The organism is Rhodosalinus sp. 5P4 (assembly GCF_041365695.1).
In the GTDB taxonomy this organism is placed as follows: Bacteria; Pseudomonadota; Alphaproteobacteria; order Rhodobacterales; family Rhodobacteraceae; genus Rhodosalinus.
The window spans coordinates 1-55,063 of the sequence record NZ_JBGFSJ010000003.1; the positions used below are offsets into that span (position 1 = coordinate 1).

The 55,063-nt window shown below is 69.9% G+C and carries 52 protein-coding genes (1 of these 52 cut by a window edge); 32 read left to right on the forward strand and 20 right to left on the reverse strand.

Features of this window, described 5'->3' with window-relative positions; all coding sequences use genetic code 11:
* Nucleotides 1-100: 100 nt before the first annotated feature.
* From cimA to AB6A69_RS05595, 3 genes are read left to right on the forward strand one after another with little or no spacing between them, the layout of a single operon-like run.
* Nucleotides 101-1,714 carry a citramalate synthase gene (cimA, locus tag AB6A69_RS05585; protein WP_371060048.1) on the forward strand — a complete coding sequence of 538 codons (1,614 nt, stop codon included), beginning with the start codon at nt 101-103 and terminating at the stop codon, nt 1,712-1,714.
* A gap of 16 nt (nt 1,715-1,730) precedes the next feature.
* A complete protein-coding gene (locus tag AB6A69_RS05590) occupies nt 1,731-1,901 on the forward strand; it encodes a hypothetical protein (RefSeq protein ID WP_371060049.1) in 171 nt (56 codons plus the stop codon).
* A complete protein-coding gene (locus tag AB6A69_RS05595; protein WP_371060050.1) occupies nt 1,898-2,662 on the forward strand; it encodes a squalene/phytoene synthase family protein in 765 nt (254 codons plus the stop codon). Before AB6A69_RS05590 ends, AB6A69_RS05595 begins: the two co-directional genes overlap by 4 nt.
* A gap of 11 nt (nt 2,663-2,673) precedes the next feature.
* Here AB6A69_RS05595 and AB6A69_RS05600 read toward each other — a convergent pair whose 3' ends face one another.
* Nucleotides 2,674-3,903 (reverse strand): MFS transporter, encoded by a 1,230-nt coding sequence (locus AB6A69_RS05600; RefSeq protein WP_371056050.1) that lies wholly within the window; start codon nt 3,901-3,903, stop codon nt 2,674-2,676.
* A 111-nt stretch (nt 3,904-4,014) separates the two neighbouring features.
* On the opposite strand from AB6A69_RS05600, the gene AB6A69_RS05605 reads away from it, so the two are divergent.
* Together AB6A69_RS05605 and AB6A69_RS05610 are read left to right on the forward strand one after the other, a co-directional pair.
* A complete protein-coding gene (locus tag AB6A69_RS05605; RefSeq protein WP_371056049.1) occupies nt 4,015-4,644 on the forward strand; it encodes a DNA-3-methyladenine glycosylase in 630 nt (209 codons plus the stop codon).
* A complete protein-coding gene (locus AB6A69_RS05610; protein ID WP_371038563.1) occupies nt 4,641-5,306 on the forward strand; it encodes an alpha/beta hydrolase in 666 nt (221 codons plus the stop codon). The genes AB6A69_RS05605 and AB6A69_RS05610 overlap by 4 nt, the downstream gene beginning before the upstream one ends.
* A gap of 114 nt (nt 5,307-5,420) precedes the next feature.
* Here AB6A69_RS05610 and AB6A69_RS05615 read toward each other — a convergent pair whose 3' ends face one another.
* The gene (locus tag AB6A69_RS05615; RefSeq protein WP_371060051.1) at nt 5,421-5,855 is read right to left on the reverse strand and encodes a VOC family protein; all 435 of its coding nucleotides are present in this window, start codon (nt 5,853-5,855) and stop codon (nt 5,421-5,423) included.
* A gap of 237 nt (nt 5,856-6,092) precedes the next feature.
* On the opposite strand from AB6A69_RS05615, the gene AB6A69_RS05620 reads away from it, so the two are divergent.
* Nucleotides 6,093-6,677 carry an HNH endonuclease gene (locus AB6A69_RS05620; protein ID WP_371038561.1) on the forward strand — a complete coding sequence of 195 codons (585 nt, stop codon included), beginning with the start codon at nt 6,093-6,095 and terminating at the stop codon, nt 6,675-6,677.
* A gap of 334 nt (nt 6,678-7,011) precedes the next feature.
* On the opposite strand, the gene AB6A69_RS05625 is transcribed toward AB6A69_RS05620, so the two are convergent.
* The 4 genes from AB6A69_RS05625 to AB6A69_RS05640 all read right to left on the reverse strand — a co-directional run bounded on the left by AB6A69_RS05625 (nt 7,012) and on the right by AB6A69_RS05640 (nt 10,332).
* The gene (locus AB6A69_RS05625) at nt 7,012-7,572 is read right to left on the reverse strand and encodes a polymer-forming cytoskeletal protein (RefSeq protein WP_371038560.1); all 561 of its coding nucleotides are present in this window, start codon (nt 7,570-7,572) and stop codon (nt 7,012-7,014) included.
* The gene (locus AB6A69_RS05630; protein ID WP_371038559.1) at nt 7,562-8,869 is read right to left on the reverse strand and encodes a DUF5930 domain-containing protein; all 1,308 of its coding nucleotides are present in this window, start codon (nt 8,867-8,869) and stop codon (nt 7,562-7,564) included. The genes AB6A69_RS05625 and AB6A69_RS05630 overlap by 11 nt, the downstream gene beginning before the upstream one ends.
* A gap of 189 nt (nt 8,870-9,058) precedes the next feature.
* Complete coding sequence (locus AB6A69_RS05635; RefSeq protein ID WP_371060052.1) at nt 9,059-9,874, reverse strand: ferritin-like domain-containing protein; 816 nt, start codon at nt 9,872-9,874, stop codon at nt 9,059-9,061.
* Nucleotides 9,871-10,332: a peroxiredoxin gene (locus AB6A69_RS05640; RefSeq protein WP_371060053.1), complete on the reverse strand. Its 462-nt coding sequence runs from the start codon at nt 10,330-10,332 to the stop codon at nt 9,871-9,873. Before AB6A69_RS05640 ends, AB6A69_RS05635 begins: the two co-directional genes overlap by 4 nt.
* Before the next feature lie 85 nt (nt 10,333-10,417).
* Here AB6A69_RS05640 and AB6A69_RS05645 point away from each other — a divergent pair, with 85 nt between their 5' ends.
* The 5 genes from AB6A69_RS05645 to lpdA all read left to right on the forward strand — a co-directional run bounded on the left by AB6A69_RS05645 (nt 10,418) and on the right by lpdA (nt 18,339).
* Nucleotides 10,418-13,711, forward strand: a complete 3,294-nt coding sequence (locus AB6A69_RS05645) for a DUF3971 domain-containing protein (protein WP_371060054.1) — start codon at nt 10,418-10,420, stop codon at nt 13,709-13,711.
* A gap of 21 nt (nt 13,712-13,732) precedes the next feature.
* Nucleotides 13,733-14,785, forward strand: a complete 1,053-nt coding sequence (queA, locus tag AB6A69_RS05650) for a tRNA preQ1(34) S-adenosylmethionine ribosyltransferase-isomerase QueA (RefSeq protein WP_371060055.1) — start codon at nt 13,733-13,735, stop codon at nt 14,783-14,785.
* Nucleotides 14,786-14,887: 102 nt separating this feature from the next.
* Complete coding sequence (locus tag AB6A69_RS05655) at nt 14,888-16,177, forward strand: MFS transporter (protein WP_371038555.1); 1,290 nt, start codon at nt 14,888-14,890, stop codon at nt 16,175-16,177.
* A gap of 116 nt (nt 16,178-16,293) precedes the next feature.
* Entirely contained in the window at nt 16,294-16,872 is a 579-nt protein-coding gene (locus tag AB6A69_RS05660; RefSeq protein ID WP_371056044.1) for a DUF924 family protein, read from the forward strand.
* Between the two features lie 72 nt (nt 16,873-16,944).
* Complete coding sequence (gene lpdA / locus AB6A69_RS05665) at nt 16,945-18,339, forward strand: dihydrolipoyl dehydrogenase (RefSeq protein WP_371060056.1); 1,395 nt, start codon at nt 16,945-16,947, stop codon at nt 18,337-18,339.
* Between the two features lie 93 nt (nt 18,340-18,432).
* Here lpdA and AB6A69_RS05670 read toward each other — a convergent pair whose 3' ends face one another.
* The 3 genes from AB6A69_RS05670 to AB6A69_RS05680 are packed head-to-tail and all read right to left on the reverse strand — an operon-like array spanning nt 18,433 to nt 20,669.
* Nucleotides 18,433-19,404, reverse strand: coding sequence for a methyltetrahydrofolate cobalamin methyltransferase (locus AB6A69_RS05670; RefSeq protein WP_371056042.1), 972 nt, complete (start codon nt 19,402-19,404; stop codon nt 18,433-18,435).
* A 10-nt stretch (nt 19,405-19,414) separates the two neighbouring features.
* Nucleotides 19,415-20,344 carry a methylenetetrahydrofolate reductase gene (locus AB6A69_RS05675; protein WP_371060057.1) on the reverse strand — a complete coding sequence of 310 codons (930 nt, stop codon included), beginning with the start codon at nt 20,342-20,344 and terminating at the stop codon, nt 19,415-19,417.
* 28 nt (nt 20,345-20,372) lie between these two features.
* Nucleotides 20,373-20,669: a virulence factor gene (locus AB6A69_RS05680; RefSeq protein ID WP_371038550.1), complete on the reverse strand. Its 297-nt coding sequence runs from the start codon at nt 20,667-20,669 to the stop codon at nt 20,373-20,375.
* A 299-nt stretch (nt 20,670-20,968) separates the two neighbouring features.
* Between AB6A69_RS05680 and AB6A69_RS05685 the strand changes: the two genes are divergently transcribed.
* The gene (locus AB6A69_RS05685) at nt 20,969-22,081 is read left to right on the forward strand and encodes a Ppx/GppA phosphatase family protein (protein WP_371038549.1); all 1,113 of its coding nucleotides are present in this window, start codon (nt 20,969-20,971) and stop codon (nt 22,079-22,081) included.
* Between the two features lie 74 nt (nt 22,082-22,155).
* On the forward strand, nt 22,156-22,899 hold the full coding sequence (locus AB6A69_RS05690) for an RlmE family RNA methyltransferase (protein WP_371056040.1): 744 nt from the start codon (nt 22,156-22,158) through the stop codon (nt 22,897-22,899).
* Here AB6A69_RS05690 and AB6A69_RS05695 read toward each other — a convergent pair.
* A complete protein-coding gene (locus AB6A69_RS05695) occupies nt 22,880-23,809 on the reverse strand; it encodes a GlxA family transcriptional regulator (RefSeq protein ID WP_371038547.1) in 930 nt (309 codons plus the stop codon). The two genes, AB6A69_RS05690 and AB6A69_RS05695, sit on opposite strands and share 20 nt — an antisense overlap.
* Nucleotides 23,810-23,881: 72 nt before the next feature.
* On the opposite strand from AB6A69_RS05695, the gene AB6A69_RS05700 reads away from it, so the two are divergent.
* The 6 genes from AB6A69_RS05700 to AB6A69_RS05725 all read left to right on the forward strand — a co-directional run bounded on the left by AB6A69_RS05700 (nt 23,882) and on the right by AB6A69_RS05725 (nt 32,341).
* Nucleotides 23,882-24,790 (forward strand): 3-keto-5-aminohexanoate cleavage protein, encoded by a 909-nt coding sequence (locus tag AB6A69_RS05700; RefSeq protein WP_371060058.1) that lies wholly within the window; start codon nt 23,882-23,884, stop codon nt 24,788-24,790.
* A 148-nt stretch (nt 24,791-24,938) separates the two neighbouring features.
* Nucleotides 24,939-26,348, forward strand: coding sequence for a carnitine 3-dehydrogenase (locus AB6A69_RS05705; protein WP_371060059.1), 1,410 nt, complete (start codon nt 24,939-24,941; stop codon nt 26,346-26,348).
* Between the two features lie 4 nt (nt 26,349-26,352).
* Complete coding sequence (locus AB6A69_RS05710; protein ID WP_371060060.1) at nt 26,353-27,513, forward strand: acyl-CoA dehydrogenase family protein; 1,161 nt, start codon at nt 26,353-26,355, stop codon at nt 27,511-27,513.
* 85 nt (nt 27,514-27,598) lie between these two features.
* Nucleotides 27,599-29,647: an acetate--CoA ligase family protein gene (locus AB6A69_RS05715; protein WP_371060061.1), complete on the forward strand. Its 2,049-nt coding sequence runs from the start codon at nt 27,599-27,601 to the stop codon at nt 29,645-29,647.
* 121 nt (nt 29,648-29,768) lie between these two features.
* Complete coding sequence (locus AB6A69_RS05720; RefSeq protein WP_371056036.1) at nt 29,769-31,166, forward strand: bifunctional enoyl-CoA hydratase/phosphate acetyltransferase; 1,398 nt, start codon at nt 29,769-29,771, stop codon at nt 31,164-31,166.
* Nucleotides 31,163-32,341, forward strand: coding sequence for an acetate/propionate family kinase (locus AB6A69_RS05725; RefSeq protein WP_371060062.1), 1,179 nt, complete (start codon nt 31,163-31,165; stop codon nt 32,339-32,341). Before AB6A69_RS05720 ends, AB6A69_RS05725 begins: the two co-directional genes overlap by 4 nt.
* Nucleotides 32,342-32,408: 67 nt before the next feature.
* Here the strand turns inward: AB6A69_RS05725 and AB6A69_RS05730 are convergent, their stop codons facing one another.
* On the reverse strand, nt 32,409-32,852 hold the full coding sequence (locus AB6A69_RS05730) for a MarR family winged helix-turn-helix transcriptional regulator (RefSeq protein ID WP_371038540.1): 444 nt from the start codon (nt 32,850-32,852) through the stop codon (nt 32,409-32,411).
* Nucleotides 32,853-33,668: 816 nt separating this feature from the next.
* Between AB6A69_RS05730 and mbhE the strand changes: the two genes are divergently transcribed.
* Genes mbhE through mnhG form a run of 7 tightly spaced genes read left to right on the forward strand, consistent with a single transcriptional unit; the run spans nt 33,669 to nt 39,377 of the window.
* Nucleotides 33,669-35,930, forward strand: a complete 2,262-nt coding sequence (mbhE, locus tag AB6A69_RS05735; protein ID WP_371060063.1) for a hydrogen gas-evolving membrane-bound hydrogenase subunit E — start codon at nt 33,669-33,671, stop codon at nt 35,928-35,930.
* Nucleotides 35,927-36,346, forward strand: coding sequence for a Na+/H+ antiporter subunit B (locus AB6A69_RS05740; protein ID WP_371038538.1), 420 nt, complete (start codon nt 35,927-35,929; stop codon nt 36,344-36,346). The genes mbhE and AB6A69_RS05740 overlap by 4 nt, the downstream gene beginning before the upstream one ends.
* Complete coding sequence (locus AB6A69_RS05745) at nt 36,346-36,708, forward strand: Na+/H+ antiporter subunit C (protein ID WP_371060064.1); 363 nt, start codon at nt 36,346-36,348, stop codon at nt 36,706-36,708. Before AB6A69_RS05740 ends, AB6A69_RS05745 begins: the two co-directional genes overlap by 1 nt.
* Entirely contained in the window at nt 36,705-38,219 is a 1,515-nt protein-coding gene (locus tag AB6A69_RS05750) for a Na+/H+ antiporter subunit D (protein WP_371060065.1), read from the forward strand. The genes AB6A69_RS05745 and AB6A69_RS05750 overlap by 4 nt, the downstream gene beginning before the upstream one ends.
* The gene (locus AB6A69_RS05755; RefSeq protein WP_371060066.1) at nt 38,216-38,695 is read left to right on the forward strand and encodes a Na+/H+ antiporter subunit E; all 480 of its coding nucleotides are present in this window, start codon (nt 38,216-38,218) and stop codon (nt 38,693-38,695) included. Before AB6A69_RS05750 ends, AB6A69_RS05755 begins: the two co-directional genes overlap by 4 nt.
* Entirely contained in the window at nt 38,695-38,994 is a 300-nt protein-coding gene (locus tag AB6A69_RS05760) for a monovalent cation/H+ antiporter complex subunit F (protein WP_371038534.1), read from the forward strand. The genes AB6A69_RS05755 and AB6A69_RS05760 overlap by 1 nt, the downstream gene beginning before the upstream one ends.
* Nucleotides 38,991-39,377, forward strand: coding sequence for a monovalent cation/H(+) antiporter subunit G (mnhG, locus tag AB6A69_RS05765; protein ID WP_371060067.1), 387 nt, complete (start codon nt 38,991-38,993; stop codon nt 39,375-39,377). Before AB6A69_RS05760 ends, mnhG begins: the two co-directional genes overlap by 4 nt.
* On the opposite strand, the gene AB6A69_RS05770 is transcribed toward mnhG, so the two are convergent.
* The 8 genes from AB6A69_RS05770 to AB6A69_RS05805 form a co-directional block, all read right to left on the reverse strand.
* On the reverse strand, nt 39,374-39,784 hold the full coding sequence (locus AB6A69_RS05770) for a Na+/H+ antiporter subunit G (protein ID WP_371038532.1): 411 nt from the start codon (nt 39,782-39,784) through the stop codon (nt 39,374-39,376). The two genes, mnhG and AB6A69_RS05770, sit on opposite strands and share 4 nt — an antisense overlap.
* A gap of 10 nt (nt 39,785-39,794) precedes the next feature.
* Nucleotides 39,795-40,064 (reverse strand): K+/H+ antiporter subunit F, encoded by a 270-nt coding sequence (locus AB6A69_RS05775; RefSeq protein ID WP_371038531.1) that lies wholly within the window; start codon nt 40,062-40,064, stop codon nt 39,795-39,797.
* Nucleotides 40,061-40,552, reverse strand: coding sequence for a Na+/H+ antiporter subunit E (locus AB6A69_RS05780; RefSeq protein WP_371056031.1), 492 nt, complete (start codon nt 40,550-40,552; stop codon nt 40,061-40,063). The genes AB6A69_RS05775 and AB6A69_RS05780 overlap by 4 nt, the downstream gene beginning before the upstream one ends.
* 4 nt (nt 40,553-40,556) lie before the next feature.
* The gene (locus AB6A69_RS05785; protein ID WP_371060068.1) at nt 40,557-42,080 is read right to left on the reverse strand and encodes a monovalent cation/H+ antiporter subunit D; all 1,524 of its coding nucleotides are present in this window, start codon (nt 42,078-42,080) and stop codon (nt 40,557-40,559) included.
* Nucleotides 42,077-42,436 carry a Na+/H+ antiporter subunit C gene (locus tag AB6A69_RS05790; protein ID WP_371056029.1) on the reverse strand — a complete coding sequence of 120 codons (360 nt, stop codon included), beginning with the start codon at nt 42,434-42,436 and terminating at the stop codon, nt 42,077-42,079. Before AB6A69_RS05790 ends, AB6A69_RS05785 begins: the two co-directional genes overlap by 4 nt.
* 1 nt (nt 42,437) lies before the next feature.
* Nucleotides 42,438-45,284 carry a monovalent cation/H+ antiporter subunit A gene (locus AB6A69_RS05795; RefSeq protein ID WP_371060069.1) on the reverse strand — a complete coding sequence of 949 codons (2,847 nt, stop codon included), beginning with the start codon at nt 45,282-45,284 and terminating at the stop codon, nt 42,438-42,440.
* A gap of 306 nt (nt 45,285-45,590) precedes the next feature.
* Nucleotides 45,591-46,631, reverse strand: a complete 1,041-nt coding sequence (gene gtdA, locus AB6A69_RS05800) for a gentisate 1,2-dioxygenase (protein ID WP_371060070.1) — start codon at nt 46,629-46,631, stop codon at nt 45,591-45,593.
* On the reverse strand, nt 46,631-49,342 hold the full coding sequence (locus AB6A69_RS05805) for a benzoate-CoA ligase family protein (protein WP_371060071.1): 2,712 nt from the start codon (nt 49,340-49,342) through the stop codon (nt 46,631-46,633). Before AB6A69_RS05805 ends, gtdA begins: the two co-directional genes overlap by 1 nt.
* A 79-nt stretch (nt 49,343-49,421) precedes the next feature.
* On the opposite strand from AB6A69_RS05805, the gene AB6A69_RS05810 reads away from it, so the two are divergent.
* The 6 genes from AB6A69_RS05810 to AB6A69_RS05835 all read left to right on the forward strand — a co-directional run bounded on the left by AB6A69_RS05810 (nt 49,422) and on the right by AB6A69_RS05835 (nt 55,020).
* Nucleotides 49,422-49,838 carry an acyl-CoA thioesterase gene (locus AB6A69_RS05810; RefSeq protein ID WP_371038524.1) on the forward strand — a complete coding sequence of 139 codons (417 nt, stop codon included), beginning with the start codon at nt 49,422-49,424 and terminating at the stop codon, nt 49,836-49,838.
* Nucleotides 49,835-50,641: an IclR family transcriptional regulator gene (locus tag AB6A69_RS05815; RefSeq protein WP_371060072.1), complete on the forward strand. Its 807-nt coding sequence runs from the start codon at nt 49,835-49,837 to the stop codon at nt 50,639-50,641. The genes AB6A69_RS05810 and AB6A69_RS05815 overlap by 4 nt, the downstream gene beginning before the upstream one ends.
* A 90-nt stretch (nt 50,642-50,731) precedes the next feature.
* Entirely contained in the window at nt 50,732-51,262 is a 531-nt protein-coding gene (locus AB6A69_RS05820; protein ID WP_371060073.1) for a CoxG family protein, read from the forward strand.
* A 25-nt stretch (nt 51,263-51,287) separates the two neighbouring features.
* Nucleotides 51,288-51,773, forward strand: coding sequence for a (2Fe-2S)-binding protein (locus AB6A69_RS05825; protein ID WP_371038521.1), 486 nt, complete (start codon nt 51,288-51,290; stop codon nt 51,771-51,773).
* Nucleotides 51,774-51,849: 76 nt separating this feature from the next.
* Nucleotides 51,850-54,213, forward strand: coding sequence for a xanthine dehydrogenase family protein molybdopterin-binding subunit (locus tag AB6A69_RS05830; protein WP_371060074.1), 2,364 nt, complete (start codon nt 51,850-51,852; stop codon nt 54,211-54,213).
* A gap of 18 nt (nt 54,214-54,231) precedes the next feature.
* A complete protein-coding gene (locus AB6A69_RS05835) occupies nt 54,232-55,020 on the forward strand; it encodes a xanthine dehydrogenase family protein subunit M (RefSeq protein ID WP_371060075.1) in 789 nt (262 codons plus the stop codon).
* Nucleotides 55,021-55,024: 4 nt separating this feature from the next.
* On the opposite strand, the gene AB6A69_RS05840 is transcribed toward AB6A69_RS05835, so the two are convergent.
* Nucleotides 55,025-55,063, reverse strand: the 3' end of a protein-coding gene (locus tag AB6A69_RS05840; RefSeq protein WP_371060076.1) for a glucokinase. 867 nt of this gene lie beyond the right edge of the window; the window shows 39 of its 906 coding nt (coding positions 868-906); its start codon lies off the right edge, out of view — the gene reads right to left on this strand; it ends in the stop codon at nt 55,025-55,027.

Sequence of the window (55,063 nt, forward strand, 5' to 3'; positions counted from 1 at the left end):
ATCTCGGCTGGCGCGAAAATACAGCGCCCGGCCGCCCCCCCGGGGCCGGGCGCTGCCCTCCCAGAGGCGCGCGGTCCGGCAACCCCGCGGGAGGCCGCCGATGACCCGCGAGCGTCTCTCCCTTTACGACACCACGCTCCGCGACGGGCAGCAGACCCAGGGCGTGCAGTTCTCCGTCGAGGAGAAGCGCAAGATCGCCGCGGCGCTCGACGCGCTCGGGGTCGACTACATCGAGGGCGGATGGCCGGGCGCGAACCCCACCGACAGCGCCTTCTTCGACGCCGCCCCCGAGACCCGCGCCCGTATGACGGCCTTCGGCATGACGAAGCGCGCGGGCCGCTCGGCGGAAAACGACGAGGTGCTCGCCGCCGTCCTCAACGCCGGCACGCCGGCCGTCTGCCTCGTCGGCAAGACCCACGACTACCACGTCGAGCGCGCGCTCGGGATCAGCCGCGAGGAGAACCTCGAGAACATCGCCCGCTCGGTCGCCCATGTCGTGGGCCAGGGGCGCGAGGCCATCTTCGACGCCGAGCATTTCTTCGACGGCCACGCCTCGGACCCGGGCTACGCGCTTGCCTGTCTCGAGGCCGCGCTCGCGGCGGGGGCGCGCTGGATCGTGCTTTGCGACACCAACGGCGGCGCGCTGCCGGGGCGCATCGGGCGCGTGGTGGGCGAGGTGATCGCCCGCGGCATCCCCGGCGACAGGCTGGGCATCCATACCCACGACGACACCGAGACGGCGGTGGCGGGCAGCCTCGCCGCGCTCGAGGCCGGCGCGCGGCAGGTGCAGGGCACGCTGAACGGCCTCGGAGAGCGCTGCGGCAACGCGAACCTCACCGCGCTCATCCCGACGCTGAAGCTCAAGGAGCCCTGGGCGAGCGCCTTCGAGACCGGCGTCAGCGACGCCGCGCTTGCGGGCCTCACCCGGACGAGCCGGATGCTCGACGAGATCCTGAACCGCGTGCCGCAGAAGCAGGCGGCCTATGTCGGCGCCTCGGCCTTCGCCCACAAGGCGGGGCTTCATGCAAGCGCGATCCTGAAGGATCCGTCCACCTACGAGCATGTCGATCCGGTCCGCGTCGGCAACGCCCGCGTCGTGCCGATGTCGAACCAGGCGGGCCAGTCGAACCTGCGCCGGCGCCTCGCCGAGGCGGGGCTCGAGGTGGCGCCGGACGACCCGGCGCTCGGGCGCATCCTCGAGGAGGTGAAGGCGCGCGAGAACGAGGGCTATTCCTATGACACGGCGCAGGCGAGCTTCGAGATCCTCGCCCGGCGGCTTCTCGGGCGGTTGCCCGATTATTTCGAGGTGAAGCGCTACCGCGTCACGGTGGAGCGGCGGAAGAACAAGTACGACCGGATGGTGAGCCTTTCCGAGGCGGTGGTCGTCGTGAAGGTGGACGGGGAGAAGAAGCTCTCGGTGAGCGAATCGATGGACGATGCGGGCTCCGACCGCGGCCCCGTCAACGCGCTCGCCCGGGCGCTCGCAAAGGATCTCGGCCCCTACCAGTCCGTCATCGACGACATGCGCCTGGTGGATTTCAAGGTGCGGATCACCCAGGGCGGCACGGAGGCCGTGACGCGCGTCATCATCGACAGCGAGGACGGGCAGGGGCGGCGCTGGTCGACCGTGGGGGTGAGCGCCAACATCGTGGACGCGAGCTTCGAGGCGCTGCTGGACGCGATCACCTGGAAGCTCGTGCGCGACGCGGGCTGAGGCGGAGGGCCGGGCGATGACGACCGACGACGCAGGCCACGCGGGCATGATGCGCTACCGCATCTGCCTGGTTCGCGAGGCACCGGACATGGCCGGGGACCTGCGCCGGGCGCGGGGCAGGATGGCCGCCTCGCGGACCGCGCCCGCCAATATCGGCCGCACGCCGACCCCGGCGAGGCCGGCTTGACCCTGGAGGCCTGCGCAGAGCTACTTCGCCGGGGCGATCCGGACCGATTCCGCGCCGCCATGGCCGCGCCGCCCTCCGCGCGCGGGGTACTCTTTCCGGTCTTCGCCTTCAACGTGGAGGTGGCGCGCGCGCCCTGGGTGGTCTCCGAGCCGATGCTGGGCGAGATTCGCCTGCAATGGTGGCGCGACGCGCTGGAGGAGATCGCGGAAGGCGCGGCCCCCCGGCGCCACGAGGTGGTGACGCCGCTCGCCGGGGTCATGGACGCAGAGGGCGCGCGGCTTCTCGACGGCGTGGCCGCGGCGCGGCGGGCCGACCTCGAGCGCGCCCCCTTCGCAGACGAGGCGGCGCTTCTGGCCTACATCGACGCCACGGCGGGCAACCTGCTCTGGGCGGCGGCGCGCGCGCTCGGCCCGGCCGAGGAGGCGGTGGTGCGCGACGCCGGGCTTGCCGCGGGGCTTGCCGCCTATCTTCGCGCGGTGCCCGAGCTCGAGGCGCGGGGCCGCGCGCCCCTGCCGGACGGGCGGCCGGAGGCGGTCGCCCGGCTCGCCGCCGAGGGCCGGCGCCGCCTTGCCGCCGCCCGCGCGCGCCGGCGCGACGTGTCGCGGGGGGCGGGCGCGGCGCTTCTGGGTGTCGGGCAGGCCGCGGCGGAGCTTGCCCGTGCCGAAGCCGAGCCGGCCCGCGTGGCGCAGGGCACTCCGCGGGTGAGCCCGGCGCGGGAGCGGGCCGCGCTCATCTGGCGCGCGTCGACGGGGCGCTGGTAGCGGCGCGGCGCTCAGGCCGCCATGTCGCGGGGCCGCAGGGCGAGCCAGATCAGCGCGCCGCCCGCGAGCACGAGGAACGGCACCATGGCGATGTTCACCGCCATCCAGCCTTCCATCGCCGAGCCGCCGGTGCAGTTCATCAGCCCGCCCGAGGCGAGCGAGGCGAAGGTGACGCCGCCGAAGACGATGAGGTCGTTCAGCCCCTGCATCCGGCCCCGCTCCCACGGCTCATGGGCGCCGGCGAGCATCGTGGTCGCGCCGATGAAGCCGAAGTTCCAGCCCACGCCCAGAAGCACTAGCGCCAGGAAGAACTGCTCGAGCTCCACCCCGGTGAGCGCCACCGCCCCCGCGGCGCCGAGGATCGCGAGGCCGGTGGCCACGATGGTCTTGGCGCCAAAACGCGCGATCAGGTGCCCGGTGAAGAAGGAGGGCACGTACATCGCCAGCACATGGGCCGTCACCACGTCCGCCGCATTGCCCTCGGTGAAGCCGCAGCCCACCACGGCGAGCGGCGTCGAGGTCATCACAAGGTTCATGAGTGCGTAGGAGACCGTGGCGCAGATCACTGCGACCGCGATGGTCGGCGTGGTGATGAGCTCCCACCGCGACCGCCCCTTGGGCGCGTCCTCCGCCGGGACGGGCGGCTTGGGGATGTCGAGGGCGAGAAAGAGCGCCGAGCCCAGGACGTTGAGCGCGATGACCGCGAGGTAGGTGCCGAGGAAGGGGATCACGAAGGCCTGGCTCGTCACCTTGACGAGTTGCGGGCCGATGATCGCCGCGGCGAGCCCGCCCGCCATCACGTAGGAAATCGCCTTGGGCCGGAACGCGTCCGTCGCGGTGTCGGCGGCGGCGAAGCGGTAGAAGCCTTGTGCCGACATGTAGAGCCCGGTCAGAAGGCTGCCGGCGAGGAAGATCGGAAAGGACGCGTACCAGAGCCCGATCGCGCCGACCGCGCCGCCCGTCGCGCCGCCCATCGCGCCGATGAAGAAGCCGGTGCGCCGCCCGTAGCGCTGCATCGCCCACGAGAGCGGCGTGGCCGAGATCATCGAGCCCAGAACGATGAGCGAGATCGGCAGCGTCGCGAGGCAGGCATTGGGCGCGAGCGACTGCCCGGCAAGGCCGCCGATGGTGAAGATCATCGGCATCTGCGCGCCAAGAAGCGCCTGCGCGCCGACGAGCACGGTCACGTTGCGTTTCGCGCGCGCGTCGCTGTCGGCGTCGGAGAGAGCGGTATCGGTCATGGGCCTCGTGCTAAGCCCGCCCGCGGCCGGTGGCAAGACCCTCGCATGCCGGAGGCGAGATGTGTTGGCGGGGCCATGGTGCAGGCGGCCCCGGCGCGCTAGGAAGGGGGCATGGCGGAACGCATCATCGAAACGCCGGACTGCGTGGCCGAGGGCGCGGCGTGGCTCGCCGCGCGCGAGCCGCGCTTCGGCCACGTGCTCTCCCTGACCGGGCCCCTGCCGCTACGCCGCCGGGGCGACGGGTTCTCCGCGCTTCTCGCGGCCATCGTGAGCCAGCAGGTGAGCGTGGCCGCGGCCCGGGCGATCCAGGGGCGGCTCGAGGCCGCGCGGCTCACCGGGCCCCGCAAGATCACCTGGGCGTCGCAAGAGGAGCTGGCCGCCTGCGGCCTGTCGCGCCAGAAGATCCGCTATGCCAAGGCGCTCGCCGCGGCGCGCATCGACTACCGCGCGCTGCGCGCCGCACCCACCGAGGAGGTCGTCGCCACGCTGACCGATGTGCCGGGCATCGGTGTCTGGACGGCGGAGATCTACGCCATGTTCTCGCTCGGGCGCGCCGACGTCTTCGCGCCGGGCGACCTCGCGCTGCAGGAATCGGCGCGGCTTCTCTTCGGGCTGCCCGAACGGCCGAAGGCGCGCGCGCTGCGCGCCATGGCCGAGGCGTGGTCGCCCTGGCGCGCGGTTGCGGCGCGCGCGCTCTGGGCCTACTACCGCGTGGAAAAGGAACGGGAAGGGATCACATGACGCGTGTTCTTCAGGCCGAGAAGGTGGCGCCGCGATCGGGGGAGACCCGAAATGCGGTTGTGTTCCTGCACGGTTACGGCGCGAACGGCGCCGATCTTCTGGGGCTGGCGCAGCCGCTCGGCGAGCATCTGCCCGACACGCTTTTCGTGGCGCCCGATGCGCCCGAAGCCTGCGCGGGCGCCCCGATGGGGTTCCAGTGGTTCCCGATCCCCTGGATTGACGGCTCCTCCGAGGAGGCGGCGGAGCAGGGGATGCGCGCGGCGGTGGCCGATCTCGACGCCTTTCTGGACGCCTTCATGGTGGACGAGGACCTTATGCCCGAGCAGGTGGCGCTTTTCGGGTTCAGCCAGGGCACCATGCTCGCCCTTCACGTCGCGCCGCGCCGCCCCGATGCCGTGGCGGGGATCGTGGCCTTTTCGGGCCGGTTGCTCGCTCCCGAGGTACTGGCCGACGAGGCGGTGAGCCGCCCGCCCGTGCTGCTCGTGCATGGGGACATGGACGATCTGGTGCCCGTGCACTCCATGCCGGAGGCTGCCGAGGCTCTGCAGAAGGCGGGCTGGAAGGACGTCTACGCCCATGTGATGGAGGGTACGGGCCACGGAATCGCGCCGGACGGGCTGGGCGTGGCGCTGGCCTTCCTGCGCGACAAGCTCAGTTTCTGACGCGGCGCCGGGCCGCGCCGCATTGCCGCCTCCGGCGGGAGTATTTGGGCCAAGAAGAAGGGCGGGGGCGCGCGCCGCCGGGGCACGTCGCGTGGGCCGGTTCAAAGCCCGCGGTCAGCCCCAGAGCCGAGGCTCGGCGATCTCGAGCGAATTGCCGGCCGGGTCGCGGAAATAGAGGGAGCGCGCGCCGTTCGGCCAATGGAAATCGGCCTCGATCTCCACGCCCGCCGCCTCGAGCCGCGTGCGCCAGGCGTCGAGTTCGCTGGCGGTGGCCGCGAGGCAGAGGTGCCCGGGCCCTTCGGCGCCATGGGGCGGCACGGGCAAGCGGGCGTCGGGGTCCGGCGGCCGGGCCGTCTCGGCAGGATTGAACACGAGCACGATCTGCGCGCCCGCCCGGTAGAAGACGTGCCGGTCGCCCACGCGGCGGATGCGCTCGAGCCCCAGAACGCCGCCATAGAACGCCTCCGCCGCATCGAGGTCGGCGGCGTAGACCGCCGCCTCGAGCACGCCGCCGGCGGGCGGGGCAGGGGGCAGATCGGGTCTGATCATGGCGCGAAAGCCTACCAGCGCGCCCCCGGCCTGTCACGGCACGCCCGGGGCCTGTGGATAACCGTCACGAAGACGTTACAGCCGTCGCGTAGGCGTTCCATGGGACCACTGGATGTAGCGGGGCTTGCCCAAAGCTGAACGCGATATATAGTGGGCTGGAGAGTTGGCAGGACTGGGGCGGCGCACCCCGCCCCGTTCCCCGCGAAAGGGGCTCTGAGGGTGGAGGCGGTGAACCGGATGGATGGCGAATTCAGAACGACTTTCGTGCGTGAACCGGCGGCGCTGAAACAGCATCCCGCCCTCGTTCTGAACGCCGATTATCGCCCGCTGTCGTATTACCCGCTCTCTCTCTGGCCCTGGCAGGAAGCGATCAAGGCCGCGTGGCTCGACAGGGTGGACATCGTCGCGGAATACGACGAGGTCGTCAGAAGCCCGTCGACGAGGATACGCATCCCCTCGGTCGTGGTGCTGAAGGATTATGTCCGACCCCAGAAGCGCGTGGCCTTCACGCGCTTCAATCTTTTTCTGAGGGACGAATTCTGCTGCCAGTACTGCGGCGCGAAGGGCGACCTGACCTTCGATCACGTCGTGCCGCGCGCGAAGGGCGGGATCACCAGCTGGGAAAACGTGGTCGCCGCCTGCGCGCGGTGCAATCTTCGCAAGGGCGCGAAGAGCCTGCGCCAGTCGGGCCTGACGCTGCGCAAGCCCCCGCGGCAGCCGGGCGCGGAAGAGATGCGCAACATGGGCCGGCGCTTTCCGCCCAACTACCTGCACGAGAGCTGGGTGGACTTCCTTTACTGGGACGCCGAACTCGAGGCCTGACCCCGGCCGCGCCGCACCGGCGCAACCCGTCATGCCCGGATGGGCGTTCGCGCGAACGCGCGGTTCATGCGGGCCTTGCATGCCGCCAACGACCGGCCCGAGCGGAGCTTCGGCAGCCGCTCTCCATGTGTCATGTGCATGCCGGCAAGACGCGCGCCGCACCGGTGGCAGATGTCTTGCCCGCAGGGGGCATCCGTGCCGGTGGTACTGCAGGGCGGGCGTGCAAGGCGCGGTGCGCCGCGCGAGATGGCGCGCGACTGTGATGGCCCGGCTTTTCGGATCGGACCGTGTCCGAGACCCGCCGGGGCCCGGGCGCGGGCGCCCGGCCGCCCGCTCAGGCGCGCTGGTTCTGGCGTGCGGTGGCCTGGGCGCTCGGCTGCTGGCTTGCCGCGCCCTCGGCCGGCTGGGCCTGCGTCTGCGGCTGTTGCTGCGCTTTCGCCTTGGAGCCACCGTTCAGGGGATCGTCCTGACGCTGCACCGAGCCCTCGAAATGGGCGCCGGACTCGATCGCGATCGTCTTGTGGATGATGTCGCCCTCGACCCGCGCGGTGGAGGTAAGACGCACCTTCAGGCCGCGCACCCGTCCGACGATCCGCCCGTTGATGACCACGTCGTCGGCGGTCACTTCACCCTTGATGGTGGCGCTTTCGCCGATGGTCAGCAGGTGGGCGCGAATATCGCCCTCGACAGTCCCCTCGACCTGGATATCGCCGGTCGTCTTGACGTTGCCGGTGATGTGCAGATCCGAGGACAGCAGCGATGCGGGGGGTTTCGCCTTGTGCGGCGGCGCCTTGTAATCGCCCTGCTTCGCGGCGGGGGCTGTATCTGCCGTGGCCTGCGGCGCCGCGGTATCCGCCTTGGGGCCGGGATCGTTGATCTTGCTCTTAGAAAACATCGTTCGCAGCCTTGATGTAGGTCATGGGGTTGACGGGCTTCTCGCCGACGCGGACCTCGTAGTGGAGGTGCGTGCCCGTGGAGCGTCCGCTGTTCCCCATATCACCGATCCTCGTGCCGCGCGATACCCTTTGACCGACTTCCACGCGGATACGCGACAGATGCGCGTAGCGCGTCTCGATCCCGAACTGGTGCTGGATCTTCACCAGCCGCCCGTAGCCCGACAGCCAGCCGGCATGGGTGACGACGCCGTCCGCGGTCGAATAGATCGCGGTGCCGTGGGGGCCGGCGAAATCGGTGCCGTTGTGCATCCGCCCCCAGCGCATCCCGAAGCCGCTGGTGAAACGCACGCTGTCCTTCACCGGCATGGCGAAGGGCGCCTTCTGGGCCGCGATGCGGTAAAGGTTGAGCTCGTCGAGACGGTTCAGGATGCGGTTGGCACGCTCCGCGTCGGGGTGCGGCGCCTCTCCGCGAGTCGAGAAGGAGAGCGGCGTGATCGGCCCCCCGAGGCCCGAATAGCCGCGGCGCACCTCGTCGATCAGGCGGTCGGCGTCGAGGCCCGCGCGTTCGAACATCTTGTCCAGCGGCTCCACCGAGACGGTCATCGCCTCCTCGAGCTGGCGGAAGATCTCGGAATTCTGGTCCTGCATCCGGCGGATGCGTTCGGCCATGCGATCCGCTTGCAAAAGCGCATCCTGCGCATCGGCCACCACCTTGTCGCGCTCGGCGGCGGTTTCCGACAGGGCGCGGGTGAGCATGGCCACCGCTTCGCTGTCGCCGCCATCCCCCAAGCCCTCGACGCCGCCCTCGAGCGCGGCGCGCAGCGTGGCGACCTCCTTGCGGACACGCTCGCGCTCCTTGAGGGCGGTGCGCAGCTTGCCCTGGATCACCTCGAGCCCGGTTTCCATTTCGCGCCGGCGGGTCTCGGAAGCCAGCAGCCGCGACTGCATGACCGAGACCTCCTCGAGCGCGGTGTTGAACCGTTCCTGTGCGGCCAGCGCCTCCGCGGCGCGCGCGTCGCGCTCTGACGAAAGCTCGTTCAGGCGATGCTGGTACGTTTCCATGTCGCGTCTGGCCTGGTCGCGGAAATTCCCCGCGCCGATGCTGTCCATCAGAAGGACCGACGTGGCGATGATGGCCCATGCCACCACGAGCGTCGCGCCCGAGAAGGCCACCGCCTGCGTCGCCGGCCTGAGCCGGATGAACCGCATGTCGTCGTCGGATTTTAGAAAGAGCCGCCGCTCGGGGAAAAAACGTTCCAGGAACGCGTTGATCCTGATCAGAAGACGCGATCGCACGAAGCCCGCCCCTTTTCCTGCCTGTCCCAATGCCGACACTCGGATCCCCGGTCCGGCGCCTTGGCGAATGGCTTAGCGGCGAGGCCGAAGGCTGACAACCTTTTTGGGCGTTCCCGTCGCGGATGCGCTCCGAATCACGCGAAACCGGCAAGAATCCGCCGAGTCGCGCGAAAACGCCGCGCGCGGGCCTCAGCGTTGCGCGGATGCCAGCGGCCAGTAGAAGTCCGGCGGCAGGCCCGCCTCGGCGCGCTTTTCCTCGTTGAAGGGCGGCTTCAGCGCGCCCTTGAAGTACCGCGCGACGAGCGCGTGAAAGACATCCTTGGGGTCGGCGTTCTCGCGTCCGCAGAGGAAGTGGAACCACTTCGAGCCGTAGGCGACATGCGCCACCTCCTCGGCATAGATCGTTTCCAAAGCGGCAACCGCCTGTTTCGCTTCCGCCCGCTGAAACACGTCGATCATCCCCGGTGTCACGTCGAGGCCGCGTGCCTCCAGCACCATGGGCACCACGGCGAGGCGGCCCAGCAGGTCGTCGCGGGTGTCCTCGGCGGCGCGCCACATCCCCGCATGGGCGGGCAGGGCGCCGTAATGGCTGCCCATGGCTTCAAGACAATCGGCGACAAGATTGAAATGCTTGGATTCCTCGTCGGCCGCCTTCACCCAGTCGTCGTAGAAGCCGGGCGGCATAGGCACGTCGGCGAAACGCGCCACGATGTCCCAGTGCAGGTCCACCGCGTTGAGTTCGATATGCGCGACCGCGTGCAAAAGCGCCTTGCGCCCCTCGGGCGAGCCGGGCTTGCGCTTGGGCACGGCGCGCGGGTCGAGAAGCTCGGGCCGGTCGGGCCGCGCCGGGCGGAGCGGCGGGCGCGCATCGCCGAGAGGCAGCGGCGCGCCCGCCGCCCGCGCCTCGAACCAGCGCGCGGCGTGGGCGCGCGACAGCGCCGTCTTCGCCCGCGCGTCGGCGGTCGAGAGCACCTCGACCGCCATGCCGGTAAGCGTCGCGCTCATAGCGTCTTCGCGGCCTCGAGAACCTCCTCGGCGTGGCCCGGCACCTTGACCTTGCGCCATTCCCGCGCGATCCGCCCCTCGGCGTCGATCAGGAAGGTGGATCGCTCGATCCCCCAGAAGGTCTTGCCGTACATCTTCTTTTCCTTCCAGACGTCGAAGCGTTCGCAGACGTCGGACCCCTCGTCCGAGAGAAGCCCGACGTCGAGATCGTGCTTGGCGGCGAACTTGTCGTGGCTGGCCAGGCTGTCCTTGGAGATGCCGAACACCTTCACGCCCGCGGCCTCGAACGCGTCCTTCAAGCCGGTGAAGGCGACCGCCTCCTTGGTGCAGCCCGAGGTGTCGTCGCGCGGGTAGAAGAACAGCACGACCGGCGCGCCGCGCAGCGCGGAGAGCGTCACCTCCCCTCCGCCGCTGGCGGGAAGGGTGAAATCGGGGGCGGTTGCGGGGGTGTCGGGCATGCTCTGGCGCTCCTCTGGCTGCGGCCTTGGATATTTCATATTAGGATACGGCCATGACAATCAAACCGATGAGGCGGAAACGGCGATGAGCGGCCCCGGCACCGACGGGAGGGCCGGCGTCCCCTCTGCGGGGCGCCGGCGCGCGGGGCTCTGGGGCCTTGTCGCCCTCGCCCTCGCGCTCGCGGGCCTCGCCGCGGCGGCGCTGTCGCTCGGGGGGCGCGGCGTGGCGGCGCCAGACTGGCTCGTGACCCGGGTCGAGGCGCGGCTTCAGGCGCTGGCCCCGGGCCTCGACGTGGAGTTTGGCGCGCTGACCCTGAGGCTCGGGCCGGAGGGGCAGCCGGTCCTCGGCCTGCGCCGGGTGTCGCTTGCCGATGCCTCGGGCACGGAGGCCGCGACGATCGGCGAACTCGACGCGACGCTCGCGCTGTGGCCGATCCTCTCCGGTCGGTTGGAGCCGAGCGCGCTGCGTGTCGCGGGGGCGATCCTTACGGTCCGACGCGACCGGTCCGGTCGGCTCGATCTCGCCATCGGCACGCCGCGCGCGGCCGGGACGAGAGAGTTGCGCGACCTCGTCGCACGGATCGACGAGGTCGCGCTGCGCCCGCAATTCGCCCGCCTCGGTTCGGTGGAGGCGCGCGCCGTCACGCTGCGCTACGAGGACGCCCGGGCCGGTCGGGCCTGGACCGCGGATGGCGGGCGGCTCCACATCGAGCGGCAGGAGGGCGCGCTGCGGCTGTCGGGCGATTTCGCGCTGCTCTCGGGCCATGACAGGGCCGCGCGGATCGCGCTCAACGCCGAAAGTACGATCGGCGCCCGGGATATCGCGTTCGGCGTCACCTTCGACGGGATGAGTGCGACGGATATCGCCACCCAGTCGCCCGCGCTCGCCTGGCTCGAGGTGCTGCGCGCGCCGATCTCGGGGGCGCTGCGCGGGGCGGTGGATGGCCGCGGCGCGCTCGGTCCCCTGCATGCCACGCTCCAGATCTCCGAAGGCGTGCTGCAACCCTCGCCGGGCACGCAGCCCGTCCCGTTCCGGGCGGCGCGCAGCTACTTCACCTACGATCCCCGCGCGGCAACGATCACCTTCGACGAGATCAGGGTGGACAGCGCCTGGATCAGCGCGCGGGCCGAGGGCCGGGCGCTTCTGAAAGGGTTGGAGACGGGCTGGCCCACGGAACTGGTGGCGCAGATCAGGGTGGCCGACATGAGCGCGGCCGCGGCCGATCTCTACGACGGCCCGGTCACCGTCGAGCGGGCCAGTGCCGACGTGAAGATCCGACTCGACCCGTTCGAGGTCACGCTGGGCCAGATGGTTCTCGACGACCCCGACCTGCCGCTGCGGCTCTCGGGCCGTGCGTCGGCGCACCCCGAGGGCTGGCGCGTCGCGCTCGACGCATCGGCCGAGATGGTGTCGCCGGAGCAGGTCGTCGCGTGGTGGCCGCCGGGGCAAAACCCCAACACCCGCCGCTGGGTCGCGCGCAACGTGCTTGGCGGCCGGCTGGTGCGGCCCGCCGCGGCGCTGCGCATCGCGCCCGGTGCGCCGCCGCGGGTCCATGTGACGGCGGGGCTCGACGGTGCCCGCGTCCGCGTCCTGCGCGGCTTGCCGCCCGTCGAGAACGGGCGGGGCCACCTGACGCTCGCCGGCGACCGCCTCGCCATCGCTGTGGAGACCGGGCGCGTGGCCACGGCTGGGGGCGGCACGGTCGACCTTGCCGGGTCGACCTTCGTCATTCCCGATCTCAGCACGCGCCCGGCACGCGCCGAGATCGGGCTGGAGGCGCGCGCACATATCCCGGACGCGCTCTGGCTTCTCGATCAGGCGCCCTTCCGCTTTCTGGAAAAGGCCGGGCGCGGCACCGATCTGGCGCAGGGGCGGCTGCGGCTCGAAGGCCGGGTGACGCTGCCGATGAGGCCCGACATCCCACGCGAGGCGATCGACTTCGCCTTCGCAGGGCAGCTTCTCGGCGTAGAGAGCACGTCGGTCGTGCCGGGCCGGCAGCTCGAGGCGCCGGCGCTCGATCTGGCCGTCGATCGCGAGGCGCTCGTCATATCCGGCGCGGGCCGGATCGACGGCGTGCCCTTCGACGCGGAGTGGCGCGCCCCGCTCGGCGCGGGCGGTCCGGGCCAGGGCAGCCGTCTGAGCGGCGAGGTGGAACTCGGCCGCCGCTTCGCGGAGGTGTTCGCGCCGGGTCTTCCGCCGGACGGGGTTTCGGGTGCGGCGCGTGCCGCGCTCGACGTCGTGCTGCCGCCCGGAGGCCCGCCCAGCTTCACGCTGCGGTCCGACCTTCGGGGCCTCGGCGCGGCGTTGCCGGCGATCGGCTGGACGAAGGGCCCGGACGCGCGCGGCCGTCTGGAGGTCGCGGGCGTTTCGGGCGCCCCGGGGCGCGCGCCGCGCATCGACCGGCTGAGGCTCGAGCTTCCGGGACTCGATGCGGCGGGCCGGATCGACTTGCGGGACGAGGGCGGTCTGGCGCAAGCGGTCTTCGAGCGGGTGCGCGTGGGCGCCTGGCTCGACACGCAGGTCACGCTGACCGGGCGCGGGCCCGACATGCCGCCCGAGGTCGCGCTGAACGGGGGCCGCCTCGACATGGCGGCCATGCCGGAGCTCGGCGCGGCAGGGGCGGGCGGTGCCGCGGGCGGTCTGATCGTGGCGGCCCTCGACCGGGTCGCGCTGACCGACCGGATCGTGCTGGAGGGGTTTCGCGGCCGCTTCAGCACCGGGGAGGGGATCGCGGGAGCCTTCACCGCCGATGTGGGCGGACAGGCGCCGATCCGCGGCGAACTGATCCCGCGGGCGGGCGGGCGCCCGGCTCTGCGCCTCGCGTCGGAGGACGCAGGCGGGGTCTTCCGCGCCGCGGGACTTCTGCGGCAGGCCTCGGGCGGGGCGATGACGCTGGCGCTGGAACCCGGTCCGCAGCCGGGCTCCCAGGACGGCTTCCTGTCGGTCACCGATGTGCGGCTTCGCGATGCGCCGGTGATGGCCGAGCTTCTGAACGCGCTCAGCATCGTCGGATTGCTGGAACAGATGGGCGGGCAGGGGATCTACTTCTCGGATGTGGAGGCACGGTTCCGCCTCACGCCGGATCGGGTGATCGTGAGCCGGGCCTCGGCCGTGGGGCCGTCGATGGGCGTGTCGCTCGACGGCTATTACGGGCGCGCGTCGCGCCGGCTCGACATGCAGGGCGTGCTGTCGCCGGTCTACCTCGTCAACGTGGTGGGCGCGCCGCTCACCCGCCGTGGCGAGGGCCTCATCGGCTTCAACTTCCAGATCACCGGCGAAGCGCGCGCGCCGCGCGTGGCCGTCAATCCGCTTTCGGCGCTGACACCGGGGATGTTCCGCGAGATATTCCGCCGTCCGCCGCCCCAGCTTTCGCAGTGACCTGCCCGAGGAGCCCCGCAGATGCAGCTCAGCGATTTCGATTTCGACCTGCCCGACCACCTGATCGCGACGCGGCCCGCCCGCCCGCGCTCGTCCGCCAGGCTGCTCGTGGCCGAAGGCGACGGCATCACCGACGCGGTCGTGCGCGATCTGCCTGGCTTCCTGCGACCGGGGGACCGGCTGGTGCTGAACGACACCCGGGTGATCCCGGCGCGGCTTTCGGGTGTGCGGCGGCGCGACGGCCCGGCGGGCCGGACCGAGGCGGCGATCGAGGTGACGCTGCTCGAACCGCGGCCCGGCGGCCTTTGGAGCGCGCTCGTGAAGCCCTTGAAGAAACTCGCGCCGGGCGAGACGGTGCGCTTCTCCGACACGCTCTCGGCGCGGATGCAGGGCCGCGAAGAGGATCGCGCGATCCTGGAATTCAACCTGACGGGCCCCGATTTCGACACGGCACTGGCCGAGGCCGGGGCAATGCCGCTGCCGCCCTACATCGCGCAACGCCGCGCGCCCGACGCGCAGGACCGGGAGGATTACCAGACGGTCTGGGCACGTCGGCCCGGCGCGGTCGCGGCGCCAACGGCGAGCCTGCATTTCGACGCGCCGCTTCTCGCCGCGCTCGAGACGGCCGGGATCGACTTCAGCCATGTGACGCTGCATGTGGGCGCGGGCACCTTCCTGCCGGTGAAGGTGGATGACGTCACCCGGCACAGGATGCACGCCGAATGGGGCGAGGTGAGCGAGGACGCGGCCCGGGACCTGGCGCGGACGCGGGCCGAGGGTGGGCGGATCATCCCGGTGGGCACCACGGCGCTGCGCCTGATCGAGACCGCGGCGCAGGCCGGCGAGATCGCGCCATGGCGCGGCGATACCGACATCTTCATCTACCCCGGCTTCGCGTTCCGCGCGACCGACGCGCTGATGACCAACTTCCACCTGCCGCAGTCCACCTTGATGATGCTCGTTTCGGCGCTGATGGGGCAGGACCGCATAAGGCGGATTTACGCTCACGCAATCGAATCCGGGTACCGGTTCTTCTCGTACGGCGACGCATCGCTCTTGATCCCGCAGCGGTAGGCTGTAAGGCGTGCGGGCCGCGACAGGACATGGTCGCGGACGGGACAGCGCGCCGGGCCGCGGCGGGTGCAGAGTGAAACCGTTCTTGCGGGTCGAGGGCCGATGCTGAGCGTTCTGAGCAATTCCTGGGCCCTGCTTCTGGGCATGTTCCTCCTGATGATCGGCAACGGCCTTCAGGGCACACTGCTCGGCGTGCGCGGCGAGATCGAGGGATTCTCGACCGCCGAGATGTCGATCGTGATGTCGGCCTATTTCGCGGGCTTCCTGGGCGGCTCGCGGCTCGCGCCCGAGATGATCCGGCGCGTGGGCCATGTGCGCGTCTTCGCCGCGCTCGCCTCCATGGTCTCGGCGGTGCTGATCCTGTTCCCGGTCTTCACCGACCCGTGGCTCTGGACCATCGGGCGGCTGCTGGTGGGGTTCTGCCTTTCGGGGGTCTACGTCACCGCGGAAAGCTGGCTCAACAATGCCGCCACGAACCAGAACCGCGGCCAGACGCTGTCGGCCTACATGATCGTGCAGGTGGTGGGCATCATCACCGCGCAGGGGCTTCTGGTGGTGGCGGATCCGTCGGGTTTCGTGCTTTTCGTGATCCCGTCGGTGCTGGTCTCCATCTCGTTCGCGCCGATCCTGCTGTCGATCTCGCCCACGCCCGCCTTCGACACCGCGAAGCCCATGACCCTGCGCGCGCTTTACGGGGTTTCGCCGCTGGGCGTGATGGGGATGCTGCTGCTGGGTTCGGTGTTCGCGGCGCAGTTCGGGATGTCGGCCGTCTACGGCGCGGCCGCCGGGCTTTCCCTGGGCCAGATCTCTGTCTTCGCGGCGATGTTCTTCGTGGGCTCGCTGGTGGTGCAGTATCCGCTCGGCTGGCTTTCGGACCGGATGGACCGTCGACTGCTGATCCTGGTCTGCTCGGCGGTGGGCGCCGTGGGCGCGGCGTTGGGCTACGCCTCGGGGCAGGTCTTCGAGGTGCTGCTCGTCGCGGCCTTCGTGATCGGCGGCGTGTCGAACCCGCTCTACTCGCTTCTCATTGCCTACACGAACGACTTCCTCCAGCCCGAGGACATGGCCTCTGCGTCGGGCGGGCTGTTGTTCATCAACGGGCTGGGCGCGATCGCCGGCCCGGTGGTCACCGGGCAGATCATGCGCATCCAGGGGCCGGCGGGTTTCTTCGTGGTGATCGCCTTCTTCTTCGCGGCGCTGTCGATCTACGCGGCCTATCGCATGACGCAGCGCCCCACCCCGGCGACGGAGGACGCGGCCAGCTACGCGCCGGTCGGGCCGACCTCCACCCCGGTGGCGGTCGAGTTCGCGCAGGAATACGCCATCGAGGTCCAGGCCGAGGAAGAGACCGCGGCAGCCGATGCGCGCGGCCCGACATCGGACGCGGCCTGATGCGCTGCGATCACGGCTGAAGCGGTCTGTTGCAATTCGTTACTGTAAACCGCGATGCTCCGGGCATTACCTTGTGGAAACCTGGTGGAGGACCAGTTCCGGAGGAGACAGGGCGCATGGGTGACGTTGACGGTATTCTGAGTTTCTGGCTGGACGAGGTCGGGCCGGATGAGTGGTACAAGGCGGACGACGCGCTGGACGAAGAGATCCGTCGGCGGTTCCTGCCGCTCTGGGAAGGCGCCTGCGAGGGCCGCTTCGCGATGTGGCTCACCTATCCCGCGGGGTCGCTGGCCTACATCATCCTGACCGATCAGTTTCCGCGCAACATGTTCCGCGGCGAGGGGCGCGCCTTCGCCACCGACCGTGCCGCGCTCGCCGCCGCGAAGTCGGCGATCCACCGCAAGTGGGATCTGCGCATCGACGAGCCGGCGCGGCAGTTCTTCTACCTTCCGCTCATGCACTCGGAGAACCTGTGCGACCAGGATCGCTGCGTGCGCCTCATCCACGAGCGCATGCCCGAAACCGGCGCAGACAATCTGACGCACGCCAAGGCGCACCGTGAAGTGATCCGCCGCTTCGGCCGCTTTCCCTACCGCAACGCGGCGCTCGGCCGCGCGAACACGGCGCCCGAGCGCGCGTTCCTCGACGAGGGCGGCTACGGCGCGGCGGTGCGCGAGTTGCAGGTCGCGGTCTGACGCACCGCGCGCGTTGAAGCGCCCGGGCGGATGGTTTAGCGTCAAACCATCTTCGCGCGGGAGGCTTCAGGCATGGCAGAATCGAGTTTCGACATGGTGGTGATCGGGGCGGGCCCCGGCGGCTACGTGGCCGCCATAAGGGGGGCGCAACTCGGTCTGCGGGTCGCCATCGTCGAGCGCGAGCACATGGGCGGCATCTGCCTCAACTGGGGCTGCATCCCGACCAAGGCGCTGCTGCGCACCTCCGAGATCTTCCACCTGATGCATCGCGCGGGCGAGTTCGGCCTGAAGGCCGCGGATCTCGGCTTCGAGCTCGACAAGGTGATCGCCCGCTCGCGCAAGGTGGCCGGTCAACTCTCGTCCGGTGTCGATCACCTGATGAAGAAGAACAAGATCACCGTGCTGCGCGGCGAGGGCCGCCTTGCCGGCAAGGGCCGCGTGGCGGTGAAGACCGACAAGGGCGAGGAAACCCTGACCGCGAAGGCCGTGATCGTGGCCACCGGCGCCCGCGCGCGCGAGCTGCCCGGGCTCGAGGCCGACGGTGAGCGGGTCTGGACCTACAAGCACGCGCTCAAGCCGCCGCACATGCCCAAGAAGCTTCTGGTGATCGGGTCGGGCGCGATCGGCATCGAGTTCGCCAGCTTCTACAACACCATGGGCGCCGAGACGACCGTGGTCGAGGTTCAGGACCGCATCCTGCCGGTGGAGGATCCCGAAATCTCGGCCTTCGCGAGGAAAGCGTTCGAAAAGCAGGGCATGAGCATCCGGCCCTCGTCGGTGGTCAAGAAGCTCGAGCGCGGCAAGGACAAGGTGACCGCCCATATCGAGAGCGACGGCAAGACCGAGACGCTGGAGGTCGACACCGTGATCGCGGCCGTGGGGATCGTCGGCAACACCGAGGGGATCGGCCTCGAGGAGGCCGGCGTCACGGTGGAGCGCGGGCAGATCAGGGTGGATGCGATGTGCCGCACCGGGGTCGAGGGCGTCTACGCCATCGGCGACATCGCCGGCGCGCCATGGCTTGCCCACAAGGCCAGCCACGAGGGGGTGATGGTGGCCGAACTCGTCGCCGGCGGCGATCCCCATCCCGTGCGGCCCGAGCAGATCGCGGGCTGCACCTACTGCCACCCGCAGGTGGCGAGCGTGGGCCTGACCGAGCCCGCGGCCAAGGCGGCCGGCCACGAGATAAGGGTGGGCCGCTTCCCGTTCATAGGCAACGGCAAGGCCATCGCGCTCGGCGAGCCCGAGGGCCTCGTCAAGACGATCTTCGACGCTGCGACGGGCGAGCTTCTGGGCGCGCACATGATCGGCGCTGAGGTGACGGAGCTGATCCAGGGCTACGTCGTGGGCCGCACGCTGGAGACGACGGAGGCAGAGCTGATGCAGGCGGTCTTCCCGCATCCGACGCTCAGCGAGATGATGCACGAATCCGTGCTCGACGCCTACGATCGCGTGGTCCACATGTAGAACGCGCGCGCAGGCGCCCCGGCATCCGGCAAACGGACGGGCCGGGACGGTGCCGCGCGTCGGCTGCACCGTCCCGGCCCGGAGAGCCTTCGCTCAGGCGCTGCGGCGGCGTCCGCCCCGGCGCCCGCCGCGCCCGCCACCGCCCGCGGCGGCCTGCGCCCGGGCGGCCTCGGGGAAGGGCGTGCCGCCCTGCACGGCCTCGAGCACGCGGGCGAAGCGGATCCAGTCGCTGCCGTTCGGGTCGTTGTTCATCAGGAAGTTCGCGGCCTTGATCGCCTCCATCTCGACCTGGCGCACCGGGTTCATGATCGCCGAGGTCATGCCCGAGGCGATCGCCATGGGCAGGAACGCCGCGTTGATCCCGTGCCGGTTCGGCAGGCCGAAAGAGATGTTGGAGGCGCCGCAGGTGGTGTTCACGCCCAGCTCGTCACGCAGCTTCCGCACGAGAGAGAAGACCTGCCGCCCCGCCGTACCCATGGCGCCCACGGGCATGACGAGCGGATCCACGACGATGTCGTGGGCGGGAATGCCGTGATCGGCCGCGCGCTCGACGATCTTCTTCGCTACCGCGAAGCGCACCTCCGGATCCTCGGATATGCCCGTGTCGTCGTTCGAGATCGCGACCACGGGAATGTTGTACTTCTTCACGAGCGGCAGGATCGCCTCCAGGCGCTCCTCCTCGCCGGTGACGGAATTGAGAAGCGGGCGGCCCTCCGCCGCGTCGAGCCCCGCCTCCAGCGCGGCGGGCACCGAGCTGTCGATGCAGAGCGGCACGTCCACCAGCCCCTGCACGAGCTCGATCATCTTCCGCATGAGCGGCGGCTCGGTCTCGTTGGGGTTGGGGTTCGAGTTGTAGACGACGCCCGCGTTCACGTCGAGCACCATCGCCCCGCAGGCCACCTGCTCGAGCGCGTCCTTCTCGACGGTGGAGAAGTCGCCCGCCTCGAGTTCGGCGGCGAGCTTCTTGCGGCCCGTCGGGTTGATGCGCTCGCCGATCACGCAGAACGGCTCGTCAAAGCCGATGGTGACGGTCTTAGTCTTGGACTCGACGACGGTGCGGGTCATGTGATGCCTTTCAAGCTGCTGTTGCGGGCGCGGCGGCGGCGCCGCCATGCGCCTGGGCCCACTCGGCATTGGCCTTGATGCCGCCGAGCGGGAAGAAATGGACGTTGGTGATGTTGAAATCGGGATTGCGCGCCTTGTGCGCGGCGAGTTCGGCCACAACCTCGGTCGGCTCGTAGGGCAGCAGCAGTTTCGAGACGTCCATCGCCCGTTTCTGCAGCACCTTGAGCGAGGGGCCGACGCCGCAGGCCACGGCGAACTTGATCAGCGTCTGCAGCTTCGCGGGCCCCGCGATGCCGATATGGATGGGCAGCGTGACGCCTTCGGCGCGAAGCCGGTCCGCCCACGCGATCAGCGGCTCTGCGTCGAAGGCGAACTGCGTGACGATCGCCATCTCCGCGTCGGTGCGCCGGGAGAAGTCCTGTTTCCAGCGAAGCGACGCGTCCACGGTCGCGCTGCCGCCCGCGGGGTCGATGTCGCGGTTGCCCTCGGGGTGCCCGGCCACATGCAGGCGGCGGAAGCCGGCCTTGTCGAACAGGCCGCTTTCCATGAGCTGCATGGAGCAGTGGTAATCGCCGTGAGGCTTTTCCACCCCGCCGGCCAGCAGCAGCGCCTCGCGCACGCCCGCCTCGCCCTGGTAGCGGGCGATCCAGTCCGCGAGCGTGGCCGCGTCCTTGATGATCCGCGCCGGGAAATGCGGCATCGGCTCATAGCCCTCGGCGCGCAGCCGTGCGGCGGTGGCCACCATGTCGGCAATGGGCGTGCCCTCGATATGGGCGATGTAGACCCGGGTGCCTGCGGGCAGGAGGGTGCGGAAATCCTCCACCTTCTCGGCGGTGCGCGGCATCACCTCGATGGAGTAGTTCTCGAGGAAAGCCTCGAACTCGGGGCGCGCGGGACCGGGCGCGCCCGTTTTCCGCTGGCCGAATTTCAACAGCGCCATGATGGTCTCCTTCAAACGCATGGGGCCGTCAGGCCCAGCCGTCATTCGCGATGAGCGCCCGGAGCCGCTCCTGATCATAATCCGCGTCGAGGCGCGCGGCCTCCGCTTCCGCCACCTCGGCGGGATCGCCCTCGACCTCGTAGGGCGCGGCCTTGCGCCACTCGGCCAAATAAGCGTCGGTGTCCGCCGCCCCCACCTTCATCGCCGCGCGGTCGATCGCCTGTTCGAACCGCTCGGGCAGGGGCTTCTTTGATCCGCGCCGGCCTTTGCCCACGATGACCTGCGCGGGTATGTCGCGCCAATAGACGATGGTGACGTCCGGCATGGATGATTCCCTCGCTTCGGTTGGTCCTCTCTAGAGCAGCGAGCTCCGGCGCCGATGCTTGATTTCGACAATTGCGCCGCGCGAAGCGACAGGGCCGCGTCGCATCGCAAGACAGCATCAGCCTAAGGCGGGGCCGCGCGCTGCGCCACAGACGGGCGCCGGAATTCTACTCAGCTTCTGCATGAGGCGCGTTCAACAACCCTGACGTGCGTGGCGCGCGGAATCCGCGCGCGCACACCTTGCCGGAACGGCCGTCGCACCGTATCTTGGGAGCAAGTTGAAATCGGAGGGCGTGTGACATGGCGCCCAGGCGTCCCAAGGGTGCGGGCGCTGTCCCGGTTCCGGTCGAAAGCCCCGCGCCCGCGCGGCCCGATCCCGCCGAGCTTTACGCCGCGCTGGATCTGGGAACCAACAGTTGCCGCATGCTGATTGCCCAGCCCAAGGGCAGCCAGTTTCATGTGGTGGACAGTTTTTCGAAAACCGTCCAGCTCGGAATGGGGCTGGAGCGGTCGGGCAACCTCAGTCGTGGCTCGATGCGCCGCACGACACAGGCGCTGCGTATCTGTCAGCAGAAGATCCAGCGCCACAAGGTCCGCCGGATGCGCCTCGTCGCGACAGAGGCCTGCCGTCGCGCGGGCAACGCCCGCGATTTCCTGCGCCAGGTCGAACGCGAGACGGGCCTCGCCCTCGAGATCATCCAGCCCGAGGAGGAGGCGCGGCTCGCCGTGATCTCCTGCGCGCCGCTCGTCTCGACCCGGACCGAGCAGCTTCTGGTGGTCGATATCGGCGGCGGCTCGACCGAGCTTGTCTGGATCGACCTCTCGTCGGTGCCCAACCGCGAGCGCCCGCGCGCGATCATGCGCCTGCACGCGGGCTTCCACCCCACCGACAGCCCGTTCCCGGCGGCCAAGGTGGTGGACTGGATCAGCGTGCCCCTCGGCGTGGCGACGCTGCGCGACCAGTTCCGCGACGTGGAGGACGACGCGGCGCGCTATGCGCTGATGAGCTGGTTCTTCGAGGAGAACCTGGCCGATTTCGCGCCCTACAAGGACGAGCAGGCCCGCGAGGGATTCCAGATCGTGGGCACGTCCGGCACGGTGACCACGGTGGCGGCGAGCCATCTGGGGCTCAAGCGCTATGACAGGACCAAGGTGGACGGGCTGCGCATGACCTCCGACCAGATCGACCGGGTGATCCGCGACTACCTCGCCATGGGGCCCGAAGGACGCCGGCGCGATCCGCGCATCGGGCAGGACCGTCAGGCGCTGATCATGTCGGGCTCCGCGATCCTGCAGGCGCTCTTGCGCGTCTGGCCGACCGATCGCCTGTCGGTGGCCGACCGGGGCTTGCGCGAGGGGCTGCTCTACGCGCAGATGACGGCCGACGGGGTGCTCGAGGACGGCCCCTTCTGAGCGTGCGGGGGACCGAGAATTTTCGATCGAAAATTCTCGCGGCGCCGGACCCGGCGAGGGATGGAAGGACTGCCATGACACGACGCAAGGGCACATCCGGACGCGGCCAGCGCGACCTGACCGTGAAGGTGAAGACCGCGCGGGGGCGCAAGCTGTCCTCCACGCGCTGGCTTCAGCGCCAGCTCAACGATCCTTACGTGAAGCGCGCGCGCGACGAGGGGTATCGCGGCCGCGCGGCCTACAAGATCAGCGAGATCGACGACAAGTACCGCTTCCTCGTTCCGGGGGCGCGGGTCGTGGACCTCGGCTGCGCGCCTGGGGGCTGGAGCCAGGTGGCCGTCGCGCGCGTGAACGCGCTCGGCCAGAAGCCGGGCAAGGCGCGGGGGCGCGTGCTTGGGATCGACCTGCAGGAGGTGGACGCGATCCCGGGCGCCGAGCTGCACCGGCTCGACTTCCTGGAAGAGGGGGCCGACGACCGGGTGAAGGCGTGGCTCGGCGGCAAGGCCGACGTGGTGATGTCGGACATGGCCGCCGCCGCCTCCGGGCACAAGCAGACCGATCACCTGCGGATCGTGGCGCTTTGCGAGGCGGCGGCCGAGTTCGCCTTCGACGTGCTGGAGGAGGGCGGCACCTTCGTGGCCAAGGTGCTCGCGGGCGGGGCGGAGCAGGGGCTTCAGGCGCTCCTCAAGCGGCGCTTCGACAAGGTGGCCAACGTGAAGCCGCCCGCCTCGCGCGCGGACAGTTCGGAAAAATTCGTGGTCGCGACCGGGTTCCGGGGCCCGGCCGGCGACGGCGACGCTAGCGGCGAAGCGCGCTGATGCTTTCGCCGTAGCGCGCGCGGAAGGCGCGGGCGAGGGCGGCCGGGTCGGCATAGCCGCAGCGCAGCGCGATCTCGCTTACCGGTGCGGCACCCGCCTCTGCCATCTGCCGCGCCGCCGAGAGGCGAAGGTGGCGGTAGACGCGGCCCGGCGCCGCGCCGAGCTCGGCGTGGAAGCGCCGGTCCAGCGTGCGGCGCTGGCAGCCCAGCCGCCGCGCCAGCAGCTCTATCGGCAGGGGCGCCTCCAGATTGTCGCGCATGAGGGCGAGCGCCCGACCGACAAGCCCCGCGGGCGGCGCGCCATCCGCGTCGCGCCGTTCGCGGGCGAGGAAAAGCCCCTCGATCTCGAGCGCCGGGGCCTCGCCCAGATGCGCGCGCACCAACGCCAGCGCCATCTCGTAGGCCGACATCGCGCCCGCGCAGGTCAGCCGCCGCCCGTCCGAGACGACGCGCGCCCGCAGCGCCTCCACCCGCGGGAAGCGTTCGGCGAAGCTTTCGAGCGCGTCCCAGTGCACGGTCGCGCGCCGCCCGTCGAGCAGCCCTGCCGCCGCCAGGAGCCAGGGCCCCGTGTCGAGCCCCGCGACCACGCCCGCGCGCCCGGCAGCCGCGCGCAGCGCGCGGCGCGTGGCCGGCGTGTCCAGCCGCTCGGGCGCGTAGCTCGCCAGGACGAAGAGGTAATCCACCGCGCGGGGGCTTGCGGCCGCGTCGGGCATCATGCGCAGCCCGCTCGAACTGGTCACTGGCGCGCCGTCGATCGTGACGAAGCGCCAGCGATAGGCGTCCCGCCCTGCGAAGGTGTTGGCCGCGCGCATCGGTTCGATCGCGTTGGCAAGGCAGAGGTTCGAGAAGCGGTCGAAGACGAGGAGGTCGATCTCGACCGGGCGCGATGCGCCGACTGTCCATTCCGGCATGATGATTGTCGCATACCGCAAGGACGCATGCCGCGCCAGCACCCTAGCATCGCACTGGACCCGGAGGATGCCATGCCGCTCGAAATGTCCCGCGAGGTTTTCGTCACCTGCGCCGTCACGGGCTCCGGCTCGACCCATGACCGGAGCCCGCACGTCCCGCGCTCACCCGCCGAGATCGCCGGGAGCGCCATCGCCGCCGCGAAGGCCGGCGCCGCCATCGTGCACTGCCACGTCCGCGATCCCGAGACCGGCGCGCCCGCCCGGGACCTCGCCCTTTACCGCGAGCTGACCGAGCGCATCCGCGCCGCGGACACCGACGTGGTGCTGAACCTGACCACCGGCATGGGGGGCGATCTGGTCTTCGGCGGCCCGGAGACGCCCCTGCCGCTCGCCCGGGGGACCGATATGGCCGGCGCCTCCGAGCGCCTCGCCCACATCGCCGAGTGCCGCCCCGAGATCTGCACGCTCGATTGCGGCACCATGAACTTCGCCGAAAAGGACTACGTGATGACCAACACGCCCGGCATGCTCCAGGCGATGGGCAAGGGCATCACCGATCTCGGCGTGAAACCCGAGATCGAGGCGTTCGACACGGGCCATCTGTGGTATGCGAAACAGCTCGTCGCTGACGGCAAGATCACGCCCGACGTGCTGGTGCAGCTCTGCATGGGCGTGCCCTGGGGCGCGCCGGACGATCTGAACACGCTGATGGCGATGGTGAACAACATCCCCGAGGGCTGGACCTTCTCGGCCTTCTCGCTGGGGCGCAACCAGATGCCCTATGCCGCCGCCGCCGTGCTCGCCGGCGGGCATGTCCGCGTCGGGCTGGAGGACAATCTCTATCTCGAGAAGGGCGTACTCGCCACCAACGCCCAGCTCGTCGAGAAGGCGGTGGGCATCGTCGAGGGGCTGGGCGCGCGGGTGATGACGCCCGCGGAGGTGCGCGAAAAGCTCGGCCTCAAGAAGCAGGACATGGCATGAAGCGCGTCGCTCGACTGTCCCGGTGCTGCGCGTGCGGAGGGCGGGGCGTCGCCCCGCGGAGGGCCGCGTCTCACCCGGCGCGTGCCAGGGTGCCGGCCAGAGCGGCGCGGATCGCCCGCGGCGCCGTCGGGACGGGGGCGTTCGCGCGATGACCGGAACGGCGGCCATCATAGGCGGCGGCGTCATCGGCTCTGGCTGGGCCGCGCGCTTTCTTCTCAACGGATGGGACGTGCGCGTCTTCGACCCCGACCCGGACGCGGAGCGCAAGATCGCCGAGGGTCTCGCCGCGGCGCGGCGCGCGCTGCCGATGCTCTACGATGTGGCACTGCCCGCCGAGGGCCGGCTCGATTTCGCGGGCAGCATCGCCGAGGCGGTCGCGGATGCGGACTGGATACAGGAAAGCGCCTCCGAACGGCTCGACCTGAAGCACCGGGTCTTCCGCGAGATCGAGGCGGCGGCGCCGGAGGCGGCGCTCATCGGCTCCTCCACCTCCGGGTTCAAGCCTTCCCAATTGCAGGAAGGGGCGGCCCGGCCCGGCCGCATCTTCGTCGCCCATCCGTTCAACCCGGTCTACCTTCTGCCGCTGGTCGAGCTCGTGGGCGGCGCGAAGGCCGAGCCGGACACCATTGAGAAAGCGTCCGAAATCCTTTCCGCGGTCGGCATGTTGCCACTGCGCGTGCGCGGCGAGATCGACGCTCACCTCGCCGATCGCTTTCTCGAGGCCGTGTGGCGCGAGGCGCTCTGGCTTGTGAAGGACGGCATCGCCACGACCGCAGAGATCGACGACGCGATCCGGATGGGCTTCGGCCTTCGCTGGGCGCAGATGGGACTTTTCGAGACCTACCGCCTCGCCGGGGGCGAACAGGGGATGCGGCATTTCCTGGCCCAGTTCGGCCCGGCCCTCGAATGGCCATGGACGAAGCTCATGGACGTGCCCGCGCTCGACGATGCGCTGGTGGAGGAGATCGCCACGCAATCGGACGCGCAATCGGGGCACATGACCATCGGGGAGCTGGCGCGTCTGCGCGACGACAATCTCGTGGCACTCCTGCGGGCGCTGAAGGCGCGCGGCGCGGCGGCGGGCCGGGTGGTCGGCGAGCACGAGGCGCGCCTTCGGCCCACCCCCGTGGTCGGCGCCCTGATGGAGACCCAGCGCCGGGTCGTCCCGGTGGACTGGACCGACTACAACGGGCACATGAACGAGGGCCGCTACGGGCAGGTCTTTTCCGACGCGGCCGAAACGGTCCTCGCCGCCATCGGCGCGATGGAGGCCTACGTCGCCCGCGGGCTCAGCTATTTCACCGTCGAAACCGACATAAGGTACCTTGCCGAAACCCTTGCCGGTGAGGAGATTTCCGTGGAAACGCGTGTCACGCAGGGCGAAGGCAAGAAGCTGCGGCTCTTCCACGAGATGAAGCGCGCGACCGACGCGGCGCTTCTGGCGACCTGCGACCAGCTGCTCATCCACGTCAACCTCGCGACGCGGCGCGCCTGCGCGCCCGAGCCCGAGGTCGCCGCCGCCATCGCGCGGCTCGCCGCCACCCGGGCGGGGGGATGAGCGCATGCAGCTGGGCCTGAGCGAAGAACAGGAGATGATCGTCGCCACCGTGCGCAGCTTCGTGGAGCGCGAGATCCATCCCCACGAGGCGGAGGTGGAGCGCACGGGGGTCGTGCCCCCGGAACTCGCAGCGGAGATCCGGCGCAAGGTCATCGAACTGGGCTTCTACGCCTGCAACTTTCCCGAAACGGTCGGCGGCGCGGGGCTTTCGCATCTCGACTTCGCGCTGGTCGAGCGCGAGCTTGGCCGGGGCTCGATGGCGCTCACCCATTTCTTCGGGCGTCCGCAGAACATCCTGATGGCCTGCGCGGGAGAGCAGCGCGAGCGCTACCTCCTCCCCGCGGTGCGGGGCGACCGGATGGACGCCCTCGCCATGACCGAGCCCGAGGCGGGCTCGGACGTGCGCGGCATGAAATGCTCCGCCCGGCGGGTGGATGGCGATTGGGTGGTGAACGGCACAAAACACTTCATCTCCGGCGCGGATCATGCCGATTTCTTTATCGTTTTCGTCGCAACCGGCGAGGACGACACGCCCCACGGTCCGAAGAAGCGCATCACCGCCTTCCTCGTCGACCGCGGCACGCCGGGCTTCACCGTGCGCGAGGGATACCGGAGCGTCAGCCACCGGGGCTACGCGAACTGCATCCTCGACTTCGACGACTGCCGCCTGCCGGACGCGCAGGTCCTGGGCGAGGTGGACGGCGGCTTCGAGGTCATGAACACATGGCTCTACGCGACCCGGATCACCGTCGCGGCGATGGCCGTGGGCCGCGCCCGGCGCGCCTTCGACCTCGCGCTCGATCATGCCGCGGCGCGCTGGCAGTTCGGGCAGACGATCGGCCGCTTCCAGGGCGTGTCCTTCCAGCTCGCCGACGCGGTGACCGAGATCGACGCTGCGGACTGGCTGACGCTCGCCGCCGCATGGCGGCTCGACCAGGATCTGCCCGCCAACCGGGAAATCGCATCGGCCAAGCTCTACGCCACGGAGATGCTCGCCCGCGTCACGGACATGGCGATCCAGGTCTTCGGCGGCATGGGCCTCATGGACGACTACCCGCTGGAGCGGTTCTGGCGCGACGCCCGGGTGGAGCGGATCTGGGACGGCACGTCGGAAATCCAGCGCCACATCATCGGGCGGGAGCTTCTCCGGCCGCGCGGCAGCTGACGGCCATGCGCCCGCCCGGTCCTTCTTCTTGGGAAGAAATACTCCGGGGGAGTCGCGCGGCACGCGCGACGGGGGCAGCGCCCCCATGACCGCGGCGGCCGGCCCGCGCGACCTCTCCCGTCTGCTCCGACCGCGCTCGGTCGCGGTGATCGGCGGCGGCTGGGGGCGCGCGGTGGTGGCCGCGCTCGATGCCATGGGCTTTCCGGGCGAGGTCTGGCCGATCCACCCGACGGCGCCCGAGATCTCCGGCCGCCGCACATTCGTCAGGCTCGAGGATCTGCCCGGCCCGCCCGACGCGGCCTACGTCGCCATCAATCGTGGCGCCACGGTCGCGGCGGTGCGGCGCCTGTCGGAGCTGGGCGCCGGCGGGGCGGTCTGTTTCGCCTCGGGCTTCGCCGAGGCCGAGGCCGAAAGCACGGGATCGGGCACCTTGCAGCGGGCGCTCGTCGACGCGGCCGGCACAATGCCGATCATCGGCCCCAACTGTTACGGTTTCGTCAATTATCTCGACGGCGCGCTTCTCTGGCCGGACCAGCATGGCGGGGTGCGCGTGCCGACGGGCGTCGCCATCGTCACGCAAAGCTCCAACATCGCCATCAATCTCACCATGCAGGCGCGGGCACTGCCGCTGGCCTACGCGGTCACCGCGGGCAACCAGGCGCAGACGGGCCTGGCCGAGATCGCGCACGCGCTCGCGGCGGATCCGCGGGTGACGGCGCTCGGCCTGCATGTCGAGGGTGTCCGCGACATCGCCGCGTGGGAGGCGCTCGCCGCCTGGATCCGGGCGCGGGGGCTGCCCGTCGTGGTCCTGAAGGCGGGCCGCTCGACCGAGGCACGGGCCGCCACCCTGTCGCACACCGGCTCGCTCGCGGGCGACGCGGCGGGTGCGCGGGCCTTCTTCGCGCGGCTGGGGTTTGCCGAGGTCGAAACCCTGCCGGGCTTCCTCGAGGCGCTGAAGCTCGGGCACATGACGGGCGGTCTTGCCCGGGGCGGCCTTGCGGCGCTGTCGAGTTCGGGCGGAGAGGCGAGCCTCGCCGCCGACGCGGGGCTTGCGCGGGGCCTGGCCTTCCCGGCGCTGACGGACCCGCAGCGCGCCCGGCTGCGCGCGGCGTTGGGACCGATGGTGGCGCTGGCCAACCCGCTCGACTACCACACCTATGTTTGGGGCGACGCCGGGCGCATGGCCGAAACCTTCGCCGCGATGGACGGCCCCCACCTCGCCGCGATGGCCGTCATCGCCGATTTCCCGCGCGCCGATCGCTGCGAGACGGCGGGCTGGGACTGCGTCGTCGCAGCGGCGCTCGCCGCGCGGGCGCGCGTGGCGCGCCCGCTCCTCGTGGTCTCAACCCTGCCCGAAGGCATGCCCGAACCGGTCGCAGCGCGGCTGATGGCGGGTGGCGTCGTGCCGATGGCGGGACTTGAGCCGGCGTTCGAGGCTCTCGCTGCATTCGCCCGCGTCGCGGGCGCGCCCGTGGCGCCTGCGCCGCTGCTCCACCCGTGTGCGGGGCGCGCGGCGCCGCGCCTTCTGTCGGAGGCGAAGGCCAAGGCGGCGCTTGCCGCCCACGGGGTGCCGGTGCCCCGGGGCGAGACGGTGGAGGGTCCGGCCGCCGCGGGGCTGGCGGCCGGCCGGCTCGGCGGCCCCGTGGCGGTCAAGGCGCTCGGCATCGCCCACAAGAGCGAGTCCGGCGCGGTGGCGCTCGGCCTCTCCACGCCCGAGGCGGCGCGAAGGGCGGCGGCGGGGATGCCGGGGGCGCGCTTTCTCGTCGAGGAGATGGTGGAGGACGGTGTGGCGGAACTCCTGCTCGGTGTCACCCGCGATCCGGCGCATGGTTTCGTGCTGACGCTCGCCGCCGGCGGGGTGCTGACCGAGCTTTTGGCCGACAGCGCCAGCCTTCTGGTCCCCTCGGGCGAGGACGAGATCGCCGCGGCGCTCGACGGGTTGCGCGCCGCGCCGCTCCTCGCGGGGTATCGCGGCCGCCCGCCCGCGTGCCGGGCCTCGATCCTCGCCGCGGCGATGGCGCTTCAGCGCTTCGTCGCGGCCGAGGCGCACCGGCTCGTCGAGGTCGAGATCAATCCGCTGATCTGCGCGCCGACGCGCGCGGTCGCGGCCGATGCGCTCGTCCGTTTCGGCTGAGGCCGTCACGCCGGCGTCATGGGGGGTTCCTATCGTCGCGTGGGGGCGGCATCCTGCCGGTGCGGGCGGCGCGCGCCCCCGCCAAAGGCACCACGGCACACCGGGTTAGGGCGATCGACGCATGCTGATCGAGAACAAGACCTTCGACGAGCTGTCCGTCGGCGACAGCTCCGAGCTCAAACGGCTTTGCACGCAGGACGACATGGTGATCTTCGCCAACGTCTCGGGCAATCACAATCCGATGCACCTGGTAGATCCCGACGGGGAAGGGCCGAGGGAGCCGCCGGCGCCGTCCATGTTCATCGCCTCCCTCATCTCGGCGGTGATCGGCAACGTGCTTCCCGGGGCGGGCACGCTCTACCGCAGCCAGACCCTGCATTTCTGTGGCCGCGCCCATGCCGGCGAGGAGCTGGTGAGCCGGGTCCGGGTCATCGCGAAGGACGCGGCCGAGGGCACCGTGACGCTCGAGACGGAGGTGCGCCGCGCCGGCGACGACGCGCTCGTCACGACGGGCGAGGCGGTGGTCGAGGCCCCGCGCGAGAAGATGAGCTACGACGACCGCGATCTGCCGGGGCTCGTCGTTCAGCGCCACCGCCATTTCGAGGAACTCTTGCGCCGCGCCGAGCCGCTGCCGCCGCTGCCCACGGCCGTGGTCTGTCCCGAGGAGGCGCTTTCGCTCGGCGGCGCGCTGCTCGGGATGAAGCACACGCTCATCACGCCGATCCTCGTGGGGTGCGCCGACAAGATCCGCGCGACGGCCGAGGAGATCGGCGCCGACCTGACGGACATCGAGATCGTGGACGAGGCCGATCACGCCGCCGCCGCGCGCCGCGCCGTGGCGCTGGTCCACGAGGGCCGCGCGGGCGGCGTGATGAAGGGGCATCTGCACACCGATCAGCTGCTCCGCCCGATGGTCGACAGGGAAAAGGGGCTGCGCGGCGACCGGCGCTTCACCCATGTGTTCGTCATGGACGTGCCGGGGCTCGGCCACCCGCTTCTGGTGACCGACGCGGCGATCAACATCTCCCCCGATCTGCGCGTCAAGGTCGACATCGTCCAGAACGCCATCGACGTGGCGCGCTCGATCGGCATCGAGACGCCGAAGGTGGGCGTGCTGTCGGCGACGGAAAACGTGAACCCGGACATGCCGTCCTCGATCGACGCGGCGCTTCTGTCGAAGATGGCGGATCGCGGGCAGATCACGGGCGGTTTGGTGGAGGGGCCCCTCGCCATGGACAACGCGGTCGACATCGGCGCGGCGCGCACCAAGGGCCTGAAGTCGCCGGTGGCCGGTCACGCCGAGGTGCTGGTCGCCCCCGACATCGACGCGGCGAACATGCTGGCCAAGCAGCTCACCTTCATCAGCCACGCCGAGGGCGCGGGGCTGGTGCTGGGCGCGCGCGTCCCGGTGATCCTGAACTCGCGCTCCGACGACGACATGTCGCGCCTGGCCTCCTGCGCGGTGGCGGCGCTGCACCACGCGCGCATCACCGGCAAGACGGCGGAGGACGCGGAATGACGACCCATGCGCTGACGGTCAACGCGGGGTCGTCCTCGCTCAAGTTCGCGCTTTTCGCGCTGGATGGACTGTCCTGCCGCGCGACCGGCCTTGTGGACCGGATCGGCGGCGACGCGACGCTGGAGCTCTCCGACGACACGGGCGCCGTCCTCGCCCAGAGGGATCTGGGCGGGCGGGGTGCCGATCACGCTGAGGCGCTTCGCGCGGCCATCGACGCGGTGCGCGAGGCCTTCGCCGATGCGGAGGTCGCCGTGGTGGGCCATCGCATCGTTCACGGCGGCACGGACCACGACCGTCCGGTGCGGCTCGACGACGACGTGATCGCGGGGTTGAAGGCGCTCGAACCCTTCGCGCCCCTGCATCAGCCGCACAACCTGGCCGGGGTGGACGGCGCGCGCGCGGCCTTTCCCGAGGCGGTGCAGGTGGCGTGCTTCGACACCGCGTTCCACCGCCGCCACCCCTTCGTCAACGACGTGTTCGGCCTGCCGCGCGAGTATTACGAGAAAGGCGTGCGCCGCTACGGCTTTCACGGGCTGAGCTACGAGTTCATCGCGAGCGAACTCGCCCGCACGGCGCCCGACCTGCACGCGGGCCGCGTTGCCGTGGCGCATCTCGGAAACGGCGCGTCCATGTGCGGCATCGTGGGCGGGCGGTCCGTGGCCTCGACGATGGGCTTCACCGCGCTCGACGGGCTGCCGATGGGGACGCGGTGCGGCCAGCTGGACCCTGGCGTCGTGCTCTACCTGTTGGAGGTAGAGGGGCTCGACGCCGCCGCGATCTCCGACATGCTCTACCGGCGCTCGGGGCTGCTGGGGCTTTCCGGGATCAGCAACGACATGCGCGCGCTCGAGGCGTCGGAGGATCCGCGCGCCGACGAGGCCATCGCCTATTTCACCTTCCGCATCCGGCGCGAGCTCGGAGGGCTGGCCGCGGCCATGGAAGGTCTCGACGCGGTCGTCTTCACCGGCGGGATCGGAGAGAACTCCGACCGCATCCGCCGCGAGGTCTGCGCGCCGATGGGCTGGCTCGGGATCGATCTCGACGAGGGGGCCAACGCGGCGCATGACCGCGTGGTGAGCGTGGGCGACGCAGCCGTGACGGTCATGGTCATTCCCACGAACGAGGAACGCGTGATCGCCCGCGCGGCGGCGGACGCGATCAAGGGCGGCGGCTGAGTGCCGAGCCGTCCTGCCGGTCGAAACCTGTCGCGCAAATGGGCCACGCGCGCCCCGGACGAACCGCTCAGTCGTCCTGGAGCGGCGGCATCCCGACGAACTTGCGCAGAAGGCGGATGAACTGGCGACGTTCCCGCGCGGTCAGGTGGTCCAGTTGGCGGTCGTCGTGGGCATAAAGCTCGGGCGTGGCCTTTGCGACGAAGGCGTGCCCCTCGGGCGTGGTGTAGAAAAGGACGGAGCGGCGATCCTCCGGCGGCTGGTGCCGCTCGATCAGGCGCTCCGCTTCCAGTGCGTTGAGAAGCTTCGTCATGTGCGCGAGCTTCACCCGCAGCGCCGCGGCCAGAAGCCCGTGCCGGATACCCGGGTTGCGGTCGATCAGCACAAGCGCCGAGAACATGCCCGGGCGGAGCGACCGCGGCGCGAAATCCCTGAAATAGGCGTCGAAGATCTGGATTTGCGCCAGCCGGAGCAGGAAGCCCGCCTGGCGGTCAAGCCGGTCGTAGTCCAGCATGTCCGGAACACGCGCGGGTTCGCACGTGGTGTCGATACCTCGAGCCGATCCCAACCCTGACACCCCAAGATTTTTAACGTCACACCATATATTAGTTAACGCTATAACCAGAGGTTGGATGTTACAACCTTGATATCGACCAAAATGAGATTATTGCGCGATATCCGGCGCAAATTGGAACATATGTTCGCATAGTCGCCCCGGCGCCGGTGAACCGTTCCAGCTTGCCGGTGCCATTCGCGCCTGCGCCGCGTCGAAAAAAGCGTGCTCCGCGGCCGCGTTCACGCGTCGGGCGCGGCGTCCTGTCCGGAAGCGGGCTGGCCGGGTTCGGTCTGGCGCGTCCTTCGCGCCGTGCCGGCCTCATGGCTTACCCGGTGCCGTCCGAAGCCCGAGCGTGCGGCGCCAATATGCGGTACGGACACCGCGCGGGTCTGGCGCGCCCATCACGGGCAAGCGGGTCGGTTTTCAAGACGCTCAAGAATTGGGCGGACGCCGGAAAATTCGCCTCGGGCGAAGCGGGGGCGCGCCGCGAGCCCATCGGGGATCGGCCAAGGCCCGCAGGGCTGCGGAGAGGCCATCGCCTTGCACAGGCCGTGCGCCGGACAAATCGGGCCAGACCGGCCATCGCGGAAAACCGGTTGGCAATCGCGCGCAAGAAGACCTATCTCTCGCGCTCAGCGGAAGCACGCCTCGAAGACGGTGCGGGACAGGCGAGGGTCATTCGATGCCTATCGGTAACCTGGTGCGGGACTGCGGTCCTGGCGGTTTGTCGGACGACCTGCGGAGTCGCGCCAAGGGCACCGGGGCAAAATCCTGATGGCCGGAGCCGAGACCTCGGGAAAACCGGCCGGGAACGGCGCGGCGGGCGTGCTGCCAATCCTGCTGGCCGCCGGCCTCTTCGCCGTCTTCATGTCGACCGTGCCGGACGTGGCGCGGGGCGAGGTCCTTCGCTGGCAGCTCGACTGGGTGCCTTCGCTGGGCATCTCCTTGGGCATCCTGCTGGATGGGCTGGCGCTGACCTTCGCGCTGTTGATCTCCGGGATCGGCACGCTGGTGCTGCTCTATTCCAACACCTACCTGGCCGGGCACGCGCACTACGACCGATTCGCGCTCTACCTCACGTCCTTCATGCTCTCCATGCTGGGGCTCGTGCTGGCGGACGACCTGATCACGCTGTTCGTGTTCTGGGAACTGACCACGCTCACCTCCTACCTGCTGATCGGCTTCTCGCACGAGCAGGAGGGCGCGCGCCGCAACGCGCTGCAGGCGCTGCTGGTCACGGCCGCGGGCGGGCTTGCCTTTCTCGCCGGCCTGATCCTGCTGGGCTTCGCTGCCGGTACCACCTCGCTGGCCCAGATCGTGACGCAGGGCGAGGACCTGAAGGCCCATGCGCTCTACCTGCCGATCCTGGTGCTGATCCTGATCGGCGCCTTTACCAAATCGGCGCAGGTGCCGTTCCACTTCTGGCTGCCCAACGCGATGGCGGCGCCCACGCCGGTCAGCGCCTTCCTGCACTCGGCCACGATGGTGAAGGCGGGCGTCTACGTCATGGCGCGGCTGCACCCGCCGCTTTCGGGCACCGATGTCTGGCTCTGGACACTGACGATCTTCGGCGCCGTCACGGCGGTCTATGCCAGCATCCTTGCGCTGCGGCAGACCGACCTCAAGCAGGCATTGGCCTATACCACGCTGATGGCGCTCGGCACGCTCACGCTCTTCCTGGGGCAGGAGTCGGGCTATGCGATGACGGCGTTCGCGACCTTCCTCGTCGTTCACTCGCTCTACAAGGCCGCGCTCTTCCTGGTGGTGGGCTGCATGGACAAGGCGACCGGCACGCGTGAGGCGGACCTGCTAGGCGGCCTCGGCCGTGCGATGCCGGTGACGGCCGTGGCCGCGGCGGTGGCGGCGATGTCGATGGCAGGCTTCCCGCCGCTTCTGGGCTTCATCTCGAAGGAACTGAAATACGCGGGCGCGCTCGCCGTGGCCTCCGAGCCGGTGCTCGTTGCGGGGTCCATGCTGCTGTCGAACGCGCTGATGATGGCGGTGGCCGGTGTCGTCGCGCTCCGTCCCTTCTGGAGCCGGTCGGGCGAGATGCCGCGCACCCCCCGCGAGGCGCCCTGGCAGATGCTGGCGGGGCCCGTGATCCTCGCAGGGCTCGGGGCGCTTTTCGGGTTGCAGCCCGATCTGCTGCAACAGGCGCTCGTTCAGCCCACGGTCGTCTCGCTCACCGGGGAGGTCGGCGAAGTGAAGCCGCTACAGCTTTGGGCCGGTATCAACATGCCGCTCATCCTGAGCATCGCCACCTTCGCGCTCGGGATCGTGCTCTATCTCGCGCATCGGTCGCTGCGCCGGGGGCTCGCGGCGGTGTTCGGCAGACTGCCCAGCCTCGACGCGGGCTGGGACCGCCTGCTCGACGGCCTGAAGGCGCTTGCGGGCTGGCAGACGGGCATCATCCAGAACGGGCAACTGGGCACCTATCTGGCCGCCACCTTCGCCACCATTCTGGCGGGGCTCGTGGGCACGATGCTGTGGGCCGGGCTGCCCGAGATCGCGCCCGCCCCGGTTCCCCCCACATGGCAGCAGGCAGCCATCGCCGCGCTGATCCTCGCCGGCGCCGCGCTCGCCATGGTCACCAACTCGCGCATCGCGGCCATAGCAGGGCTGGGCGCCGTCGGCATCGGCGTGGCGCTGGTCTTCATCCTTTACGGGGCGCCCGACGTGGCCATCACGCAGCTTCTGGTCGAAACGCTGGTCGTTGTCCTGCTCGCGGTGGTGATGCTGCGCCTGCCGGCGCTGACACCCGACCGGTTCCGCGCGGGCCACGCGGCGCTTGCGGCGGGGCTGGGCGCGTCGGTCACGTTGATCGTGCTCGCCGTGCTCACCGTGCCCTTCGATCGGCGTCTTACCGAGTACTTCGAGGCGGCGAGCTGGCCCGAGGCGTTCGGACGCAACATCGTCAACGTCATCCTCGTCGATTTCCGCGCGCTCGACACTTTCGGCGAGATCGCGGTGGTGGTGATCGCGGCGCTGTCGGCCTATGCGCTGCTGCGCCAGTCGGGAAAGGGAGCCGAGAAATGAACTCCATCCTGCTGCGGGCGGGCACCCGCTATCTGGCCGCGCTGCTCATGCTCTTCTCGATCTACATGCTGCTCAGGGGGCACAACGAGCCGGGCGGCGGCTTCATCGGCGGGTTGATCGGCGCCACGGGCTTCGTGCTCTACGCCATTGCCGTGGGCACGCAGGACGCGCGCGCCGCGCTGCGGCTGGAGCCGCAGGGCATCGCCATGGCGGGGCTTGGCATCGCTCTTGCCGCGGGGCTTGCCGCGGCGCTTTTCGGCGACGTGTTCTTCACCGGGCAGTGGCTGTTTCTCGGTGCCACCGAGGATGACAAGGGCCTGCCGCTTTCGACGGTTCTGGTCTTCGACATCGGGGTCTATCTGGTCGTCTTCGGCTCGGTCCTGACGCTGGTCTTCGCGATCGAAGAGGAGGTCTGATGGAGCTTCTGCTCGCCATCGTCTGCGGTGCGCTGGTCGCCGCCGCCGTCTACCTGATGCTGGCGGGCGACATGCTGCGCTTCGTCTTCGGCCTGCTTCTGATGTCGAACGCCGCGAACCTGGTGATCTTCACCGGAGGCCGGCTGACCGAAGGCGCGCCCGCGCTGATCGCCGAGGGCGCCGACGCGCCCGCGGGCATGGTCGCGAACGCCCTGCCGCAAGCGCTGGTGTTGACCGCCATCGTGATCGGTTTCGGGCTTTTCGCCTTCGCGGTCGTGCTTCTTCTGCGCGCCTGGACCGAGCTCGGGACGCTCCGGGGCGACGAGATGCGGCTGGCCGAGCCCGAGGAGGACGGGCGGTGAGCTGGCTTCTCGTCCTTCCCATCGCGATCCCCTTCGTCACGGCGGTCGCGGCCTTCCTGTTGCGGGCGGATGCGGCTGGGCGCTGGATATCGGTCGGGGGATCGGCCGCCGCGCTGCTGGCGGCCGTCGCGCTCATGCAGGAGGTGCTGGCAGAGGGCGTGCTCTCGGCCCAGATGGGCAGCTGGCCCGCGCCCTTCGGCATCACGCTGGTCGCGGACCTCCTGGCGGCGGTCATGGTTCTGATCACCGCGATCGTCGGCCTCGCGGTCGCGGTCTATGCGCTGGCCGACATCGAGCCCAGGCTCGAGCGGCTGGGCTTTCACGCGCTCTACCAGGTCTTGCTGGCGGGGGTGACGGGCGCCTTCCTGACCGGCGACCTCTTCAACCTCTACGTCTGGTTCGAGGTCATGCTGATTTCGTCCTTCGGCCTTCTGGTGCTGGGCGGGCGGCCCGAGCAGATCGACGGCGGCGTGAAATACGTGGCGCTCAACCTCGTCTCGACACTGTTGTTCCTGACCGCCATCGGCGTGATCTACGGGGTCACGGGCACGCTCAACATGGCCGACCTGTCGCAGGCGACCGACACGCTCGCGCCCGAGCTCATGACGCTGATCGCGATGCTCTTCATGATCGCCTTCGGGATCAAGGCGGCGGTCTTTCCGCTCTTCTTCTGGCTTCCGGCCTCCTACCACACGCCGGCCTTCGCGGTCTCGGCGGTCTTCGCCGGGCTGCTGACCAAGGTCGGGGTCTATGCGCTCATCCGCAGCTTCACGCTGATCTTCGACCACGACACGGGCACCACGCACACCGTGCTGCTGTGGGTCGCCGGGCTGACCATGGTGACGGGCGTTCTGGGGGCGGCCGCGCAGAACGAGATGCGCAAGATCCTGTCGTTCCACATCGTGAGCCAGATCGGCTACATGATCATGGGGCTTGCGCTGCTCACGCCGCTCGCGCTTGTCGGTGCCGTCTTCTACCTCGTGCACCACATCATCGTGAAGGCGAACCTCTTCCTGATCGCGGGGGTCGCGCAGCGGCTGACGGGAAGCGAGGCGCTGGCGCGGATCGGCGGGCTTTACAAGTCCGCGCCGCTCCTGGCGCTGCTGTTTCTCGTGCCGGCCTTCTCGCTGGCAGGCTTCCCGCCGCTTTCGGGCTTCTGGGCCAAGTTCCTGCTTGTGCGGGCGGCGCTCGAGGTGGAGGGCTGGGTGATCGCGGGGGTGGCGCTGGCCGTCGGGCTGCTTACCATCTACTCGATGACCAAGATCTGGGCCGCCGCCTTCTGGGAGCCGCATCCCGACGGAATCTCCCCGACGCTCGACCGTCTGGACGGACCGGCGCGGGGCGCGCTTCTGCTGCCGATCGCGGGGCTCGCCGCGCTGACGGTCGTGATCGGTCTCTTCCCCGAGCCTTTCGTGGTCTTTGCCGAGCGGTCGGCCGAGCAACTGCTCGATCCCTCGGCCTATGTCGCCGCGGTGCTGGGCACGCCTGTGATGCCGGGAGGAGCCGAATGAACGCGTTCGGCATCAACCTGCTGCTGGCTGTCGTCTGGGTGGCGCTGACCGGGTCCACCACGCTGAGCGGCCTTCTGACCGGCTTCGTGCTGGGCTTCGGCGTGCTCTGGATGGTCAAGCCGCTGACCGGCGAACGGCTCTATTTCCGACGCGTTTTCGCCTGGGTGCGCCTGGTGGTCATGTTCCTCTACGAACTGGTGGTCTCCAGCCTCGCCGTGGCCTGGGACATCGTCACGCCGAAAGAGCGCGCGCGCCCGCAGATCATCGAGGTGCCGCTCGACGTGACCTCGGACGTGGGCATCCTGCTTGTCACCAACCTGATCTCGCTCACCCCCGGCACGCTCAGCCTGGACGTGAGCCGCGACCGCAAGACACTGGCGGTGCATGCGATGTTCGTGGACGATCCGGACGAACTCTGCGCCCAACTCAAGCGCGGCATGGAGCGGTGGGTGATCGACGCGGTGGAGGGAGAGTGATGGAATCGTTCTACACGCTCGCACTGGACGCCGGGCTGGGCATGATCGTGCTGTCGGTGGCGCTGATCTTTGCGCGCCTCGTGCTGGGGCCAAGCCTGCCCGACAGGGTCGTGGCACTCGACATGATGACGGTGGCGATCGTCGCGTTCTGCGGCCTCGCCGCGATCCGCTACGACACGCCGGCTTTCCTCGACGTGGCGCTCGTGCTGGCGCTGGTGAGCTTCCTCGCCACCGTGGCGCTGGCCCGTTTCGCGGAGCGGCAGCGCATCCGGCGCGACGAGGGAAGGAGCGGACGATGACGCAAGCTGTCGTGGCCGGACTGGTGCTGCTAGGCACCGCCTTCGGGCTTCTGGGGGCCGTGGGGCTTCTGCGGATGCCCGACGTGCTCGTGCGGATGCACGCCTCGACCAAGCTCGCCACGCTGGCCTGCGGGCTTACGCTCGCCGCCGCCGCGGTGCATTTCGGATCGGCGGACGTGACCATTCGCGCGGTGGCGATCCTGCTTTTCCTGCTGCTCACCGCGCCGCTTGCCGCGCACATGATCGGCCGTGCCGCGGTCACGACCGGCGTGCCGCTATGGCGCGTCACGGCGCCGGACTGGCTTTGCCGCACCCGTGAGGCGGCGGGGGACGACGAACCAACCGACGCCGAAGATCCGCGGGACGATCGGCCGGATACCTAGCGCACGCGCTCCGGCGCGCCGTCGGCCTCGGCCTCCAGGCGCGCGCGCTCCTCGTCGCTCTCGAAACTGGCCCAGGGACGGCCGGTGCCGGTGGACGGCAGCGTGGTCGGCCGCTCCTGCCTGTGAATGTGTGTCTTGGCGATGAATTGTGCCGTGACGGGCGCCGTGAGAAGCAGGAAGATCGTGATCAGCAGCTCGTGCAGCGAGGCCTTGCCGTCCACGAAGAGGAAAAACAGCATCGAGGCGATCAGGACGCCGCCCACGCCCAGCGTCGTCGCCTTCGTGGGGGCGTGCAGCTGGCGCATCGAGCCCCGGAGCTTCACCAGCCCGTAGCTGCCCACCAGCCCGAAGATGCCCCCGATCACGAGGAAGGCCGAGATCGCGATTTCCACCCAGACATTCGTCATGCCGCTCTCCTCATTCGATCACGTCGCCGCGCAGGATGTAGCGCGCATAAGACACGGTAGAGACGAAGCCCGTCATCGCGATCAGCATCGACGCCTCGAAATAGACCTGAGTGTCGAGCGCCACGTCGTAGAGCGCGATCAGCGCGATGGCGTTGATCACCAGCGTGTCCAGCGCGAGAATCCGGTCACCGGGATTCGGGCCCATCACGATGCGGTAGAGATTGAACAGTGCGGCCAGCCCGAAGCAGCCGAAGGCGAAGGCAAGGGCGATCTCGATCATTCGAACAGCTCCTTCAACCGGCGTTCGTAGCGGTGCTTGATGGTGTCGCGCACCTCGTCCGGGTCGTCGGTGTCCAGGCAGTGCACCAGCAGCGCCCGCCCGCAGGCCGACAGGTCGCTCGACAGCGTGCCGGGCGTCATCGTGATGGTGCCCGCGAGAAGCGCGATGGCCTCGGGCGATCGGATGTCGAGCGGCACGGTCACCCACTGCGAATTGATCCGCGAATTCGGCTTGAAGAGGATGATCGCCGCGACCACGACGTTGGCGACCACGATGTCCCAGAGCACGATCAGGATGTAGGCCACGGCGACGCGTAGGCTCTTCAGCCGGACCCGGCCGGGCCAGTAGGGCGCGGTGAAGAACGGGATCACGACGCCCAGGATCGTGCCCATGACCAGCGCGTTGAGCGACAGGTCGTTGATGAGCAGCAACCATACGACGATCAGCGCCAGCGTCAGAAGAGGGTGGGGCAGGAACCGCCGTTGCATGGTCTCAGCCTTCGATATCGCTGCCGAGCACGGCAGAGATGTACGTCTGCGGTGCATAAAGCTGGGCCGCGGTGTTGTCGAGATAGGATGTCACGGGGCCGGCGAAGAGCGTGAGCGCCACGATGGCCCCGAGGAGAACGAAGGTCGACGCGGCGGGCAGCGCGATCGCCGGTGCGGGCCCGGCCGGCGGCGCGCCATCCGCGGGCGCCTCCAGCTTCCAGAAGATGCGGCTGCCGCCTTGTGCGAGGCCCAGGATCGCGATCAGCGTGCCGCCCAGGATGGCCGTCCAGATCAGCCAGGCAAGCGGCGCGTCGCGCACCGCGTCGAGGATCAGGAGCTTGCCCACGAAGCCCGACAGCGGCGGCATGCCCGCCACCGCGATGGCGGCTCCGAAATAGAGCGCCGTGACCAGCCCGCCCTGCGCCATCGCCGGGGCAGGGCGATAGGCGTCGCCGCCCGCGCGCCGCTCTCGAACCATGTCGACGACGAGGAACAGAAGGGCGCCCGCCAGGGTCGAATGCAGCATGTAATAGAGCGTGGCCGCCGCCGTTTCCTGCGTGAAGATCGCCATCGCGCTGAAGAGCGTGCCCATCGAGCCGATCACGGCGAAGGCCGCGAGCCGCCCCAGCCCCGAGGCACCGAGGATCCCGATCATGCCCACCGCCAGCGTCGCGAGCGCCGCGGCGAGCAGGAGCCCCGACAGGAGCGCTGCCATGGCGTCGTTGGCGGAATGGAAGATCAGCGTGTCCACCCGCAGGATCGCGTAGGCGCCCACCTTGGTCATCACCGCAAAGAGCGCGGCGACCGGCGCGGGCGCCGAGGCGTAGGTCTCGGGCAGCCAGAAATGCAGCGGCAGCAGCGCGCTCTTGATCGCGAAGACCATCAGCAAGAGAACCGCGCCCACGAGCAGGAGCGCCGTGTCGCCGCCCGTGATCCCGCCCACGCGCCCGGCCATGTCCGCCATGTTCAGCGTGCCGGTCACCGCGTAGAGGATGGCGAGAGCGAAAAGAAAGAGCGTCGAGCCCAGCAGGTTGTAGATCACGTACTGCACGCCCGCGCGCAACCGCCGCCCGCCGCCCCCGTGGATCATCAGCCCGTAGGAGGCGATGAGCAGCACCTCGAAGAAGACGAAGAGGTTGAAGAGATCGCCGGTCAGGAAGGCGCCGGAAATCCCCATGAGCTGGAACTGGAAAAGCGCGTGGAAGTGCTGTCCGCGGGCATCCCAGCCGCTGCCGACGGCATAGAGCACGACCACCAGCGCGATCGCGGCGGTGAGCATGAGCATCATCGCCGAAAGCCGGTCCAGCACCAGCACGATGCCGAAGGGCGCGGACCAGTCGCCCAGCTCGTAGACGCTGACGGTGCCATCATGCGCCATCGCCATGAGCACCACACCCAGGCCCGCCAGCGCCACGGTGCCGGCGATGGAGAAGATGCGCTGAAGGTCGAGGTGGTGGCGCAGCGCCAGCACGAGCACCGAGGCCATGAGCGCCGGAAGCACGACCGGCAGGATGATCCAGTGGCTCATTGTCCGGCCTCTTCCTCGGCGTCCGGGCCGTTGTCCATGTCCATCCGGTCGGACCGCGTGCTGAGATAGGCGCCGAGCGCCAGAAGCACGACGACCGCCGTCATGCCGAAGGAGATCACGATCGCCGTCAGCACCAGCGCCTGCGGCAGGGGGTCCGTGTAGACGCCGGCGCCGGTCTTGTCGATCAGCACCGGCGGCGCGTTCAGCATCAGCCGGCCCGAGGCGAAGAGAAAGACGTTGACCGCATAGGACAGCAGCGCGATGCCCAGGATCGCCGGAAAGGTCCGTCGCCGCAGCACCAGGTAGATGCCCGCGGCGGTCAGCGTGCCGATCCCGAGTGCGACCAGTGCCTCCATCTCAGTCCTCCTCGCCGCCGGGCCGGCCGCGTAGCGGGTTCACGTCCATCGCGTGCACGTTGACCTTCTCGCCCGTCCGTCGCGCCACGCTGGACAGGCTGGCCAGCGCCAGCATCACCGCGCCCAGCACGGTCAGGAACACGCCGAGGTCGAAGAGCATCGCGGTGGCGAGTTCAAATTCCTCGAGCGGCGGCATCTCGACGTAGCCGAAGGCACTGGTCAGGAAGGGCATCCCGTTGAACCAGGCGCCGAGGCCCGTCAGGATGGAGATCAGCACGCCGAGGCCGATGACGGTATGGTAGGGCAGGCGCCGGCGTTCTTCGGCCCAGGCGAAGCCAGAGGCCATGTATTGCATCAGAAGCGCGATCGCCACGACGAGGCCGGCGATGAAGCCGCCCCCCGGCTCGTTGTGGCCGCGCAGGAAGACGTAGACGCCCACCATCAGCGCCATCGGCATCATCACCCGCGTCGCGATGACCATGAGAAGCGGGTGCCGGTCGCCGGCCTCCCGCCGCGCGCCCTTCCAGTTTGCCAGCCAGTCGGCGCCGGGACCGCGCAACACCTGCTCGGTGAGCGCGAAGATGACCAGTGCCGCGATGCCGAGCACGATGATCTCGCCGAAGGTATCGAAGCCGCGGAAGTCGACGAGAATCACGTTGACGATGTTGCTGCCGCCCGCGCCCTTGTAGGCGTTGGCGATGTGATACTCCGAGATCGCGGGCAGCGCGAAATCCCGAGTCAGCATGGCGAAGGCCACGACCGCCACGCCGAGACCGCCAAGACCCGCGATCACGCCATCGCGGATCTTGCGCGACATGCTGTCCTCGGGCGGGTCTTCCTGCGGAAGAAAGTTCAGCGCGAGCAGCAGAAGGATGATCGTGACCACCTCGACGGAAAGCTGCGTCATGGCGAGGTCCGGCGCGGAGAAGTAGATGAATCCGATCGCCACCACCAGGCCCACGACGCCCAGCAGCACCAGCGCGACGAGCCGGCGCCGGTGCAGCACCACGAGCGTGGCGGTCGAGACTACCAACAGCGCCACGGCGATCGCGGGCAACAGGCTCACCGGCAGCAGCGCGCGGGTCGGCGGCCCGGCTTCGCCGTTGCTCCAGGCGATCGCGCCCGCACCCAACGTTGCGAGGGTCAGGATCGCGGCATAGCGTGTCATCGCCCCGTCATGCAGACCGTCGGTCACGCCCCGCGCGCCGCGCGTGGCCGCGCCCACGACGACGTCGAAGATCGCCTTGGCGTAGGGCGGCCCGGCCCGGCGCCAGCCCGTTGCCAGCGGCCGATGCAGCGCGAGCAGCAGGGCACCGCCAAGGATGGCCGCGACCGAGATGTAAAGCGCGGGCGTGAACCCGTGCCAGAGCGACAGGTGGGCATGCGGATGGCCGCCGGTGATCGCCGCCGCCACAGCGTCGACGAACGGGGTGACGAGCGCCGGGAAGAGCCCCGTGACAACAACGACGAGCGCCAGGAGACCGGGACCTGCCCACATGCCGAACGGCGGGTCATGCGGGGGCTTCGGATAGTGCTCGCGCACGGGGCCGAAAAAGACGTGCACGAGGAAGCGGAACGAGTAGGCCACCGAGAAGAGCGCGCCCAGCCCCGCCAGAGCGGGCAGCAGCCAGGGCGTGCCGGCCCAGACGGTATGTGTCGCCTCCTCCAGCATCATCTCCTTGGAGATGAAGCCGTTGAGCGGCGGTATGCCGGCCATCGACAGCGCGGTGAGCGCTCCGATCGCGAAGGTGGTGGGCATCAGCTGCCGGAGCCCGCCCAGCCGCGGGATGTCGCGCGTGCCCGTCTCGTGATCGATGATCCCGGCCGTCATGAATAGCGCGGCCTTGAAGCTTGCATGCGCGAGGATGTGCACCGTCGCCGCCAGCGCCGCCGCCTCGGTCCCGAAGCCAAGCAGCATGGTGATGAGGCCGAGGTGGCTGACGGTGGAGAAGGCCAGCAGCGCCTTCAGGTCGTCCTTGAAGAGCGCGATGCCCGCACCGATCACCATGGTGATCAGACCCGTCGTGGCGACGATGTAGAACCATTCCGGCGTGCCCGAGAGCACCGGCCAGAGCCGCGCCATGAGGAAAAGCCCGGCCTTCACCATCGTGGCCGAGTGCAGGTAGGCCGAGACGGGGGTCGGCGCGGCCATCGCGTGCGGCAGCCAGAAGTGGAAGGGGAACTGCGCCGACTTCGTAAAACAGCCGATCAGGATGAGGATCAGCGCCGGAAGATACCATTCCGAGCCCTGGATCGCCTCGCTGTTCTGCAAAATCACAGAGATGTCGTAGCTGCCCGCGATATTGCCGAGGATCAGCATGCCGCCGATCAGGGCAAGCCCGCCGAGGCCGGTGACCGCGAGCGCCATGCGTGCCCCCTGCCGGCCCTCGGGCAGGTGGTTCCAGTAGCCGATCAGCAGGAAGGACGAGAGCGAGGTCAGCTCCCAGAAGATGAGCAGCAGCAGGATGTTGTCGGACAGCACGATCCCCACCATGGCGCCCTGGAAGAGCAGCAGGTAGGTGAAGAACTGCCCCATCGGGTCGCTGCGGTAGAGGTAGAAGCGCGCGTAAAGGATGATCAGCAACCCGATCCCGAGGATCAGCCCGGCGAACATCAGCCCCAGACCGTCCAGCATGAGATTGACGTTCATCCCGAGCGACGGCAGCCAGGCGAGCCTGTAGTGGAACACCTCGCCCGCGATCACCGCCGGCGCGTGCAGGACGAGCATCAGCAGCGCGAGCGCGGTGGGCAGCAGGGTGAACCAGGTGCAGGTGTCGCGCCCCGCACGTATCATCAGCCCCGGCAGAAGCGCGCCGAGAAAGGGCGCCGCGACGATGAGAGGCAGCATGCTGCTTGTGGTGTCCATACCGTCCCTGCCTGTTGCCGGTCCGTTCGCGCGGGGGCTCGTTCCGTCATAGTGCGGACCTGCGCAACATGCAAAAACGCTCTTGCCCGGATCGTGGGCCCGGGCGTTCGGCAGGACCAGCCGGGGCTTAGGAAAATGACTTGGCCGGCGAGTTCAAGATGCAATCCGCCGGGGGTCATCGGGTTTCGGGGGCGTGTTGCATGCATCCGGTTGCCGGGCGCGGGTGCGGTCGCGGCGCCGTCGCCGGCTGGGCCGGGCGCCGCGACGGATCCAGGGTGGGCGGCCGGCCTAGACGTTGCCCCGCCGCTCGCGCCAGAGGCCCAGCTTTTCCTGAACCGGACGGTCGGAGAAGGAGAAGAGCACCGCCTCCTCCGCCGCCTCGTGCACCACGGGCCACCATGCCGGCACGACGAAGATGTCCTTCGGGCCCCAGGCGATCTCCTCGTCGCCGATGCGGCTCTTGCCCCGCCCCTCGACGCAGGTGAAGACGGTCGCGTCGGTGGCGCGGTAGGGCGTCGTGGCCCCCGCGGGCAAAAGCTGGATGAAGGTGCCGATGGTGGGCATCGCCCAGCCGCCGTCGAGCGGATTGGTGTAGCGCAGCTTCCAGCCGTGGCAGGGATCGTGGGGCTGGCCGCGCTTCATGGTCTCAAGCGTCGCGCGCGCCTCCTCGTAGGGATAGTTGAAGATGGGCGAGACGTTCCCGCCCCGCGGCGCGTCCACCGGCATCAGGTTGTGGCCGAACTCGGCGTAGCTCTGACCGGTCTCGCGGGTGATCTCCTGGCAGTCCTCGCCCAGCCCCTCGGCGAAGGAGGCGTCGAGGAACTGCACGAGCGGGATGTCGAGGCCGTCGAGCCAGAACATCGGCGCGTCGGTCTCGTTGCCGTGGTCGTGCCAGGCCATCTGCGGGGTGATGACGAAATCGCCCGGGCGCATCACCGTCTTCTCGCCGCTCACCGCCGTGTAGGCGCCCGTGCCTTCCAGCACGAAGCGCAGCGCGGATTGCGAGTGCCGGTGCGCGGGCGCCACCTCGCCCGGCAGGACGAGCTGCACACCCGCGTAGAGCGAGGTGGTCGTCTTGGAATGGCCGCGCAGCCCCGGGTTCTCGAGGATGAGCACCCGCCGCTCGGCCTCCTTGGCGGTGATGAGCCCGCCGGCCTCGATCATCGCGCTCCGGATCTCGTCGAAGCGCCAGCCGACCGGGCGGCAGTCGGATTTCGGCTCGGGGGTGACGAGGCCGCTCATCACCGTCCAGAGCGCGGTCATGTTCTGCTTGTCGATCTTCTCGTAGAAGGCGCGGCGTTCGGGGGTTTCCACGGGTGGCTTGTCCATCAGGCGGCTCCTTTCGGGGGATGGGTGCGCAGCGCCTGCCGGTCGATCTTGCCGGTGCCCGTCTTGGGCAGGGCCGCGGCGAACTCCACGAGGCGCGGATACTTGTAGGGTTGCAGCCGCGCCTTCACGAAGTCCTGCAGCGCGGCGATGTCCGGGCGCGCGCCCGCCACCGGCGCGACGACGGCGCGAAGCGTGGTGCGCCCGTCGGGCAGGCGCTCGGCCAGAACGGCGCATTCGTGCACCTCGGGGTGCTCGGCGAGGCAGCGCTCCACCTCGAGCGGCCAGACCCACTGGCCCGACACCTTCACGAGGTCGTCGGCGCGGCCCTGGAAGTAGAAATGGCCGTCGCGCTCGACGAAGCGGTCGCCGGTGTGGATCCAGTCGCCGCGCATGGTCTCGCGGGTCTTGTCGGGCCGCTTCCAGTAGAGCGGCGCGGAGGAGTGCCCGCGCACCTCCATGACGCCTTCCTCGCCCGGCGCGGCCTCGCGGCCCCCGGGCGTCACCAGCCGGACCTCGTAGCCCGGCACCCGCGCGCCCGCGCTGCCGGGGCGGTGATCGTCGTGGCGGTTCGAGAGGTAGATGTGCAGCATCTCGGTGGAGCCGAGCCCCTCGGTGGGCCCGTGCCCGGCCAGCGCGCGCCAGCGGTCATAGACCTCGGCCGAAAGCGTCTCGGCCGCCGAGATGGAAAGGCGGAGCGAGGAGAGGTCGCGCGCCTCCACACCTTCGGCCCGGGCGAGCGCGGTGTAAAGCGTGGGCAGCCCGAAGAGGACGGTGGGCCGATGGCCTTCGATCGTGTCGAGCACCGCCTGCGGCTCCGGCCGCCCCGGCATCAGGACGCTCGTCGCGCCGGCGGCGAAGGGAAAGGTGACGGCGTTCCCGAAACCGTAGGCGAAGAACATCTTCGGCACCGAGAAGCAGACGTCGCCCGGCGCGAGGCCGAGGATGTGGCGGCCGTAGCTTTGCGCCGTGTAGGCCATGTCGTGGTGCAGGTGCACGATGCCCTTGGGCCGTCCGGTGCTGCCCGAGGAATACATCCAGAAGGCCATGTCGTCGGGGCCGGTCCCGGCGGGGGCGAGCGTGTCGGGCTGGCCCGCGAGGAAGGCGTCGGCGCCCTCCGGCCCGTCGCGGCCCACCACCACCAGCCGCTCCAGCGCGCTTCCGGCCCGCGCGGCCTCCGCCATCCCGGCGAGCGCGGCCTCGCAGACGGCGATCCGCGCCTCGGTGTTCTGCAGGAAATAAGACAGCAGGTCCTGCGTGGTCTGGGTGTTCAGCAGCACCGGCACGAATCCCGCGCGCACCGCCCCGAAGAAGGCGGCCACGTAGTCCGGACGGTCGTCGAGCAGCATCGGTATCCGGTCGCCCGGCGCGAGGCCCGCCGCGGCGAAGGCGTTGCCCCAGCGCGCGGCCTCGGCGGCGAGCTCTGCATAGGTGAGGCTGCCTGCCGGGCCCGTCACGGCGAGCTTCTCCGCGTTCGCCGGCAGGTTGTCCCAGAGGATGGTCGCGCAGTTCGGATGCGCCGCCTTGTCGAAGCCGATCTCGGCCGCGCCGGGCGCGTCGTCGGGGACGGGATCGAACAGACGGCCCGCCTTCTCCGCCTCGTAGCGGGCCATGAAGCGGGGCGCGAGGCGGCGGAGCTTCTCGTCGTCCACGCGGCCCGAGCGCGTGATGTAGCTGCGCGCGAAGTCGAGGGGGCCGAGCGCCATGTGCCTGTCGAACGCCTCGTACCAGTCGGCGGAGGTGTTGGCGGCGTCCACGATCTTCTTCGCCACCGGCATCCGCGTCGCCTGCCAGTCGTCGAGCGCGGCGTCGAGCGTCGCGCCCTCTTCCAGCGCGGCGACGAGGGCGATCGCGTCCTCCATGGCAAGCCGCGTGCCCGAGCCGATGGAGAAATGCGCGGTATGCGCCGCGTCGCCGAGGATCACCCGGTTGCCCCGCGCCCAGCGGCGGCACCAGAGGCGCGGGAAGCGACGCCAGTGCGAGCGGTTGGTGAGAAGCGGCGCGCCCTCCAGCACCTCGGCAAAGATCTCGGCGCAGGCGGCGGCGCTCTCCGCCTCGGTCATCTCGCCGAAGCCGTGGGCGGCGAAGCTCTCCGGCGTGGCCTCCACGATGAAGGTGCTCATCTCGGGCGCGTAGCGGTAGTGATGGGCGTTGAGCGCGCCTTTTTCCGTGCGCAGGAAGCTTTGCGTCAGCGTGTCGAAGGCGCGCGGCGCGCCGAACCAGGCGAAGCGGTTTTCCAGATGGGAGAGCGTCTCGCCGAAGCCTTGCGGGTCGGACTGCCGCACCAGCGAGTTGAGCCCGTCCGCGCCCACAACGAGGTCGGCGTCGAGTTCGTCGACCGCGCCCAGCTCGTGGCCGAAGCGAAGCGCCACGCCTTCGGCCTCCGCGCGCTGCGTGAGAAGCTCGATGAGCTCGAGCCTCCCGATCGCCGAGAAGCCCACCCCGTCCAGCACCACGCGCCCCTCGGGGTGGTCGAGCGTCATGTCGCGCCAGGTTTCCATCCGCGGAGTGACGAGGTCGTGGGTGTCTGGGTCGTCGGCGCGCAGGAACTCCAGCGCGCGGTCCGAGAAGACCACGCCAAATCCGAAGGTGGCGCCGCGCGGGTTGCGTTCGGTCACCCGCACAGCGACGTCGCCGAGGCGGCGACGCGCGAGGATGGCCGTGTAAAGCCCCGCCGGCCCGCCGCCCAGCACCTCGATGCGGCCGATGCGCATGGATCTCCTCCCGGTCGTCTCGACTTCTCCCGCCGGGCAGGATAGGCTGATTTCCACAGGCCGCAAGGATTTTCGCAGGATGGAAAACACTCCTCCCGACCACTCCCTCTCCGTCGGCGTCAGCTTCGGCGACTGCGACCCGGCGGGGATCGTCTTCTACCCCAATTTCTTTCGCTGGTTCGATCGCTGCTTTCACCATTTCCTCGCCGCGCGGGCGGGCGGGCACGCCGAGCTTTGCGCGCGGCTGGGCGCCCTGGGCGTGGGGCTGATGGACGTGCAGGCGCAGTTCCGCGCGCCGGTGCGCGAGAACTGCACGCTGACGCTCGACCTGCGCGTGCGCGAATGGCGGGGCCGGGCGCTGCGGCTCGGTTACGAGGGGCATGTCGGCGACACGCTTTGCGTGACGGGTGAGGAAGTTCGCGGGCTTTTCGTGATGCGGGAGGGGCGCATGGCGGCCGGCGAGATGGCGCCGCTGCGCGCCGCGCTGGGGCTGTGAGCGGCGCGGCGCGTCCGGGCGGGGTGCAGGCGCTCGACGCCGCGCTCGGGCTTTTGACGGCGCTCGCCGCGCGGGGCGGGCCCGTGTCGCTGACCGAACTCGCGCGGGAGTGCGGGATGCCGGCCAGCAAGGCGCACCGCTACCTCGCCTCCTTCCAGGCCGCGGGGCTGGTGGCGCAGGCCGGGCGCTCGGGGAAGTATGACCTCGGGCCGGGCGCGGCGGCGCTCGGCGTGGCGGCCATGGCGCGCCACGACATGGTGAACCGCGCCGCCGACGGCCTGCCCGAGCTCTGCGCCGAGACGGGCATGACGGCGCTGCTGTCGGTCTGGGGCAGCGAGGGCGCGACGGTCGTGCGCTGGGAGCGCGCGGCCGCGCCGCTCGTCACCTCCATGGGGCTGGGCACGGCGCTGCCGCTTCTGACCTCGGCCACGGGGCGCGTTTTCCTCGCATGGGCGCCAGAGGCGGTCACCGCGGCGCAGCTCGATGCAGAGCTGTCGCGGGCGCGCGCCAATCCCGGGATCCTCGGCGAGCTCGACCCGACCCGCGCCGGGACGACGGCGCTCGCGGCCCGGATCCGTGCCCGGGGCCACGCCACGGTGGACGGGCGCTACATCCCCGGCCTCGTGGCCGTGGCGGCGCCGGTGCTCGACTGGCAGGATGAGGTTCAGGCGGCGGTGACGCTTGTCGGCACCGACCCCGCCGCCATCGGGCCCGACGGCGCGCCGGTGGCACGGCTTCAGGCGTTCTGTCGCGGGCTTTCCGTGCGCGCGCCGTGCTGCGGCGCAGCGGAGGAAAAGGGCTGACGCGACACGCGAAACTGCGCTACGACTTGCAACGGAAGAAAACGTTCCGCGCCTGCGCGCGAGAGCGTGCGACCAGGGAGAACGCGACGCATGGAAATGACGGGAACCCGGGAGATCCGGGCCGATCGCGCGACGGTGTGGGCGGCGCTGCTGTCGCCCGAGGTCCTCAGGGAATGCGTGCCGGGCTGTCAGGAACTCACCGGCTCGCCGGAAGAGGGCTTTCACGCCACGGTCGTGCAGAAGGTCGGCCCGGTGAAGGCCACCTTCAAGGGCACGGTCACGCTGTCGGAGATGAACGAGCCCGACAGCCTGCATCTCGCGGGCGAGGGCAAGGGCGGCGCGGCGGGGTTCGCCAAGGGCGGGGCCGACGTGTCGCTCGAGGACTGCGAGGAGGGCACGCGGCTGTCCTACAACGTGGAGGCCAAGGTGGGTGGCAAGCTCGCGCAGCTCGGCTCCCGCGTGATCGACGGTTTCGCGAAGAAGGTGGCGGACCAGTTCTTCACCCGCTTCCAGGAGGCGGTGGAAGGCCCCGCCGAAGAGGAAGAGGCCCCCGAGGCGCCCGAGACCGGCGCCAAGAAGGGCTGGTTCAAGCGACTCGTGAAGGGTGGCGCCGGCGCGTAGGCGCGCGCGCGAAAGGGAGGACGACATGACGCAAGTGACGATGACGGTGAACGGCGAGGCGGTTTCCGCCGAGGTCGAGGGCCGCACGCTTCTGGTGGAGGCGCTGCGCGACCAGCTCGGGCTCACCGGAACCCATGTGGGCTGCGACACCTCGCAATGCGGGGCCTGCGTGGTGCATGTGAACGGCAAGGACGTGAAGGCCTGCGCCATGTTCGCCTGGGAAGCCGAGGGCGCCGAGATCACGACCATCGAGGGCATGGCGAACCCCGACGGATCGCTTTCGGTCATCCAGCAGGCGTTCCAGGATCATCACGGTCTTCAGTGCGGCTTCTGCACGCCGGGCATGGTTATGACGGCCGCGGCGCTGCTCAAGGAGACCCCGAAGCCCAGCGAGGCGGAGATCCGCGACTACCTTGAGGGCAACATCTGCCGCTGCACGGGCTATCACAACATCGTCAAGGCGATCATGGCGGCCTCGGGCCAGGATGCAGAGGCCATCGCGGCGGAATGAGCGCCGCCAGAACGCAACATCCGGCGGCCCCGTGCGAGAGGAGACGCGCGCCCGCCGCGAAGGAGGAGTGAAAGAGATGCCAAAGGATCACGGGATCGGCGCGCCGATGAAGCGCCGCGAGGATGTCCGCTTTCTCACCGGGGCCGGAAACTACACCGACGACATCAACCTGTCGCGTCAGCTTTACGTGCACTTCCTTCGCTCGGACGTGGCGCATGGCCGGATCAACGGGATCGACACCGAGGAGGCGTCGAAGATGCCCGGCGTGGTGCGGATCTTCACCGGCAAGGATTTCGAGGGCGTGGGCGGGCTGCCCTGCGGCTGGCAGGTGACCGACCGCCACGGCGAGCCCATGCAGGAGCCCGCGCATCCCGTTCTGGCCCAGGGCAAGGTGCGCCATGTGGGCGACCCGATCGCCGCCGTCGTGGCCGAGACGCGGGAGCAGGCGCGCGACGCCGCCGAGGCGATCGCCGTCGACATCGAGGAACTGCCCGCCGTCGTGGACATGAAGGCGGCGCTGCAGGACGGCGCGCCCAGGGTGCACGACGACCTGACGAGCAATCTCTGCTATGACTGGGGCTTCGTCGAGGACAACAAGGCCGCAGTGGACGAGGCGATCCGCAACGCCCACCACGTCACCACGCTGGAACTCGTCAACCAGCGCCTTGCGCCCAACGCGATGGAGCCGCGGGTGGCCGTGGGCGACTATCAGCGCGCGAACGACGAGTCGACGCTCTACACCACCAGCCAGAATCCCCACGTGATCCGGCTGCTGATGGGCGCCTTCGTGCTGGGCATCCCCGAGCACAAGCTGCGCGTCGTGGCCCCCGACGTGGGCGGCGGGTTCGGCTCGAAGATCTTCCACTACGCCGAGGAAGCCTTCGTCACCTTCGCCGCGCGGCAGCTCAACCGCCCGGTGAAATGGACGGCCTCGCGCTCGGAGGCGTTCCTGTCGGACGCGCAGGGCCGCGATCACGTCACCAAGATCGAGCTCGCCCTCGACGCGGACAACAATTTCACCGCGATCCGCACCGAAACCTACGCGAACATGGGGGCCTATCTGTCGACCTTCGCGCCCTCGGTGCCGACATGGCTGCACGGCACGCTGATGGCGGGCAACTACAAGACGCCCAACATCTACGTGAACGTGAAGGCGGTGTTCACCAACACGGTGCCGGTGGACGCCTATCGCGGGGCCGGCCGGCCCGAGGCGACGTTCCAGCTGGAGCGCGTGATCGACAAGGCCGCGCGCGAGCTTGGCGTGGACCCGATGGCGCTTCGCCGGCAGAACTTCGTCACCGAATTCCCCTACGCCACGCCCGTGGCGGTGGAATACGACACCGGCGATTATCCGGCGCTCGTCGACAAGCTGGAGGAAATCGCCGATTTCGGAGGGTTCGAGGCACGGCGCAAGGAATCGGAGGCGCGCGGCAAGCTGCGGGGCCTCGGCGTGAATTGCTACATCGAGGCCTGCGGCATCGCGCCCTCGAACCTGGTGGGCCAGCTGGGCGCGCGCGCGGGGCTTTACGACGCGGCCACCGTGCGCGTGAATGCGACCGGCTCGATCAGCGTGATGGTGGGCGCGCATTCCCACGGCCAGGGCCACGAGACGGCGTTCCCGCAGGTCGTGGCCGACATGCTTGGCATCGACGAGTCGATGGTCGATATCGTGCATGGCGACACCTCCAAGATCCCCTTCGGCATGGGCACCTACGGCTCGCGCAGCCTCGCGGTCTGCGGCTCGGCCATGGTGCGGGCGACCGAGAAGATCATCGCCAAGGCCAAGAAGATCGCCGCGCACCTGATGGAGGCGTCGGACGCCGACATCGAGCTCAAGGACGGCAAGTTCACCGTGGCGGGCACCGACAAGTCGGTCGCCTGGGGCGACGTGACGCTTGCCGCCTACGTGCCCCACAACTATCCGCTCACCGAGATCGAGCCGGGGCTCGAGGAGACGTCGTTCTACGATCCCTCGAACTTCACCTACCCGGCGGGGGCCTATGCCTGCGAGGTCGAGGTGGACCCGGACACCGGCAAGGTGACGATCGAACGCTTCTCCGCGGCGGACGATTTCGGCAATGTCATCAACCCGATGATCGTGGACGGCCAAGTGCATGGCGGCATCGGGCAGGGCATCGGGCAGGCGCTTCTCGAAAGCTGCGCCTACGACGAGAACGGGCAACTCGTGTCGGCCTCCTACATGGACTACGCGATGCCGCGCGCCGACGACGTGCCGTTCTACAGCGTGGACCACTCGGTCCAGACGCCCTGCACCCACAACCCGCTCGGCGTGAAGGGCTGCGGCGAGGCGGGCGCGATCGGCTCGCCGCCCACCATCGTGAACGCGGTGATCGATGCGCTGCACTCGGGCGGCCACAAGGTGGATCACATCGACATGCCGCTGACGCCCTCGCGCGTCTGGACGGCGATGGAAGGCTGAAGAGGGAGGGACCCCATCATGTACAGTTTCGATTTCGTGAAGCCCTCCAGCGTGGCGGAGGCCGTGGCCGCCCTCGCCGAGGACGAGGCGCAGCCGCTCGGCGGCGGGCAGACGCTGATCCCGACGCTGAAGCAGCGCCTCGCCATGCCCTCGAAGCTCGTGAGCCTTGCGGGCATCGACGAGATGCGCGGCATCTGCCGCGACGACGACGGGCGCATCTGCATCGGCGCGTCCACGACCCACGCCGAGATCGCCGAAGGGGCGGGCGACTATCCCGCGCTGGCCAGGCTCGCCGCGAACATCGGCGATCCCGCGGTGCGCAACCGCGGCACCATAGGCGGCAGTCTTGCCAACAACGACCCCTCCGCCTGCTACCCGGCGGCGGCGCTCGGGTCCGGCGCGACGATCATCACCGACAGGCGCGAGATCGCGGCGGACGACTACTTCCAGGGCATGTTCGCCACCGCGCTCGAGGAGGGTGAGATCATCACTGAGGCCCGCTTCCCGGTGCCGGAGAAGGCCGATTACCAGAAATTCGAGCAGCCGGCCTCGCGCTTCGCGCTGGTCGGCGTCTTCGTGGGGAAATACGCCGACGGCGTGCGCGTCGCGGTGACCGGTGCCAGCGAAGAGGGCGTCTTCCGCTGGACCGAGGCCGAGGCGGCGCTCTCGTCGGATTTCACGGCGGAGGCGGTGGCGGGGCTCTCGGTTCCGGCCGACGGGATGATCGGCGACCTTCACGGCTCTCCCGAGTATCGCGCGCACCTGGTGGGCGTGATGACGAAGCGCGCCGTGGCCGCCGCCGGCTGAGGCGTCAGGCGCGGCCCGCCGTCAGGGCCGCGCATCCCGCCAG

Excerpts from the sequence above, each read along its gene's own strand:
- cimA (WP_371060048.1), top strand. The coding sequence starts at position 101 with ATGACCCGCGAGCGTCTCTCCCTTTACGACACCACGCTCCGCGACGGG.
- AB6A69_RS05590 (WP_371060049.1), top strand. The coding sequence starts at position 1,731 with ATGACGACCGACGACGCAGGCCACGCGGGCATGATGCGCTACCGCATC.
- AB6A69_RS05600 (WP_371056050.1), bottom strand. The coding sequence starts at position 3,903 with ATGACCGATACCGCTCTCTCCGACGCCGACAGCGACGCGCGCGCGAAA.
- AB6A69_RS05605 (WP_371056049.1), top strand. The coding sequence starts at position 4,015 with ATGGCGGAACGCATCATCGAAACGCCGGACTGCGTGGCCGAGGGCGCG.
- AB6A69_RS05610 (WP_371038563.1), top strand. The coding sequence starts at position 4,641 with ATGACGCGTGTTCTTCAGGCCGAGAAGGTGGCGCCGCGATCGGGGGAG.
- AB6A69_RS05615 (WP_371060051.1), bottom strand. The coding sequence starts at position 5,855 with ATGATCAGACCCGATCTGCCCCCTGCCCCGCCCGCCGGCGGCGTGCTC.
- AB6A69_RS05620 (WP_371038561.1), top strand. The coding sequence starts at position 6,093 with ATGGATGGCGAATTCAGAACGACTTTCGTGCGTGAACCGGCGGCGCTG.
- AB6A69_RS05625 (WP_371038560.1), bottom strand. The coding sequence starts at position 7,572 with ATGTTTTCTAAGAGCAAGATCAACGATCCCGGCCCCAAGGCGGATACC.
- AB6A69_RS05635 (WP_371060052.1), bottom strand. The coding sequence starts at position 9,874 with ATGAGCGCGACGCTTACCGGCATGGCGGTCGAGGTGCTCTCGACCGCC.
- AB6A69_RS05640 (WP_371060053.1), bottom strand. The coding sequence starts at position 10,332 with ATGCCCGACACCCCCGCAACCGCCCCCGATTTCACCCTTCCCGCCAGC.
- AB6A69_RS05645 (WP_371060054.1), top strand. The coding sequence starts at position 10,418 with ATGAGCGGCCCCGGCACCGACGGGAGGGCCGGCGTCCCCTCTGCGGGG.
- queA (WP_371060055.1), top strand. The coding sequence starts at position 13,733 with ATGCAGCTCAGCGATTTCGATTTCGACCTGCCCGACCACCTGATCGCG.
- AB6A69_RS05655 (WP_371038555.1), top strand. The coding sequence starts at position 14,888 with ATGCTGAGCGTTCTGAGCAATTCCTGGGCCCTGCTTCTGGGCATGTTC.
- AB6A69_RS05660 (WP_371056044.1), top strand. The coding sequence starts at position 16,294 with ATGGGTGACGTTGACGGTATTCTGAGTTTCTGGCTGGACGAGGTCGGG.
- lpdA (WP_371060056.1), top strand. The coding sequence starts at position 16,945 with ATGGCAGAATCGAGTTTCGACATGGTGGTGATCGGGGCGGGCCCCGGC.
- AB6A69_RS05670 (WP_371056042.1), bottom strand. The coding sequence starts at position 19,404 with ATGACCCGCACCGTCGTCGAGTCCAAGACTAAGACCGTCACCATCGGC.
- AB6A69_RS05675 (WP_371060057.1), bottom strand. The coding sequence starts at position 20,344 with ATGGCGCTGTTGAAATTCGGCCAGCGGAAAACGGGCGCGCCCGGTCCC.
- AB6A69_RS05680 (WP_371038550.1), bottom strand. The coding sequence starts at position 20,669 with ATGCCGGACGTCACCATCGTCTATTGGCGCGACATACCCGCGCAGGTC.
- AB6A69_RS05685 (WP_371038549.1), top strand. The coding sequence starts at position 20,969 with ATGGCGCCCAGGCGTCCCAAGGGTGCGGGCGCTGTCCCGGTTCCGGTC.
- AB6A69_RS05690 (WP_371056040.1), top strand. The coding sequence starts at position 22,156 with ATGACACGACGCAAGGGCACATCCGGACGCGGCCAGCGCGACCTGACC.
- AB6A69_RS05695 (WP_371038547.1), bottom strand. The coding sequence starts at position 23,809 with ATGCCGGAATGGACAGTCGGCGCATCGCGCCCGGTCGAGATCGACCTC.
- AB6A69_RS05700 (WP_371060058.1), top strand. The coding sequence starts at position 23,882 with ATGCCGCTCGAAATGTCCCGCGAGGTTTTCGTCACCTGCGCCGTCACG.
- AB6A69_RS05705 (WP_371060059.1), top strand. The coding sequence starts at position 24,939 with ATGACCGGAACGGCGGCCATCATAGGCGGCGGCGTCATCGGCTCTGGC.
- AB6A69_RS05710 (WP_371060060.1), top strand. The coding sequence starts at position 26,353 with ATGCAGCTGGGCCTGAGCGAAGAACAGGAGATGATCGTCGCCACCGTG.
- AB6A69_RS05715 (WP_371060061.1), top strand. The coding sequence starts at position 27,599 with ATGACCGCGGCGGCCGGCCCGCGCGACCTCTCCCGTCTGCTCCGACCG.
- AB6A69_RS05720 (WP_371056036.1), top strand. The coding sequence starts at position 29,769 with ATGCTGATCGAGAACAAGACCTTCGACGAGCTGTCCGTCGGCGACAGC.
- AB6A69_RS05725 (WP_371060062.1), top strand. The coding sequence starts at position 31,163 with ATGACGACCCATGCGCTGACGGTCAACGCGGGGTCGTCCTCGCTCAAG.
- AB6A69_RS05730 (WP_371038540.1), bottom strand. The coding sequence starts at position 32,852 with ATGCTGGACTACGACCGGCTTGACCGCCAGGCGGGCTTCCTGCTCCGG.
- mbhE (WP_371060063.1), top strand. The coding sequence starts at position 33,669 with ATGGCCGGAGCCGAGACCTCGGGAAAACCGGCCGGGAACGGCGCGGCG.
- AB6A69_RS05740 (WP_371038538.1), top strand. The coding sequence starts at position 35,927 with ATGAACTCCATCCTGCTGCGGGCGGGCACCCGCTATCTGGCCGCGCTG.
- AB6A69_RS05745 (WP_371060064.1), top strand. The coding sequence starts at position 36,346 with ATGGAGCTTCTGCTCGCCATCGTCTGCGGTGCGCTGGTCGCCGCCGCC.
- AB6A69_RS05755 (WP_371060066.1), top strand. The coding sequence starts at position 38,216 with ATGAACGCGTTCGGCATCAACCTGCTGCTGGCTGTCGTCTGGGTGGCG.
- AB6A69_RS05760 (WP_371038534.1), top strand. The coding sequence starts at position 38,695 with ATGGAATCGTTCTACACGCTCGCACTGGACGCCGGGCTGGGCATGATC.
- mnhG (WP_371060067.1), top strand. The coding sequence starts at position 38,991 with ATGACGCAAGCTGTCGTGGCCGGACTGGTGCTGCTAGGCACCGCCTTC.
- AB6A69_RS05770 (WP_371038532.1), bottom strand. The coding sequence starts at position 39,784 with ATGACGAATGTCTGGGTGGAAATCGCGATCTCGGCCTTCCTCGTGATC.
- AB6A69_RS05775 (WP_371038531.1), bottom strand. The coding sequence starts at position 40,064 with ATGATCGAGATCGCCCTTGCCTTCGCCTTCGGCTGCTTCGGGCTGGCC.
- AB6A69_RS05780 (WP_371056031.1), bottom strand. The coding sequence starts at position 40,552 with ATGCAACGGCGGTTCCTGCCCCACCCTCTTCTGACGCTGGCGCTGATC.
- AB6A69_RS05785 (WP_371060068.1), bottom strand. The coding sequence starts at position 42,080 with ATGAGCCACTGGATCATCCTGCCGGTCGTGCTTCCGGCGCTCATGGCC.
- AB6A69_RS05790 (WP_371056029.1), bottom strand. The coding sequence starts at position 42,436 with ATGGAGGCACTGGTCGCACTCGGGATCGGCACGCTGACCGCCGCGGGC.
- AB6A69_RS05795 (WP_371060069.1), bottom strand. The coding sequence starts at position 45,284 with ATGCTGCCTCTCATCGTCGCGGCGCCCTTTCTCGGCGCGCTTCTGCCG.
- gtdA (WP_371060070.1), bottom strand. The coding sequence starts at position 46,631 with ATGGACAAGCCACCCGTGGAAACCCCCGAACGCCGCGCCTTCTACGAG.
- AB6A69_RS05805 (WP_371060071.1), bottom strand. The coding sequence starts at position 49,342 with ATGCGCATCGGCCGCATCGAGGTGCTGGGCGGCGGGCCGGCGGGGCTT.
- AB6A69_RS05810 (WP_371038524.1), top strand. The coding sequence starts at position 49,422 with ATGGAAAACACTCCTCCCGACCACTCCCTCTCCGTCGGCGTCAGCTTC.
- AB6A69_RS05820 (WP_371060073.1), top strand. The coding sequence starts at position 50,732 with ATGGAAATGACGGGAACCCGGGAGATCCGGGCCGATCGCGCGACGGTG.
- AB6A69_RS05825 (WP_371038521.1), top strand. The coding sequence starts at position 51,288 with ATGACGCAAGTGACGATGACGGTGAACGGCGAGGCGGTTTCCGCCGAG.
- AB6A69_RS05830 (WP_371060074.1), top strand. The coding sequence starts at position 51,850 with ATGCCAAAGGATCACGGGATCGGCGCGCCGATGAAGCGCCGCGAGGAT.
- AB6A69_RS05835 (WP_371060075.1), top strand. The coding sequence starts at position 54,232 with ATGTACAGTTTCGATTTCGTGAAGCCCTCCAGCGTGGCGGAGGCCGTG.